General features: G+C 49.5%; 49 protein-coding genes (1 of these 49 running past the window's edge). 29 read left to right on the forward strand and 20 right to left on the reverse strand.

Annotation, left to right across the window (positions count from 1 at the left end):
- Positions 1-1087: 1087 nt before the first annotated feature.
- Positions 1088-2578: a M81 family metallopeptidase gene (locus QWY30_RS12920; RefSeq protein WP_290241815.1), complete on the reverse strand. Its 1491-nt coding sequence runs from the start codon at positions 2576-2578 to the stop codon at positions 1088-1090.
- Between the two features lie 129 nt (positions 2579-2707).
- Here QWY30_RS12920 and QWY30_RS12925 point away from each other — a divergent pair, with 129 nt between their 5' ends.
- A complete protein-coding gene (locus QWY30_RS12925) occupies positions 2708-3226 on the forward strand; it encodes a DUF6790 family protein (RefSeq protein WP_290241652.1) in 519 nt (172 codons plus the stop codon).
- 2 nt (positions 3227-3228) lie between these two features.
- Positions 3229-3939 (forward strand): hypothetical protein, encoded by a 711-nt coding sequence (locus tag QWY30_RS12930; protein WP_290241653.1) that lies wholly within the window; start codon positions 3229-3231, stop codon positions 3937-3939.
- Between the two features lie 6 nt (positions 3940-3945).
- Here the strand turns inward: QWY30_RS12930 and QWY30_RS12935 are convergent, their stop codons facing one another.
- Positions 3946-4791 carry an alpha/beta fold hydrolase gene (locus QWY30_RS12935; RefSeq protein ID WP_290241655.1) on the reverse strand — a complete coding sequence of 282 codons (846 nt, stop codon included), beginning with the start codon at positions 4789-4791 and terminating at the stop codon, positions 3946-3948.
- Positions 4792-4892: 101 nt separating this feature from the next.
- On the opposite strand from QWY30_RS12935, the gene QWY30_RS12940 reads away from it, so the two are divergent.
- From QWY30_RS12940 to QWY30_RS12950, 3 genes are read left to right on the forward strand one after another with little or no spacing between them, the layout of a single operon-like run.
- Positions 4893-5531, forward strand: a complete 639-nt coding sequence (locus QWY30_RS12940; protein ID WP_290241657.1) for a trimeric intracellular cation channel family protein — start codon at positions 4893-4895, stop codon at positions 5529-5531.
- A 23-nt stretch (positions 5532-5554) separates the two neighbouring features.
- A complete protein-coding gene (locus QWY30_RS12945) occupies positions 5555-7399 on the forward strand; it encodes a nitrilase-related carbon-nitrogen hydrolase (protein ID WP_290241659.1) in 1845 nt (614 codons plus the stop codon).
- 12 nt (positions 7400-7411) lie between these two features.
- On the forward strand, positions 7412-7867 hold the full coding sequence (locus QWY30_RS12950) for a hypothetical protein (protein ID WP_290241660.1): 456 nt from the start codon (positions 7412-7414) through the stop codon (positions 7865-7867).
- Here the strand turns inward: QWY30_RS12950 and QWY30_RS12955 are convergent.
- Genes QWY30_RS12955 through QWY30_RS12985 form a run of 7 tightly spaced genes read right to left on the reverse strand, consistent with a single transcriptional unit; the run spans position 7824 to position 18041 of the window.
- Positions 7824-8942: a tryptophan 7-halogenase gene (locus tag QWY30_RS12955; protein WP_290241661.1), complete on the reverse strand. Its 1119-nt coding sequence runs from the start codon at positions 8940-8942 to the stop codon at positions 7824-7826. The genes QWY30_RS12950 and QWY30_RS12955 overlap by 44 nt on opposite strands.
- Positions 8939-10975 carry a CTQ-dependent glycine oxidase GoxA gene (gene goxA, locus QWY30_RS12960; RefSeq protein WP_290241663.1) on the reverse strand — a complete coding sequence of 679 codons (2037 nt, stop codon included), beginning with the start codon at positions 10973-10975 and terminating at the stop codon, positions 8939-8941. Before goxA ends, QWY30_RS12955 begins: the two co-directional genes overlap by 4 nt.
- Positions 10976-11009: 34 nt before the next feature.
- Positions 11010-12257, reverse strand: coding sequence for an acetyl-CoA hydrolase/transferase family protein (locus QWY30_RS12965; RefSeq protein ID WP_290241665.1), 1248 nt, complete (start codon positions 12255-12257; stop codon positions 11010-11012).
- Positions 12258-12259: 2 nt separating this feature from the next.
- Complete coding sequence (locus tag QWY30_RS12970; protein ID WP_290241667.1) at positions 12260-13243, reverse strand: acrylyl-CoA reductase family protein; 984 nt, start codon at positions 13241-13243, stop codon at positions 12260-12262.
- Between the two features lie 32 nt (positions 13244-13275).
- Positions 13276-14502 carry a CaiB/BaiF CoA transferase family protein gene (locus tag QWY30_RS12975; protein ID WP_290241670.1) on the reverse strand — a complete coding sequence of 409 codons (1227 nt, stop codon included), beginning with the start codon at positions 14500-14502 and terminating at the stop codon, positions 13276-13278.
- Between the two features lie 18 nt (positions 14503-14520).
- Positions 14521-15510 carry a Bug family tripartite tricarboxylate transporter substrate binding protein gene (locus tag QWY30_RS12980; RefSeq protein WP_290241673.1) on the reverse strand — a complete coding sequence of 330 codons (990 nt, stop codon included), beginning with the start codon at positions 15508-15510 and terminating at the stop codon, positions 14521-14523.
- A 53-nt stretch (positions 15511-15563) separates the two neighbouring features.
- Positions 15564-18041, reverse strand: a complete 2478-nt coding sequence (locus tag QWY30_RS12985) for a diguanylate cyclase domain-containing protein (RefSeq protein WP_290241682.1) — start codon at positions 18039-18041, stop codon at positions 15564-15566.
- A gap of 212 nt (positions 18042-18253) precedes the next feature.
- On the opposite strand from QWY30_RS12985, the gene QWY30_RS12990 reads away from it, so the two are divergent.
- Positions 18254-19360, forward strand: coding sequence for an ABC transporter substrate-binding protein (locus QWY30_RS12990; protein ID WP_290241683.1), 1107 nt, complete (start codon positions 18254-18256; stop codon positions 19358-19360).
- 7 nt (positions 19361-19367) lie between these two features.
- On the opposite strand, the gene QWY30_RS12995 is transcribed toward QWY30_RS12990, so the two are convergent.
- Positions 19368-19985 carry an alpha-ketoglutarate-dependent dioxygenase AlkB family protein gene (locus QWY30_RS12995; protein ID WP_290241685.1) on the reverse strand — a complete coding sequence of 206 codons (618 nt, stop codon included), beginning with the start codon at positions 19983-19985 and terminating at the stop codon, positions 19368-19370.
- Positions 19986-20109: 124 nt separating this feature from the next.
- Here QWY30_RS12995 and QWY30_RS13000 point away from each other — a divergent pair, with 124 nt between their 5' ends.
- The 8 genes from QWY30_RS13000 to QWY30_RS13035 all read left to right on the forward strand — a co-directional run bounded on the left by QWY30_RS13000 (position 20110) and on the right by QWY30_RS13035 (position 30111).
- Positions 20110-21096 (forward strand): isoaspartyl peptidase/L-asparaginase family protein, encoded by a 987-nt coding sequence (locus tag QWY30_RS13000; protein WP_290241686.1) that lies wholly within the window; start codon positions 20110-20112, stop codon positions 21094-21096.
- Positions 21093-22976: a dipeptide ABC transporter ATP-binding protein gene (locus QWY30_RS13005; protein WP_290241687.1), complete on the forward strand. Its 1884-nt coding sequence runs from the start codon at positions 21093-21095 to the stop codon at positions 22974-22976. The genes QWY30_RS13000 and QWY30_RS13005 overlap by 4 nt, the downstream gene beginning before the upstream one ends.
- A gap of 75 nt (positions 22977-23051) precedes the next feature.
- Entirely contained in the window at positions 23052-24602 is a 1551-nt protein-coding gene (gene gsiB, locus QWY30_RS13010) for a glutathione ABC transporter substrate-binding protein GsiB (protein ID WP_435433411.1), read from the forward strand.
- Positions 24603-24615: 13 nt separating this feature from the next.
- On the forward strand, positions 24616-25536 hold the full coding sequence (gene gsiC, locus QWY30_RS13015) for a glutathione ABC transporter permease GsiC (RefSeq protein WP_290241688.1): 921 nt from the start codon (positions 24616-24618) through the stop codon (positions 25534-25536).
- A gap of 7 nt (positions 25537-25543) precedes the next feature.
- Complete coding sequence (gsiD, locus tag QWY30_RS13020; RefSeq protein ID WP_290241689.1) at positions 25544-26419, forward strand: glutathione ABC transporter permease GsiD; 876 nt, start codon at positions 25544-25546, stop codon at positions 26417-26419.
- Complete coding sequence (locus QWY30_RS13025; RefSeq protein WP_290241690.1) at positions 26416-27456, forward strand: DmpA family aminopeptidase; 1041 nt, start codon at positions 26416-26418, stop codon at positions 27454-27456. Before gsiD ends, QWY30_RS13025 begins: the two co-directional genes overlap by 4 nt.
- Positions 27457-27487: 31 nt before the next feature.
- Complete coding sequence (locus QWY30_RS13030) at positions 27488-28303, forward strand: M55 family metallopeptidase (protein ID WP_290241691.1); 816 nt, start codon at positions 27488-27490, stop codon at positions 28301-28303.
- Positions 28304-28365: 62 nt separating this feature from the next.
- Positions 28366-30111 (forward strand): ABC transporter substrate-binding protein, encoded by a 1746-nt coding sequence (locus QWY30_RS13035; RefSeq protein ID WP_290241692.1) that lies wholly within the window; start codon positions 28366-28368, stop codon positions 30109-30111.
- 1 nt (position 30112) lies between these two features.
- On the opposite strand, the gene QWY30_RS13040 is transcribed toward QWY30_RS13035, so the two are convergent.
- Positions 30113-30388: a hypothetical protein gene (locus QWY30_RS13040; protein WP_290241693.1), complete on the reverse strand. Its 276-nt coding sequence runs from the start codon at positions 30386-30388 to the stop codon at positions 30113-30115.
- A gap of 354 nt (positions 30389-30742) precedes the next feature.
- On the opposite strand from QWY30_RS13040, the gene QWY30_RS13045 reads away from it, so the two are divergent.
- The 3 genes from QWY30_RS13045 to QWY30_RS13055 all read left to right on the forward strand — a co-directional run bounded on the left by QWY30_RS13045 (position 30743) and on the right by QWY30_RS13055 (position 34973).
- The gene (locus QWY30_RS13045; RefSeq protein WP_290241694.1) at positions 30743-32548 is read left to right on the forward strand and encodes a sensor domain-containing diguanylate cyclase; all 1806 of its coding nucleotides are present in this window, start codon (positions 30743-30745) and stop codon (positions 32546-32548) included.
- A 152-nt stretch (positions 32549-32700) separates the two neighbouring features.
- A complete protein-coding gene (locus tag QWY30_RS13050; protein WP_290241695.1) occupies positions 32701-34167 on the forward strand; it encodes a class II fumarate hydratase in 1467 nt (488 codons plus the stop codon).
- Positions 34168-34169: 2 nt separating this feature from the next.
- The gene (locus QWY30_RS13055) at positions 34170-34973 is read left to right on the forward strand and encodes an MIP/aquaporin family protein (RefSeq protein WP_290241696.1); all 804 of its coding nucleotides are present in this window, start codon (positions 34170-34172) and stop codon (positions 34971-34973) included.
- A gap of 59 nt (positions 34974-35032) precedes the next feature.
- On the opposite strand, the gene QWY30_RS13060 is transcribed toward QWY30_RS13055, so the two are convergent.
- The 7 genes from QWY30_RS13060 to QWY30_RS13090 are packed head-to-tail and all read right to left on the reverse strand — an operon-like array spanning position 35033 to position 43256.
- On the reverse strand, positions 35033-36010 hold the full coding sequence (locus QWY30_RS13060; protein ID WP_290241697.1) for a Bug family tripartite tricarboxylate transporter substrate binding protein: 978 nt from the start codon (positions 36008-36010) through the stop codon (positions 35033-35035).
- Positions 36011-36040: 30 nt separating this feature from the next.
- Positions 36041-38113, reverse strand: a complete 2073-nt coding sequence (locus QWY30_RS13065; RefSeq protein WP_290241698.1) for an acetate--CoA ligase family protein — start codon at positions 38111-38113, stop codon at positions 36041-36043.
- A 4-nt stretch (positions 38114-38117) separates the two neighbouring features.
- Positions 38118-39251, reverse strand: coding sequence for an acyl-CoA dehydrogenase family protein (locus QWY30_RS13070; RefSeq protein ID WP_290241699.1), 1134 nt, complete (start codon positions 39249-39251; stop codon positions 38118-38120).
- Between the two features lie 5 nt (positions 39252-39256).
- Positions 39257-40447 carry an acyl-CoA dehydrogenase family protein gene (locus tag QWY30_RS13075; RefSeq protein WP_290241700.1) on the reverse strand — a complete coding sequence of 397 codons (1191 nt, stop codon included), beginning with the start codon at positions 40445-40447 and terminating at the stop codon, positions 39257-39259.
- A gap of 21 nt (positions 40448-40468) precedes the next feature.
- Positions 40469-41242, reverse strand: a complete 774-nt coding sequence (locus QWY30_RS13080; RefSeq protein WP_290241701.1) for an enoyl-CoA hydratase/isomerase family protein — start codon at positions 41240-41242, stop codon at positions 40469-40471.
- 49 nt (positions 41243-41291) lie between these two features.
- Complete coding sequence (locus QWY30_RS13085; RefSeq protein WP_290241702.1) at positions 41292-42263, reverse strand: Bug family tripartite tricarboxylate transporter substrate binding protein; 972 nt, start codon at positions 42261-42263, stop codon at positions 41292-41294.
- An 18-nt stretch (positions 42264-42281) separates the two neighbouring features.
- A complete protein-coding gene (locus QWY30_RS13090) occupies positions 42282-43256 on the reverse strand; it encodes a Bug family tripartite tricarboxylate transporter substrate binding protein (RefSeq protein WP_290241703.1) in 975 nt (324 codons plus the stop codon).
- 159 nt (positions 43257-43415) lie between these two features.
- On the opposite strand from QWY30_RS13090, the gene QWY30_RS13095 reads away from it, so the two are divergent.
- From QWY30_RS13095 to QWY30_RS13140, 10 genes are all read left to right on the forward strand, one after another.
- Positions 43416-44381, forward strand: a complete 966-nt coding sequence (locus QWY30_RS13095; protein WP_290241704.1) for a LysR substrate-binding domain-containing protein — start codon at positions 43416-43418, stop codon at positions 44379-44381.
- Positions 44382-44432: 51 nt separating this feature from the next.
- Positions 44433-44696 carry a hypothetical protein gene (locus QWY30_RS13100; RefSeq protein WP_290241705.1) on the forward strand — a complete coding sequence of 88 codons (264 nt, stop codon included), beginning with the start codon at positions 44433-44435 and terminating at the stop codon, positions 44694-44696.
- Positions 44697-44898: 202 nt separating this feature from the next.
- On the forward strand, positions 44899-46110 hold the full coding sequence (locus QWY30_RS13105; RefSeq protein ID WP_290241706.1) for an acyl-CoA dehydrogenase family protein: 1212 nt from the start codon (positions 44899-44901) through the stop codon (positions 46108-46110).
- Between the two features lie 22 nt (positions 46111-46132).
- On the forward strand, positions 46133-47290 hold the full coding sequence (locus tag QWY30_RS13110; RefSeq protein WP_290241707.1) for an acyl-CoA dehydrogenase family protein: 1158 nt from the start codon (positions 46133-46135) through the stop codon (positions 47288-47290).
- Positions 47291-47300: 10 nt separating this feature from the next.
- Complete coding sequence (locus QWY30_RS13115; RefSeq protein ID WP_290241708.1) at positions 47301-48188, forward strand: LysR family transcriptional regulator; 888 nt, start codon at positions 47301-47303, stop codon at positions 48186-48188.
- A gap of 127 nt (positions 48189-48315) precedes the next feature.
- Positions 48316-49092, forward strand: coding sequence for a putative hydro-lyase (locus QWY30_RS13120; protein ID WP_290241709.1), 777 nt, complete (start codon positions 48316-48318; stop codon positions 49090-49092).
- An 83-nt stretch (positions 49093-49175) separates the two neighbouring features.
- Positions 49176-50222: a TRAP transporter substrate-binding protein gene (locus QWY30_RS13125; protein ID WP_290241710.1), complete on the forward strand. Its 1047-nt coding sequence runs from the start codon at positions 49176-49178 to the stop codon at positions 50220-50222.
- Between the two features lie 10 nt (positions 50223-50232).
- Entirely contained in the window at positions 50233-50841 is a 609-nt protein-coding gene (locus tag QWY30_RS13130; RefSeq protein ID WP_290241711.1) for a TRAP transporter small permease subunit, read from the forward strand.
- The gene (locus QWY30_RS13135; protein ID WP_290241712.1) at positions 50838-52124 is read left to right on the forward strand and encodes a TRAP transporter large permease; all 1287 of its coding nucleotides are present in this window, start codon (positions 50838-50840) and stop codon (positions 52122-52124) included. The genes QWY30_RS13130 and QWY30_RS13135 overlap by 4 nt, the downstream gene beginning before the upstream one ends.
- Before the next feature lie 47 nt (positions 52125-52171).
- Entirely contained in the window at positions 52172-52858 is a 687-nt protein-coding gene (locus QWY30_RS13140; RefSeq protein WP_290241713.1) for a DUF2848 domain-containing protein, read from the forward strand.
- A gap of 218 nt (positions 52859-53076) precedes the next feature.
- On the opposite strand, the gene QWY30_RS13145 is transcribed toward QWY30_RS13140, so the two are convergent.
- Positions 53077-54216, reverse strand: a complete 1140-nt coding sequence (locus tag QWY30_RS13145) for a GGDEF domain-containing protein (protein ID WP_290241714.1) — start codon at positions 54214-54216, stop codon at positions 53077-53079.
- Positions 54217-54451: 235 nt separating this feature from the next.
- Complete coding sequence (locus tag QWY30_RS13150; RefSeq protein WP_290241715.1) at positions 54452-55447, reverse strand: Bug family tripartite tricarboxylate transporter substrate binding protein; 996 nt, start codon at positions 55445-55447, stop codon at positions 54452-54454.
- Between the two features lie 169 nt (positions 55448-55616).
- Between QWY30_RS13150 and QWY30_RS13155 the strand changes: the two genes are divergently transcribed.
- Positions 55617-56579 carry an MBL fold metallo-hydrolase gene (locus tag QWY30_RS13155; RefSeq protein ID WP_290241716.1) on the forward strand — a complete coding sequence of 321 codons (963 nt, stop codon included), beginning with the start codon at positions 55617-55619 and terminating at the stop codon, positions 56577-56579.
- A 137-nt stretch (positions 56580-56716) separates the two neighbouring features.
- A protein-coding gene (locus QWY30_RS13160; protein WP_290241717.1) for a lytic murein transglycosylase crosses the window boundary here: on the forward strand, positions 56717-57671 show its 5' portion. Its footprint extends 236 nt past the window's final position; 955 of the gene's 1191 nt are visible here — the first part of the coding sequence; its start codon is at positions 56717-56719; the stop codon falls past the right edge of the window.

Consider the following 57671-nt stretch of genomic DNA (forward strand, 5'->3'; position numbering starts at 1 on the left):
CAATGGCTAATCCAGGCAGTCCTAGGATAGAATCGACGTGGGACATCGGTATGATCTCCATTAAAAATGTTTCTTCGCAAAAACAAGTTTAATGAATACCGTTGTCCCCCGTTAATGATGTAGAGCCTACTCATCGAACACGGCTAATTAGCCAGAGTTTTTTCTATGAAATTTTTTATTAAGCCCGCTGTCTCAGCAGTCGCCTCGTTGTACATGTGACGGCCAGTATGGATTGGATCGCCGTTGGGAATATCTCGCCCACCCTCTACCCAGCTTTGCTCTGTAGACGAAGAATTGCTCTGTTTTAAAGATTTAAATAGACGCTCGGCTGATGAGGGTGTGGTCCAGCGATTTGAATCTGATTTGTGATGCAGAACCAATACGGGAACAGATATTTTCTGCTTCACCTCTGTCTCGTTTCGGCTCCCGCTGAAGATCAGTCCGCTGATAAGTTTCTGGTTTTCAGGGGATTGATTTAGGAGCTCTGCAAGGCTTAGAGTGCCATTGCTATGTCCGATCAAAAAAACAGGTTTTCCAAATTTTTTTCGATAGTATTCGACGGTGTGCTTGATGCTCTCTATGTGACGACTCTCACGCCTGGCTGACCATCTTGAGTATGGATCTCCGAAATCCGCCTGGAGGGAGTGGTGACTATCCATAAATACAAGGTTGATAGATGCATCAGATGACTGATAAAGATCTTTAAATATTCATGTGGGTGAAGGGTTAGGTTCTTTGGTGAGACCAAAGCTTCCATTGCCACTGGGCAGAGTATCCGATAACAATTACTAAAAATATATTCATTCTCCACGTATTGTTTCGATACCTAAGCCCTAGGTAAAATTTGAACTATGCAAACACGAATCGCCCGCATTGAAGCAATCATTCCCACCCTTGCTACGCGCGAGGATCTTGCTCGCTTAGAAGGGCGTATGAGTCGCGCAATTCAACACGTTGAAAGCACCCTTCATCAGGAGCTCACCAGTCAAACGTGGCTAATCGTAAAGTGGGTTTCGGGTTTGTTAGTCACTCTTTTGCCAAGTTGATCTTTGAACAAAGAATTAAACGTTTTGAGATCCTGAATTAATCAGGGCCTCGTTCGGGTCGTTTTTGCGAGTTTCGTCCAAGGTAAATCTGCCGGGTCTGCGGCCATCGGACCGGCAGCCTTTGCCACCAAAATATGCGAGGCAATCGGTGTGAAATCCGCCCGAAAATGGTTGGAGCTTTTGACGACCAACACTTTCATGGTTTCGGGGTGAACGCCCAGCATTCTGAATAATTCGCGATCCAACAGTTGCTTTTTCCCGCTTGCGACCGCCACCAGAACACCTTCGATTTCAAGCAAGGCGCACGGACCAAGCGCAATCGTCGAGCCGGTCATCATGGGTCCCTTGAGCGTGACTTTGCCATCCGACAGAGCCTTGACTTTAAAAGTGCCCTGAATCGGTGGGTCGCTGAGTTGACCTGTAAAGGTTGGCACAGCGGTACCGATCGAGGTTGTGATCGAGGCGCCTAAGCCTGCCTCATGGGCCATGCTTGCTGTTGCAGGATCAAAAAGCAGGCCGAGGGCGACTTTACCTGGTAGTCGTTTGCCGGCGCCTTTTTCAAGCAAGGCCCGCAACAGCCCTGTCGTATTGCTGTCTCCACCAGCGCCTGGGTTGTCTTGTGTGTCTGCAATCACCACAGGTTTTTCATTCGTCTCGCCCAGTATGCAAGCGCGCTCGACTGCATCGCGTGCCGAATACATTTCCAGTTTCCACTGGGTAGGCTCACTGACCTGTTCATACAGTCGCTTGACTGCAGCCTCGGCACGCTCACCGTAGCCCCATACCATGGGAGCACACTCCGCAATGTCGGATGCTGGAAATGCCATGCAAAAGCTCAGAACAGTATCAAACTCTCGGTCCATTGCGGTAAGCTCTTCGTAGCGCGACTTTGCAGGTTCGAGCCAAGTGCTTTGAGCATTGAGTGGAATCAGATAGGGTAGGCGATGATAAGCCAACTGCTCTTTCGAGCCGCGCTTGAGGCGGCGTTTTAATAGCTTTGCGGCGAGTTCGCCTGTTTTGGCCATATCCACATGTGGGTAGGTGCGATACGAAACTAGGGCGTCCGCCTCAATCAACATGCGGTGCGTCACGTTCGCGTGCAAATCCAAACTCGCGATAATCGGCATTTTAGGACCGACGACTGACCGGATGCGCGAAATGAGTTCGCCCTCTGTATCATCAATGTGCTCAGCCACTGCCGCCCCATGTAAGTCGAGATAAACGGCATCAAAGCCGCCTTGACGGATGTCGGTCAATATCGAATCACTGATGCGCTCGAAGGCATCGCGCGTCACGTGTGCAGACGGAATCGCGCCGCACCAGGAGCCTGGCACGAGCTGCCATCCTTCGAGACGCGCAGCTTCCATGAATCCGGCAATGGGAATATTGACGTCTCTCAAACTGTCCAGCATCGGCTGGCCTTTGATAAAGGCAGGAAAGGATTCTCCACGGTTAAACGCGGCCCAGTCTGCTTTGGTGGGTGCAAACGTATTCGTTTCGTGTTGATAGCCAGCCACATAGATTTTCAAAATATCACTCCCCGGGAATCGCGTGATTTGATCGATGAATTATAGGTGCTATATGTAAATGTGATTGACTCGCTATCTGTGGGCATGTTATCAGTGACGTAGACAAGTATTTATAAATTTTTGGAGTTGTATATGGCTGCCATCATTAAATTCGCGATGTTCAACTTCACGCTCACATTTTTTGTCATGGCGATGTTATTTGCGGCAGTCCAAATAATGAAGGCACATCCAGCCCAACGAAACTCCTCTTATGTTTACGAATCAGTTTTCAGGTGGTTTTTATTCTTCTGTGTTGGCGTGAGTTACTTCTATAACTTTGTTGTCCACACTTTTTTTGGCGAAGTGTCCGCGCAGTATATTGGCTGGGCGAATAGTCCATTTCAACTCGAAGTTGGTTTTGCGAGTCTAGGCTATGCAGTGGTTGGTTTTATTGCATTTAGAAAAAATTGGTGGCTCAGAGTGGCAGCGGTTGTGGGTCCCGGATTGTTCATGCTGGGGGCTGCGGGAGGGCATGTGTATCAAATGATCGTTGCCCATAATTTTGCGCCAGGCAACGCGGGGATCATGTTTTATTCCGATCTCTTTCTGCCGGCTTTCGGAGTGATGATGTTGTTTCTGACCAAGCCCAACAACCTGTCGAGCGAAGATTAATCATGAAACGATTTCTCATTGCATTATTCCTTTTATCAGTCGCGCACTCAGCTATCGGAGCGCCTTCGCGCATTGTTGTTCTCAGACATGGTGAAAAGGAAAATGCCTACGCACTCTGTGATGTGGGTCAGCAGCGTTCTCTTGCTTTGAAAGCTCAGTATCTTGGCAAAGGTGCCGAGAAATCTCTTTTCCCTCACGCTGCACCTACCGCTTTTTTTGCGATCACGTTGCATACTTTGGAGTTAGTCGCACCCTCAGCGGACTCTTGGGGCTTGCCAGTTATGACATATTCAGTCGTACCACTGCCGGGAATGAGCGATGCGGCCTCGACAGACTGGCTCAATCGTCAAACACAACGTGCGGCTACAGAGGTCATGAACGATTCACGCTGGCGCGGTCAGACGGTGGTGATGGCGTGGGAGCACAAACATATCGCCAACCAAAAGCTAGAAAAAAATAATCCGGATGCGCTGGTTGAATTACGAGAGTTACTCAAGCTGGATCAATTGCCAGAAGCTGACAAAAAGCGTGTGCCTAAGACTTGGAGTGGAAGCAACTACAACTTTTTCTGGATTATTGATTACAACGATTCAGGTCAACCCGTCGCGTTCAAAGAGATTCGGCAGGATTTCACGGGCCAGTTCTCATCTGTACCCAATAATGCCTGGGACGCACCCGAGGGTTTGTCTAAAAACAGTCGTTGTAAACAATAGGTTGAGCTAGGTGTTTAGGCGATCAAGAAATCGCGAGATGATCGCCATATATTCATCTGGTTTTTCAACATTCGGAAGATGTGAACAACCTTGCATCATGATCCAGTCTGAGTTTGAGAGTCCATCTTTTAGTACTTGATTGACTTTGGGTGTCGACTCGTCAAACTCGCCGGAGATAATTTGAATGGGCAGCTTGATCTGGTGCAAATCTTTCATGCGATCCCAGTCTTTCAAATTTCCCGTGACGGTAAATTCATTTTTACCCCACATCACTTCATAGACTTGATTCGTTTCTTCCATCTTTTCCAGGATCTTTTTTGGAAAAGGATCAATTCGAAGGATATGCCTTGAGTAAAACTCCATGACAGTATTTTCGTCAGGGATGGATTTGGCGCCAAGCATCTCGTGCAGCAGTCTCTGGATTTCAGCACTCATCACGGGTGCGCTCGATAGCGAGTTTGACAGAATACCCCCTCGCACACCTTTGGGATTGGTCAGGAAGTACTCAAGAGCGAGCATCCCTCCCCAGGACTGACCCAAAATCACGACTTCTTCAAGATGAAGCGCTTGTCTGACAAAATCGACCTCCGCCACAAAGCGCGGAACTTTCCAGCGTTTTGGGTCGTCTGGGGTGTCGGATCTGCCGCAACCTAACTGGTCATAAAAAACGACTTTTTGTGTATCGGAAGCAAGTGCTTCCAGATTTTCCAGATAGTCATGCGCCATCCCGGGACCGCCATGAAGCACCAGCAGGGGAGCCCGCGCGTGTTTGGACTCTCCGCCTATGGATCGTGTCCAGACTTTGTAACCGTCCTCGACATTGATGAAAGTTTCAGTTGCGGATACCGTCATGATCACTCCTGTTCATTGAATGGCGCGACAATTGAATTTTCATCTGCAATATGATGAATTTGTTAAAATTTAACAGGTGTTAACGTAAACGAGAATTAAAAATGGTAGAGACAATGCCGACATTGCCGTTATGGGTTGATGTCACTGCGATGGCGACCACGGCGATCTACGGTGCCGCGACAGCCCGCAGCAGGAATGTGCCTGTGTCTGGTACTTTATTCGCGGGTATTTTGGGCGGCGCGGCTGGCGGTATCGTTCGCGATCTGTTGCTTGGCCTTGAGCCTGTCGCGATTACCGGACCCTATTACTTTCCCTGGATTTTATTGGCGACTGTTTTCGGCGCATTTTTCTTTTACAAATTTATTTCGCAAAAAGTCCCTTTCCTCGTTCTCAAGGGTGTCGCGATCGGCTTGTTGATTTCCATTGGCTGTCAAAAGGCGCTGATGCACGATGTGCCGTTTGTCTCGATCATTCTGTGTGGCGTTTTGACTGCGACAGTCGGCGGGATGGCGATCGATACCTTGACGCGTCACCGAGCAGCCGTCTTTAGTCAGGCGCATTGGTTTGCGACCGCACTTATCATTGGCAGCCTCGTTTTTTATGGTCTGACGATGACCACTAATTTTTACCTCGCGACTGCGGGTGCGACACTGACCGCTGCCGTACTGTATGTCACCAGCGTTCTTCGCAACTGGCCATCTCCTATGTGGCCAAAAGAAGATACCGATATGTCTGCCTGATATCAATTACAAGGAAAAAAAACATGCCTGTTGTGAAAGAAGCGTTCAAAGTCGCAGCCATTGAGTTCAATCCAGAGTTCATGGAGCTCGATAAAAATATTGTGGCAGCCACTGCGATCGCGGAAGAGGCTGCAAAAAATGGTGCGCGACTGATTGTGATGCCTGAGGCGGCCGTATCGGGTTATATCTATCGGGATCTTGAGCAGTTTTTACCCTATATGGATACGGTTCCTGGCAAGACAACGGATTCGCTTTTAACAGTCACCAAAAAATATAACTGCTACATTGCAATCGGTATCGCGGAAATTGATCGTGACACAGGTTTGACATACAACACGGGTGCCCTGGTTGGTCCAAATGGTCTCGTGGGTAAGTATCGTAAAAATGGTTTAAATCCCTCCGATGTATTGTGGTTCGTGCCTGGAAATACTGGTTATCCTGTGTTTGAGACCGAACTCGGTCGTATCACGATGATCATTTGCTATGACGATACTTACTGGGAGCCCGCGCGCGTAGCTGCCGTCAAAGGGTGTGATGTAATCGCCTACATATGCTCGTCCGATCGTTTGCTCCCCCAGTTGGGCGAGCAAGCGGCAGGTAAACACTCCACGATTGCCGCTGTCCAGCATCAAAGTGCCTGGAACGGTCTGGCGATGGTGGCCGCTGATCGAAATAATGCGGAGAGTAATCCTACGACAGGTGTCACGGTGACCTACGGAGGCTCGGCTTCGATCTGGCAGGCCGATGGTGAGCGTATTGCGCATGCGTCTTCGACAGACTATACAAAGACAATGACCAACAAGCCTTCGATCATCTATGGCATGATCGATCCGACACGTTTTGATAACGAACAAAAGCGCACGCTTGAGCGTCGTCGCCCTGAGCTCTACAAGGAGCTGGCTTTCTATCGCGCGCCGACCGACACGGCAGCGACAAAACATGCTTCCGAGGTGATGGCTGCAGCAGTCCAATATTGCCTGGATGCAAATGATTTCGAAGGGAATTTAAATCGTTGCGATGCATTGATTAAAAAAATGCAGGGTGATACGACGACATTTAATTTAGTGGTGTTGCCTGCATGTTCATTTAGCGGTCCCGCATCAAAGGACAATGTTGAAAGCATTGCAGAAAAAGCGCTTGGGAAATCCACGCAGGCTGCGAGTGATTTCGCAGTCCGTCTCAAAACACATCTTGTCGCAAGTTTTATTGAAAAAGAAGGTGACCGATACTTCCACACGGCGGTCTTGTTAGCTCCTGACGGAAAGGTGCTTGGTCACTACCGCCAAACACACCTTGATCCGGCGGATGCTGCATTTTTAACCCCGGGTGATGACTTACCTGTTTTCGAGACTGCGATCGGTAGGATTGGAATGTTGCTGAACGATGATTTCCGCTTTCCTGAAGCCTCTGGCATGTTAGCCATGCGTCGTGCGGATATCATTGCCGCACCGGTAAGCTGGTCCGGACAATATGGTGGAAGGATGCAAGATGCTGCGGGTCTGTTTGATCATCCCTATGCCGCCAATACGATGGTGTTTTGGTATGCCGCGGCGAAAACTTCTCAAGCCTACACTGTGGTGGCAAACTCCGTCGGTAATGGCTGTTTGGGCTCGAGTGGTGTATTTACGATCAATCCAATTGATTCGCTTGAAATTCCTGTCGTGGGATCAATTGATCACGAAGAGATCGTGTCACTGAAGTTCACCACGCTCGGCAATGCCTACTGGATGAATCAAAGCAAGCTACTCGCCGGCCGTCGCGCTGATCTCGCTTCGCCTTTGGTTTTTCCTGCAGATTCCAAGGCATTGCAGCAATGGAAGAGCGTGTCAGGTTTCGCGATCGATGCCTGGACTGCTTACAAACAATAAAGAGCGGTTTAAATGATGAAAGAGACTGCCGCGAATTACGTTTTCAATTTCGATGCATTGATACTGGGATGTGCCACGATCCTGCTTTGCTTGATTATTCAGGCATTGTTTGTGATGCTCGTCACATCCAAGTTCAAGACTGGTGTACGGAATCTGATCAATGGTGATCGCTGGATGCTTGCGCAGGTTGTATTTTTTGCAGGAATCCTGATGCTGTTGATTTCACATCTGGTGCAAATCTATGTGTGGGGTCTTGCTTTGACGTTGTTTGACATTATTCCCAATCAGCATCAGGCGATGGTGTTTGCCGGTAGTACTTATACAACGGTCGGCTTTGTGACAGATCCGCTACCAGTGCACTGGCAATTGATCGCTGTTATCATGGCAGCCTCAGGATTTTTCTCTTTTGGCTGGAGTACTGCAGTCATGTTCCTGCTTTCCCAGGCGCTTTTTCCATCGGAAAAATGAGAGATCCCCTTCTTTTCCAAAAGGGTTCCTCTGCATAGCGTTGTACTGATCGATATTTTTGCAAAAGTTCAGTTTGATAAGCTTTTATCGCCAAAGACATGGTTTGCCTGAGTTGATCGATCGCTGAATAATCACCGTTGATGCTTTTGATGCAGGCCTCGGCTGCTCTGCATCCAGACCATAATGCTTGGGTCATCCCATGTGATGACAATGGGTCCAGAGAGACAAGAGCATCTCCCGCTGCCACCCAGTGTCGTCCGGATATATCTTCCTGGATGAGCATGCCGGCATCAACCGCTACAGGAGCCTCCTGTACTAGGTAACCTGCAGACTCTACACGTCGAGAGGTGAGAGGCGCTTGGTAAACGACTGACAGCCAAGCCTTGAGATCTCGGTTTAAATGTTGAGGAACTAAATCTGGATAGGTATACAAAGAAATAATCATTCGATTATCAGGTAATACAGCGGAATACCACCATCCATATGCAACTGCTTCAACCATGATCCCGATAGTGGGGTCGATCTCTGTATCACTTTGCTTGATAAAGTTGTAATAGCAGATCATATTGTCGACACGATGACGTTGACTGAAGCGGCGCCCAATGACTGCGGAACGTCCGGAACAGTCGATGACAAATCTGGCTTGTATGACTGTGTGATCGTCAAGTTCGAGCGAGAGACCATCGACATTCTCACTGCAATTTTGAATTTTATTCAATAGTCTTCGTTGATAACTATGATTTGCATGTGACCTTAGGAAGTCCTCGAAGTCTCTTCGATCGATGGACCAGTTCGATCCTTCCCCAGCAGAGAATCTGGACTGTCTAGTCAGCGATGAGTTTTCCCACGCTGAGAAAACAGTGTCGTGGATGAGATATTTTCGGGATAAAAATAACTCCCAAATTCCAAGCTCTTTGATGATTCGATTCGCGGAGCAAGAAAGCGTTTCACCGATTTTTTCTGAAGCTTTTTCTGGCGGTGCGATTTGAATGACAGAGTATCCCGATTGTCTGAGATAGAGCATTGCTGCCGAAGCGGCGATACCAGATCCTGCGACAACGATGTCAGCATTCATATGTCCATGGAGCCGCGTTCAGTTTCGACGTATAGAAAATCCGGCAGCGCACCAGGGCCCGTGGTCAATGATTTCGGGGTGGGTTTTTTAACGACAAAACCCAAGCGTTCCCAGAGATAAATCGCACGATTCAAGCCATCAAAATAGCTGCCGTTGGCGTGATAACCGATACCTGCAGCGCCTCTGGACCACGCTGCCCGAACTGAAGCGAATTTGAGACGTTCCTCTCGTGTCAGATCTTCGCGAATAATCCTTTGGTAGGCGAACTCTGGGAGAACGTCAACGGGTAAATTCGCCGGCCACCACACGACAGTTGGATAATCTTGTGGATAGTTGACGCTTTGACAGCTAAACGCATCGGGCTGCCAGGGTAAGCCCATCCAGCGAGTCAAGTCGCCGGGCATTTGCGGACCTATGGGCGATTGTTGCGGGGTAGAGTCCGCTGACTGGGGTAGCGTATTTTGAGGGGTGATCAAGGGACCAAGATTTTGCACTAAAGAAGTTCTGTTCCCAACCGCGATTCTGAAAGGATGCAGGTCATCAAATAACTCGGGCCTTTCAAGTATCCAGGTGAGTTCAACGCCAGGATGAAAGTTACCACCTGACAACGGTTCGAGAGCTGCGCGAGTCAAGGCTGCAGGTTGATCCTGGAGTGGTAAGTCAGAAATTTTTGGAGACTGATTCTGTCTGACATTATTTTGAGAAAGAAACTGTTGCCAGTCATCGACATAGTTTCCTTCATTCCATTGCGTCAGGATCCAATATTGCAGACTCGTCATCTGAAACCAGTGCGCGTTCACACCTTCGAAATCAACACCTCCACCTAACATAAAGGGTAGTCGATATTTTTCTTCATCTTTTGCGCGCGGGTTTCTGAATGCAGAGAAGACTTTTTGGCGAAGATCCTTTTGATCTTTTTTTGCAAGCTGACCGATGAAAGTCTGGTCTGAAAAGTTAGGGATATCGATCCAGCCAGTCTGTAATTGTGCGGCACTTGAGACCCATTCCATTTGAGCCATTCGGTGAAAGAGTGGATAGATATCTCTGGAAAATGAAAGCGGTAATGCAGGTTTTTTCGGAGGTTGAACAACCTTGCTCAAAGCTGTTTCATCCCAATTTTCATATTTCTTGACCAGATTGTTTTGAATCGAGTCGTACATCGAAGTGAAAGGCGTGATGTCAGGTGCATAGTCAGGACCGCAGCAGACAACCCAGGCAGGGAGCGCTTGTATGCGCTTGCCGTTTCGAAGGGTGATCGAAGCGTTGACCGTGCCATCACACCAGTCGTCATACCAGGCATCATTTTTTGTAAAGTCCACGATGGGATTATTGGGAATCACTGGCGAGGAAATACCATCAGCCGGAAGGACGATGAGTCTTCCTGCCTCGTCCGTTGCCAAGTCTCCCAAACTGACCTTGAGATCTTCGCGCCAAAAATGACCGGAAAGTTTGTATTGCTGTGCTTGCGCGGAGCGATTAATGCTTTTTCCCTCAATGCCGATCACGCCTGAGTCGATAATCAGGCGCTTTTCACGTTCAGTGACTGAGCGGACGCCTTGGTTACGTAACTTGGCTGGTATGCCGGGGACGTCAGGTCCCAGATTGAATGGATTGTTGAAGCCATACCAGGCCGCCTTGGTGTTGGCTACTCTAACCTTCCATTCGATTTGTGCATCATCCGCTGTGATTTCTTTGACGACTTGTCCTGACTGGTTAAAGCCATATAGATAAAAACGCTGAGCCTGTTTTTTGATTTTGGAAGTTCCGTCTTTGAATCCGTCAACGGGTTCAGGCGATATGCCTGGCACCTCCGGGGCGTAAAACGCGTGTTCAACCGAAGCACTGCCAACGCGTGAAATCCCGATGGGTGGATAGATACCGATGTAGCTGATTTCCTGATCCAGAACTTTTTGACCAGCACGTGCAGAGGCGGCCAACACAGGTAAAGGCAATGAACATGACAGTAAGCCTAGGTGTGCGGTCGCGGCAAGAAAGTCTCGCTTGCTGCGATTCAAGGGGATATTTTTGTTCATGACAGCGACCGAAAAATAATTGATTCAAGGGATTTTAATCAATAAGGACGTGACTTTCTCTTTCAAGCCTTTCCCGATGTTCGGGATGTGCAATGGCGATCATGGCTCTGGTTCGTTCAGCGACTGATTTTCCGCGTAGCTCGGCGGCACCCCATTCGGTGACGACAACATCCGCATCGCTGCGCAGGCAGGTAACGGGCCCATGCTGAATCTGACTGACGATACGACTCGTACTGGTGTCTTTCGTCGTGGAGGGGAGCGCGATAATCGAACGTCCGCCGCGCGCTGCGAGTGCACCGCGTACAAAATCTACCAGTCCGCCCGTTGCCCCGACGTAGCGACCATTCGCCCACTCTGCGTTGACTTGGCCTGTCAAATCTACCTCGATAGCCGAATTAATGGCTGTAAAGTCTTGAAGACGGCAAATATTGTGATGCGCATGCGTATATGCATATGGTCTGAGTGCAAGGTCAGCATTTTCACGACCAAACTCATACAGTTTTTGGGAGCCAAGCAGTGATGCCGTTACGATTTTGCCAGTATCGAGTGATTTGAAGGCATTGGTGATGACCCCTTGTTTGACCAGCTCAATGGACGCATCACCGAGCACACCTGTGTGAATCCCCAAGTCGCGTCTGTCCGAGAGCATTCCTAGGATTGCCTCCGGAATCGCACCGAGACCGAGTTCGAGAACCGCACGATCTTCAATATAAGAAGTGGCAATGTGTGCAATCTTCTTTTCTGTATCGCCGATTCGGGCAGCAGGTAATTCCAATAGTGGACGATTGCTGTGGACTTGCGCATGAATGGTGAGGCCTTCCATCATTGAGGAAGTATCCGTCCAAGGCATTTGAGCATTGACTTCCGCGATGACGACGCGTGCCCGTCGTGCAGCTTCGATCATATAGTCCGCAGAAATCCCCAGGCTGTGCTTGCCATCCGGTCCAAGTGGACTGAGTTGCAGCATCGCCACATCACAAGGGATGACACCTTTTGTAATCATGGCGCCGATTTCGGAACAGTGGAGCGGAATTACATCCAGGGCATGGGCATCAATCAGACGACTATTGAATCCAAACCCACCGAAACTTGAGAGATGGAGAAAGTCTTTGTATTCAGGTTGCAATGTATGCGAATACGTTGCACCAATGAACGCTGAGCAATGCCCGATCGTATGGCGTTGAGAAATGAGCGCCTCAGTGAGCGTCAAAGGCTCCGCTGTGGTCTGCGTCCAGACTATCGCATCACCGGACCGAATGTATTGCGAGAGGTCGATCTCCACGTTTAAAACGTCACGACTGCACGTCCGCGAATACCCGCTTGCATCACCTTGGCGCAATGCTCCAGCAAGTTTTCAAACTTGATTGGATAGGCGATTTGATGAAGGTGTTTTGGGTGTAGGTCTCCGCCCTTGGCCATTCTCGCCCATGTCTTCCCCCGTTGTGGAACAGGATGGTTGCCGTTGATTCCAACCAGTGAAACTGATCTGAGAATGAAGGGATAAATTGATGTGGTGAGGGTTTCGCTCGCGGCATTACCAAAGGCGCAAACAACAGCATGTTTTTTGGCGGATCTTAAAACTGCATCCAGAGGCGCACCACCGACAGCATCAATGGCTCCCGCCCAGCGCTGTTCTTCGAGGGGTTTGTCGCCTCCGGCGATTTCATCGCGACCAATCACACGGGTTGCACCGATTGACTTGAGATATTCTTCTTCGGACTTTTTACCTGTGCTGGCCACGACCTCGTAACCCAGACCCGCGAGCATATCAATCGCAAAGGAAGAGCTACCGCCCGTTCCTCCGGTGACGATGATGGGGCCATCGGTCGTTTTGACGCGACGTTCGATCTCGACGACTGCGACAGCAGAGGTGTACGCGGCAAGCCCCATGGCGACGATATCAAAGGGATCTGTGCCCGCCGGAACACGACCGACCCAGGCCGCAGGGACGCGGACGTACTCGCTGTAGGCTCCATCGCGCCGCATACCGAAATCACGGCCACCTTGAACGGTTACCAAGTCCCCGGGCTTAAAGTCTGGATGACTGGACTCGGTCACGGTGCCCGCCATTTCAATGCCAGGTATGCATGGGAAGCGACCAATCACTTTGCCTACACCCATGACTCCTCGGGCGTCTTTGTAGTTCACGGCGGCATATTGGGTTTTGATGACAACTTCACCCGGATCCAGATCCTCGATGTTGAGCTCGACTAAGCGACTGATGCGCTGATCATTTTCAAGAAATTGTTTGATCGCTTTAAATGACATGCTGTCTATCCCCTGAATATTTATTTATATATTTATTTGTCTGTTTTTCTTTGCACAACGATCCCGTCATCCAACAGCGCTTTGATTTGTGCTTCAGTCAAACCATACTCAGTCAGCACCTCACAGCTGTGTTCGCCCAAAGTCGGAGGGCCATAGCGCACGCGTGATTGGGCATTCCGGTCCCCCACTGCGAGACCAGGCATCTTGACAGTCCCCGCGATGGCATTGGGCGTCTCAACGATCAGACCGTTATGTTTGAGTTGTGGCGAATCCATGACCATGTCGTAATCGGCGATTGGGCCACAAATGATGTCTTCCGCTTCCATGAGTGCTTGCCACTCTGCCGACGTCTTGGAGGCAAGCAATACGGTGAGTTCTGTCATCAGCTTTTTACGATTCGCCACTCTGAGCGGAATTGTCGCAAAATCTGGGTGTGTAGCCAGGTCAGGTTTGTTCAAGAGTTTGCACAACGCGGGCCAGCGGTCATCGTGATAGGCCGCAATCATGATCCAGCCATCCTTGGTGGGATAGGCTTCGTTGGGAGCGGAGTAGGGTGCAGCTGTTCCAATTCGAATCGGTTTTTCGCCGCTTGACAGATATGAAGCGATGGCGGATTGCTGAAACATGATCGCACTGTTGTAGAGCGACATATCGAGGTGCTGTCCCAGGCCTGTCGATTCCACGACGCGTAACGCAGCCATGACAGTACTCGTTGTTAAAAATCCTGTCACCATATCCACTGCGGGAACCAGTACTTTCATCGGAGGCGAGTTTTCATCGCCGATGTTGCTCATCAGACCTGAGACTGCTTGGACGATGCCATCCACACCTGGCTTGTCGCGCCATGGTCCCGTTTGGCCGTAGGCGGAAACTGAAGCAAACACGATTTTTGGATTGATTGCGCGAAGCGCCTCGTAGCCGATTCCGAGTCGATCCATGACACCTGGACGAAAACTTTCGAGAACGACATCAGAGGTTTTGGCCAGTTCTTGAATCAGTGCCGCGCCACCAGGTTTCTTCAGATCAACAATCAAGGAGCGTTTGTTTCTGTTAAAACACATCGACACAACGGATTCACCATTTTGCCAAGGCGGACCGAGTTTGCGGCCGATATCTCCGCTTGGGGCTTCAACCTTGATCACTTCGGCCCCCATATCACCCATCTGCATACCCGCTAAGGGACCAGCGCCGATTTGCGTAAAGTCGAGGACGCGCACGCCCTCTAATGCCTTGTTAATCGAGGGCATTGATTCAGACATAGTGCTCTCTATTCAGTTTTAGTCGAGTTTCAGGCCAATGTTTTGAATGGCTTTCTGCCAATACGCGAGATCTTTTGTAATCAGCGCAGACATTTGCTCTGGATCCAGATAGCTCTCGACAAATCCTTGACGCTCCAACTGCGCTTTGGTCTGAGGATCCTTGAGTGCATCGCGAATTGAGGCGGAAATTTTTGCCACGATATCTTTCGGTGTATTAGCGGGTGCCAACACTGAATACCATAGGGGAACGTTATAGCCTTTGAGGCCACCTTCTTCGATTGTGGGGATATCAGGCATCGCGGGGGAGCGCTGAGGCGTGGAGACCGCAATAGGACGGACTTTACCCGATTTCACATGTTGGTCTAATGAAGCCATTGTGCCAAGCGTCGCCTGTACCTGACCACCGATTAAATCCACAATGGAAGGGGACGTACCCTTGTATGGCACGTGCGTTACTTTGACGCCCGCATCGAAATTAAACACTTCAAAAGCGATATGCTGAGGAGTCCCCAGGCCAGGTGTGCTGTAGTTCAACGATCCTGGCTTGGCTTTTGCCAGCGCAATGAATTCCTTCAGGTTTGTGGCGGGCACTTCTGGATGAATGGCCAGGAGCATGGGCACAGAAGCAACCTGCGCGACAGGCGCGAAATCCTTGGCAATATCAAATGGAAGCTTTGAATAGATCCATGGATTCATGGTGACCTGGTTCGAGGCGATCACAATGGTGTATCCGTCCGGAGGGGATTTGGCGACAAAGTCCGCGCCGATATTGCCGCCCGCGCCAGCTCGATTATCGATCACGACTTGCTGACCAAGGATCTCAGACATTTTTGGAGCCAGCGCGCGTGCCAGGATATCGTTACCGCCTCCGGGCGGGAAGGGCACAACAAAGCGAATGGGTTTGTTAGGGAAGGCCTGTGCTGCGGACTGGGCTGTGGTTTGCGCACCGACTAAAGACGAGCTTAATAGCGTCGCGATAGATACCGCACATAACATTATTTTTTTCACGTTTGTCTCCACTCTGATGGTGTTTGAATGTTGGATACATTCAATTTGACATATTAGCGAAAATTTTCCGATGCGCTATAAAAATGAATATAGTTTCTGCCAGTCGCTTTTGATTCATACATCGCGATATCTGCTCTGTTGAGCAGCTGGTTTTGATTCAATTCTTTGCCTAAAAATAATGTAATACCGATGCTGGCGGTACAAGTGTGCCAGGGACTGGCGTTTTCTTCGTGGGCGTTGCCACTCTTGATGAGATAAGGCTCGGAAACTGTTGAACGAATTTTTTCGGCGATATGAAGTGCATGTTGCCGGGCAACGCTCTCGTCGTCCGACAGCGATTCCAATAAGATTACAAACTCATCTCCACCCAGACGCGCGACGGTATCGATTTCTCTTACACAGGACGTCAGTCTGTGTGCAACATCAATCAAGAGCTGATCGCCTGCAGCATGACCGTGCTCATCGTTTAGAGGTTTGAAGTTGTCCAGATCAAGCATCAGCAGCGCGCCATAGAGTCCGCTTCGCTGGCTGGTCGCCATGGCAAGTGTCAAACGTTCGTTGAGTTTCTGGCGGTTGGGAAGCTGGGTCAGCGTATCGTGCAACGCAAGCTGTTCGAGTCGAAGCTGCTGCTGTTTTTGCAGACTGATATCAGAGAACATCGCAACGAAGTGGCGGATTCCGCCATCGTCCGAATGTACAGCGCTGACTTTGAGTTGTACCGGAATCGTATCCCCTTCTTTGCGTTTGAGTTCAATCTCTCCCGCCCAGTGACCGATCACCTGCAGATGCGAAAGGATCTGATCGAATAAATGAACATCATTGTCTGTAAACCCAATGGCTTTTGAGCTTTTGCCAATCACTTCGTGTTTTTCAAAGCCAATGATTTTTGTATAGCTTTCATTGACGTCCGTGATGACGCCTTCGGGATCGGTCAGAACGATGGCTTCGAGTGCCGCGGTAAAAACGCTTGCGGAGATTTTTAATTTTTCTTCTTGCTGTTTGCGTAAACTGATGTCACGGATCAACATCAAGGTAAATGTTTTACCTGCCCATTGAGCATGACTGATGGAGAGCTCAGCAGGATATTGTGAACCATCTTTGCGTCGGTGTACGGTCTCAATGACTGAGCTGTTGAGCGCGAGTTGATTGATTTGCTCCATATACTTGTTCGAGGAGAAATTGCTATCCCAGTCAGATATATTGAGACGCATCAATTCAATCTCACTGTAGCCAAGCATCCTCAGGATTTGTGGGTTTGCTTCCAAAATTTGGCCATCTTCGCTCAAAACCAGCACGCCATCCGTCACGCTGTTGAATATTGCTCGCCGACGCGAGGCTTCGTCACTGATGACTTGCTGAGCTGAGATTTGGTCTTTTTCCTGTCTGGTAATGATGTCGAGCAACTCGTTGACGTTGATTGCCAAGGCACCAAGTTCATCGCGTCTTTGGATATGATCGATGCGCGCGAGTCGGTTGCCTTGTCCAAACTCACTCATGACTTCGATGATGTCTTTAATTTTTCTAACGATTGCACGCCCAGCATTCAGGTAGGTAATCGAGATGATCAGCATGATCAGACCGAGCATGGTACTGACGATCGCTAAAAGCAACCACGCAGTGTCTGTGTAGGGCGCCAGAGGAAATCCCACCGCGAGAGCGGCGATCATTTTCTCGTCTCCGTTTGTGATGGGAGAGACCGCAAGTCCAAAATTGATCCCGCCAATTTTTTGTGTGCCATACCTGTTAGGATTGGTCACTGAATAGTCATTGGGGCTTAAATCTGGCTCGAGTATTGCAGCGTCCGAGGCCAATGTTTTCAGTCGGCTATTCACGATGCTTTGATCGTCGACAAATATCCCGACAAATCCCTCTGCTTGGTCAGGTAGTTTGCCGGCAGGGTAGATGATTTCTCGCATGTGCTCGATCAGCACAGTATTTTGATTAATGAACAGGCCACCCATTAATACTGCGTCTTGTTCTGTCACCGACAATGGGAAATGCGCGGCAGCGTTCAATAGAGTGATTTTGACTGTCGAGTCTTTATTGATCGCGATCAGTTGTTTGGCGCGAGCTGGCGATAACGCGAAAAGTTGTCCAAGCGTGAATTGTTCGAAACCGGAACTTGCAACACCGATTTGTGCTTGTTTGATGACATAAGAATCAGGTACGCGTTCGTGGTCAGACACGGCGCTACTGGAGCCCAGGACAGTTCCATTCCGATCAACAATGAGTAAAAAGTCGAATCCACTGCCTCTTAGCGTCGCGGAGAGTGCCTGATCGATTTCATGTCGCGCGGTTTTTTCCTGAACGAGTTTGGTCACGCGTTCAGACTGAACCAGGTCTGTGATCCGGGATTGAAGTTCTTTTTGTACGACACGCAAATAGTTTTGCGCGCCTGACAAGTTGCTGTTGAGTTGCCCCTGAACGAGTTCGCTGAGCTGCGCACTACCGGAAATGCCGAGAGACAGTAAAACGATTGGAAACGCGAGCAGCAAAGGCATCAGTCCGAGCCACAACAGCCTGAAGCGCAAGGAGTGGCTCCAGGAGTGAGACAGGCGACGAAAGAGGGATTCGTGACCTTGTGAGCCTTTGCGCCCTGTTTTATGGATGATGAATCGCACGGAATTGATAATTCATTGACGCGTTCAGAATGCCTTGCATTTTGGTATTTATTATCACAGGGCTTATTATCCTACAATAATCTTAATATTGCCTTGTTGGCTTCTAAAAGTGAATGATGGAAATGAACCCGATTGCTCGCAGACTGTTCGCCCTGATTTTGGTTTTATTTCTTGCTGGTTGTGGCAAACAGGAGCCGATATTGGTTGGTTTTATCGGAGGATTGACTGGACCCAATTCTGATAACGGGCAGGCAGGCCTCAATGGCGTGACTTTAGCAGTCGAGGAATTCAACCGCGAGGGGGGTGTGAAAGGTCGCTTGGTCGAGCTAATCGCCAAAGATGACGGCCAGAGCAAGTCTAAAGCTGAGGCCTCCACCCAAGAACTCGTCGATGCGAAGGTTCAGGCGATTATTGGACCCTTTACGAGTGGAATGGCGGAAGTTATCGTTCCGATCGCAGGAAAAGCCGGCGTGTTCGAGGTCAGTCCGACGATTACCTCGATGGATTTTTATGGAAAGGATGACAATCTTTTCCGGATTAATCGCACAACCAGAGATAACGCGATTGATTATGCGAAGTTTCTGGCAGGGCAAGGAATCAAGCAAATTTCGGTCGCATATGACCTGAGAAACAAAAATTTCACAGAATCCTGGCTGGCAGAATTTAAAAACGCAATGATCGCCCAAGGCGGGCAAGTTGTCGCCGAGGTTTCATATGAGTCAGGTAGCAATACGCCATTTGATAATGTGATGGAAAAGATGCTGATCGCCAAGCCACAGGGATTATTGTTCATCTCTGGCGCGCTGGATGTGGCGCGTCTGGCCCAGCAGGCGCGTCGTCAAGCTCCCGAGTTACCCATCATCGCATCTGAATGGGCCGCGACAGAACAATTGATCGATCTGGGTGGCAAGGTCGTCGAGGGATTGATCATCGTACAAAACTACGATCGTGATGACACATCCAACCGCTTTAAACAGTTCAGCGAGGCATATTTCAAACGCTTCCAGCGCTATCCCGGCTACAGCTCGGTATCCGCTTACGATGCGGCAACGGTTGTCTTGCAGGCGCTGAAAAACCAAAAGAAAGGCGAAACTGTGAAAGAGGCTGCTTTGCGTAGCGGACCGTATCCAGGTTTACAGCAAACGATTGTGTTTGATAAGAACGGCGATACACCAAGAAAAATATTTTTTACGAAAATCACTGACGGTCAGTATAAAAAAATTGAGTGATTTCGGTTCATAGCGATATCGCCCTAAACGTCAAGTTCATCCTGGGCGCAACGGGACGTTTTGTTTTCACCAGGCTATGCTGCCAAAACTGTTGAGTGGGTGCGTGCATCAGCAGCACACTGCCGTTTTCCAATATCAACGAGACATTTGTTTTGTCTGTTTTGTGTTTGAAAGAGAACTTCCGTTCTCCGCCCAGGCTCAAGGAAGCGATGGGGGCCGACTGATCGAGTTCGGGCTCATCATCACTATGCCAGCCCATCCCTTCGTCGCCATCGTGATACAGATTCAGCAAACAGGAATTGAATTTCCATTGCGAGATTTTTTCGAGCTGATTTTTGATGTGTAACAGTTCAGGGGTCCAGGGTTGTGGTTCTTTTTTCACACCTGAATATTTGTAGGAGCAGCCTGCGTCCCCGACCCACGCAACTTTTCTTTTAGTGGTGACAAGTTTTCCAAACATATAGATTTGATCGACGCGCCAATCCAGGGAGTCAATCAATGCGGAAAACAGCTCAGCGCAGCGGTCAGATTCAAAAATCGAGGGAAAGTAATCTGCGCGTCCATCTTTTGATAGCACGGTCAGAGCATTGCTTGAGTCAGTCGTTTCAAACAGTTGAGTTTGCATACTGGCATTTTAAGCCTATAGTGTTGTTGAATAGACAGTCATGACCAAAAGTTGTAGGATCGAAAAAAAACTGAGTCAATGCTTTAAATTTTTTGTAAAGCCGCATGATCAACGAGGTCGACGCATGAGCGCAGTATTGGTAATTCATGGTGGCGCAGGAGCGATCAGTCGCGCCGCCATGACGACGGATAAAGAGCGTGAATATCATGCCGCCCTGAAAGAGATTTTGTTGACGGGTCAGGCTGTGTTAGCGCAGGGTGGTTCGGCACTTGACGCGGTGACCGCCGCGGTCGTTGGCTTGGAGGATTGTCCCCTGTTCAACGCCGGACGCGGGGCGGTCTTTACGAGCGAAGGCACGCACGAACTAGATGCGTCGATCATGGATGGTGCGACCCTCAAGACTGGTGCCATCGCCAATGTCCATCACGTCCGTAATCCTGTTCGCGCCGCACGCAAAGTCATGGAAGTGAGCAAACATGTATTTTTTGTGGGTGAAGGCGCAGAGCGATTCGCCCGCGAGCATGGTCTCGAGATGGTTGAGCGCTCTTATTTTTCAACGCCTGAGCGCTACGAACAGTTGTTACGTGTTCAGCGCGAAAATCCTGAAGCCGCCGTGCTTGATCATGATGGCCAGACAATGGTCGCGCGGCAAATTGCTGCGCCTGCACATCCACTGGACATGGACAAAAAGTTTGGTACGGTCGGAGCGGTCGCGCTTGATCTGCACGGTAATCTTGCGGCGGCGACATCGACCGGAGGCATTACCAATAAACAAGTTGGAAGAGTTGGCGATGCACCCATCATCGGGGCAGGATGCTATGCGAGTAATCAAACATGCGCGGTTTCCACCACCGGTACGGGTGAAATGTACATACGCAAGGTAGCAGCTTACGATATCGCAGCCAGGATGCGATATGCGGGCTCTTCTTTGGAGCAAGCGGCCCATGCTGTGATGTTCGAGGAGCTGCCATCGATCGGCGGGAAAGGCGGCTTGATCGCGGTCGATTCTCAGGGAAATATTGTCTTGCCTTTCAATACGGGCGGGATGTATCGCGGTTTTGCGCGGGTCGCGCAAACGCCTGTCACCGCCATTTATCCTGATAGCCAGTGACCCTGCACAATCAACCCGAAAAAAGTGTTCTTGAGGTCAATGATCTCAGCGTGCGCTTCTCGACCTCCGAACGTGTGGTGGATGCTGTCCGGCATCTCTCATTTCATGTGGATCGAGGTGAAACTTTAGCGATTGTGGGCGAGTCAGGTTCTGGAAAGTCCGTGACTTCCCTGGCGCTTATGCGCCTGGTCGAGCACGGCGGTGGAAAAATCATCGATGGAGAAATGCGTTTACGCAAACGCAATGGAGAGGTGATTGATCTTAGGAGAGCTGATGCATCCATGATGCGCTCTGTTCGCGGTGCTGACATGGCGATGATTTTTCAGGAGCCCATGACATCGCTCAATCCAGTCTTTACGGCCGGAGAACAAATCGCCGAGTCCATTCGCGTCCATCAGGGTAGTTCAGCTGCAGCGGCTCGTGCGGAAACGCTTCGTTTGCTCGAACAAGTTCGTATCCCTGAAGCCCGCGCAGTCATGGGCCGTTACCCGCATCAGCTTTCAGGGGGCATGCGTCAGCGCGTGATGATCGCGATGGCGCTGGCGTGTAAGCCAGCACTTCTGATCGCCGATGAGCCCACGACAGCTTTGGACGTGACGATTCAGGCGCAGATCCTTCAGCTGATTCGTGAGCTACAACACGAAATGCACATGGGGGTGATCTTTATCACCCACGATATGGGTGTCGTGGCCGAAGTCGCCGATCGTGTGTTGGTCATGTATCGTGGAGAAAAAGTAGAAGAAGGTGCGGCAGTGCAGGTGTTTGGTGCCCCCAGGCATCGCTACACGCAAGCACTTCTCTCCGCGGTTCCACAACTGGGATCCATGCATGATACCGACGTTCCGGCTCATTTTGCATTGACCCTGATGGAAGATGCGCCGAAAGCAGAGCCAAGGGTCAACGCGTCATCGTGCAAGTCGATCAACGCTTTGCCCTATCGTACTCAATCCCCGATCTTGAAAGTCCAGAATCTTGTGACGCGATTCGATGTGCGTTCAGGAATCCTCAATCGTGTTCGTCGTAAAGTACACGCCGTCGAGCAGGTTAGTTTCGATCTGTATCCGGGTGAAACGCTCGCGCTCGTTGGCGAATCAGGTTGTGGAAAATCTACGCTCGGTCGATCACTCCTTCGTCTTGTGGACGCTCAGTCCGGAACGATAGAGTTCGATGGTTCGGATGTAGTCTCTCTTAAACATTCTGCTCTTCAAGCATTAAGACGAAATATTCAATTTGTTTTTCAGGATCCTTTCGCTTCGCTCGATCCCAGGCTGACGGTTGGATTTTCGATCATGGAACCGTTATTGGTCCATGGCATCGCGACGCATGAACAAGCCCGTCAGCGAGTTTCCGATCTTTTGCAGCGTGTAGGGCTCGCACCTGAAATGGCCGAGCGATATCCTCACGAGTTTTCCGGCGGTCAGCGCCAGAGAATTTGCATCGCGCGCGCGTTGGCGCTTAATCCCAAAGTCGTGATTTCCGACGAGTCTGTTTCAGCGCTGGATGTTTCAATTCAAGCGCAGATCATTAATCTTTTGATCGATTTACAACAAGAGCTCGGCGTTGCATTTTTATTTATTTCGCACGATATGGCTGTGGTCGAGCGTATCAGTCACCGCGTTGCAGTCATGTACCTAGGACAGATCGTTGAGATCGGTCCGCGCCGCGCGATTTTCCAAAATCCTCAGCATCCCTACACCCGCAAACTGATGGCTGCCGTCCCGATCGCTGATCCGACACGTAGACATTTGTCCCGCGAGTTGCTGTCAGACGAAGTGCCCAGTCCGATCAGACTGTTGCACGATGAGCCAGTCGTTGAACCTCTGGTGTGTGTGGGACCGGATCATTACGTTGCCCGACATAAAGTTGGCGGTCTCTACTAAAGGGTTGCCAGGCTTTATTTAAATGTTTGCAGTAAATGGTTGCAGTTAATTTATGTGGTCTATCAGGAGATTGTGATGGCGTTTAAAAAATTTGCGGTGCGCTCACTGATTGGTGCGACGATGACTGTGGGTGCGCTGTTCGTATCGCCCACCTTTGCTGCCAAGGATGTGACGTTTGCGGTGTCTCTCGCACTAGAAACCCTGGATCCTTACAATACAAACAGCACGTTGAACCAGGCTGCCGGAAAGGCTTATTACGAAGGTCTTTACGAGTTTGATAAAGATCTGAAAATGCAACCTAAGCTCGCAACGGAATACAGCGTGAGCCCGGATGGTCTGCAATACACGTTCAAACTGCGTCCCGGTGTGAAATTTCACGACGGCACAGACTTCAATGCCGACGCTGTAAAAGCTACGATCGATCGCGTTTCGAATCCTGAAAATAAACTCGCTCGTTACACGCAATTCAATCGCGTGGCTAAAACGGAAGTCGTTGATCCACTGACAGTACGCATTACGCTTAAAGAGCCATTTTCAGCTTTTATCAATGCGATGGCTCATCCTTCGGCCATGATGATTTCACCGACTGCTTTGGCGAAATATGGCAAGGACATCGGAATGAATCCTGTGGGTACAGGTCCTTTCAAGTTGCTTGAGTGGAAACCTGCCGAGTATCTGCGCGTCACAAAATTTGATGGATACTGGCAGAAGGGTTTGCCAAAAATTGACACGCTGACGTTTAGATTTGTCACCGATAACAATACACGTGCCGCGGTGATGCAAACTGGAGAGGCACAATTTGCTTACCCGATTCCATACGAGCAAATCGGCGTGCTGGGAAAAAACGATAAATTGACCGTGGTTGATGACAAAACATCCATCATGGCGCGTTATGTCTCAATGAATACGCGCGTCAAGCCGTTCGATGACCCGCGTGTCAGGCAGGCAATCAATTACGCGATCAACAAGCAAGCGCTGGCGAAGGTTGCTTACGCGGGCTTTGCGACTCCGATCGATGGCGTGGTGCCGCAAGGTGTCGATTTCGCGCACAAGATTGGCGCCTGGCCGTACGATCCTAAAAAAGCAAAAGAGCTGTTGGCGCAAGCTGGATATCCCAATGGTTTCGAGACAACGTTATGGTCTGCTTATAACGACGGGACATCTGTTAAAGCGGTCCAGTTTCTGCAGCAACAACTCAATCAAGTCGGCATCAAGGCAAGCATTGAAGTGCTCGAGCCCGGTCAACGTGTTCAACGCGTGAATCAGGTCAAATCTCCCGATGATGCGAAGGTTCGACTTTATTATGCGGGTTGGTCTTCATCGACAGGCGAAGCCGATTGGGCGCTGCGTCCATTACTGACAACTCCAGCGCAGCCGCCCGTGATGAACAATACGGCTTATTACTCGAATCCTAAGGTTGATGCAGCAGTCATGAAGGCATTGACAACTAGCAATCGTGACGAAAAAGCCGGGTTGTACAAGGAAGCACAGGAAGTCATCTGGAAGGATGCACCCTGGGCCTTTTTGATCACCGCCAATAACGTTTCTGTTCGTTCCAAGAATCTCTCAGGTGTCTATGTTCAACCGGATACTTCGTTCTGGTACGGTGATATTGATTTGAAATAGGTATTTAAGTCCGATGCTTTCGTATATTGCTCGTCGTTTGCTTGGCATGATCCCCACCTTGTTGATCGTGGTGGTGATCGTGTTCTTGTTCGTGCATATTCTCCCGGGAGATCCGGCCCGGCTTGTGGCCGGATCTGACGCAGACGAGGCGACGATCAATTTAATCCGCAAGGACTTGGGTCTCGATTTGCCTTTACCTCAGCAGTTTTTGCGTTATGTCGAGGATCTGTCACAAGGCAATTTGGGTCATTCTTTACGGACCAAGCGACCTGTTACCCAGGAAATATCCGAACGTTTCATGCCGACATTATGGCTCACTGTCACAAGCATGGCCTGGTCGGTATTGTTTGGGATGGGGATTGGTATCTGTTCAGCTGTCTGGCGCAATCGTTGGCCCGACCGCTTGGGAATGACGCTCGCGGTTTCAGGAATTTCTTTTCCCGCGTTTGCACTGGGAATGATCCTGATGCAGATTTTCTCGGTCCAGTTTGGTTGGTTACCCACTGTGGGCGCGGATTCCTGGAAGCACTACATTTTGCCATCGATTACGCTGGGCGCAGCTGTCGCAGCGGTGATGGCGCGCTTTACCCGTGCATCATTTGTCGAAGTCATTCAAGAAGATTTTGTCCGCACTGCGCGCGCGAAGGGGTTGACTGAAACCAGTGTGGTCTTTAAGCACACGCTGCGCAATGCACTCATACCAGTTGTGACCATGATGGGTTTGCAGTTTGGGTTTTTGCTGGGCGGGTCGATCGTGGTGGAAACAGTCTTTAACTGGCCTGGTTTAGGACGATTACTGGTGGACTCTGTCAATCAGCGTGATTATCCTGTGATTCAGGGTCTGGTCTTGATGTTTTCGATGGAGTTCATCTTGATCAATCTGCTGGTTGACGTGCTGTATGGCGCGATCAATCCCAGCATTCGGTATAAATAGGCTACGTATGCAATCACAATCGTCGCCCTTGAAAGTGCGTACGCCAGTCTCGGAATTCTTACGCAAGTTCATCAAACAACGCCTGGCTGTATATGCGGGTGTTTTCGTCATCTTTTTGATTGTTGCTGCGATCGCGGCGCCTTGGCTTGTCCCCTTTGATCCCGAGAACTATTTTGATTACGAGGCGCTCAATGATGGCCCCTCGATGAAGCACTGGTTTGGTGTAGATTCCTTGGGGCGGGATATTTTCAGTCGCGTATTGATGGGGGCTCGCATCTCACTTGCGGCCGGTTTGATATCAGTCGCAATCGGCGCGGTCGTGGGGACTTTCATGGGATTGATGGCTGGCTATTACCAGGGTTGGTGGGAACGCTTCACCATGCGTATTTCGGATGTGTTATTGGCATTTCCCGGAATGTTGCTTGCGATCGGAGTGGTGGCCGTTCTGGGTTCAAGTATGGTCAATGTGGTTGTCGCGGTTGCCGTCTTTAGTGTCCCGGCATTTGCGCGTTTGGTGCGCGGCAATACGCTTGCCATCAAGCAGATGACATATATTGAGGCGGTACGAAGTATCGGGGCGTCTAATTCCACGATTATTTTCCGTCATATTCTGCCGGGAACGATTTCACCCATCATGGTGTATGGCACCATGAGAATCGGGACTTCCATCATTACAGCAGCCAGCTTATCTTTCCTTGGAATGGGCGCGCGTCCTCCAACGCCGGAATGGGGAGCGATGCTCAACGAGGCGCGCTCGGATATGGTGATCGCGCCACATGTCGCGATTTTCCCGGCCCTCGCAATTTTTCTGACAGTACTTGCTTTTAATTTGTTAGGTGACGGTTTGCGCGATGCGCTAGATCCAAAGATTGATCAAAAATGACAGTATCAACTCCTTGTCCCTGGCGTGCAGGTCGACTTCCATCTGGCGCGTTGGATACGATATGTGATGTGCCTGGCGTCACGGTGGGGCACGCGACACTTGATGACCTTGCCATACAAACAGGTGTCACTGTGCTGCGAGCACACTCCGGCTCTCACTATGTGCATAAAGTACCTGCCGCAGCCACTGTCATTAATGGTTTTGGTAAATCAGTGGGATTGATGCAGCTTGACGAGCTCGGTGTGCTTGAAACTCCGATCGCTTTGACAAATACATTTAGCGTGCCAGCAGTCGCACAGGCGCAAATCGCTCAGGCTATTCAATTGCACTCAGAAATTGGACGCGCCTGGCCAACGGTCAATCCTCTTGTCTTTGAATGCAATGATGGATATTTAAACGATATTCAAGCCATGCGCGTGTCTGCCAATGATTATCAACGTGCGTATACCGCGACGGATCAGATTTTTGAACAAGGTGCGGTCGGCGCAGGTCGGGGAATGTCTTGCTTTGGCTTTAAAGGCGGTATTGGCTCGGCATCGCGTTTAGCGACAATTGATTCGGTTACCTACACTGTGGGCGCATTGGTTTTATCCAATTTTGGTAAACGGGAAAATTTAAGAGTGCTGGGTCAGTCCGTGGGACTGCAACTGTCAGGTTCGGGATCATCGATCATGCAGCCACAGTCTGAAAAAGGGTCGATTATCATGCTACTGGCCACGGATGCGCCAGTCGATGCCAGACAGTTGCGACGATTGTCTGCCAGGGCCGCAGTCGGTTTGGCGCGCACGGGCTCTTATTTTGGTCACGGTAGTGGCGATATTGCCCTGGCATTTTCGACCGCTTACACGATTCCCGCGTTATCCGTTGAACCAATGCCCTCTGTTGCATTTCTTCATGAAACGCGATTAGAGTCTTTATTTGAGGCCGTTGCCGACGCAACCGAGCAGGCAATTCTTTCTTCGCTTTGGTATGCTGAGTCTGTGACGGGTCGATCGGATCATCGCCGCGAATCTCTTCGTACTGTTTTGCCGGGTTGATCTGGGACCCCCTTAACTGCTGGATGCAATCATGAAAATTCTGATCTCCGTTGATATTGAGGGTGTAGCGGGTGTTTTCAGTCTTGAACAAACCCGCGCCGGCAACCCCGAGTATGAACGGGCTCGCAGACTGATGACTGAAGAGGCCAACGCGGCGATTCGAGGTGCTTTCGCTGGTGGTGCGTCAGAAGTCCTTGTGAATGATTCGCATGGCCATTTCCGTAATTTGTTACCTGATTTGCTCGACAAACGTGCCAAAGCCGTTCAGGGTAAACCTCGCTATCTTGGCATGATGTCGGGGCTCGAACAAGGATGTCAGGCTGTTTTGATGATTGGGTATCATTCGCGGGCACAAGGCCGGGGCATACTGGCGCATACGATCAATAGCTTTGCGTTTGCCAAGGTTCAAGTTAACGGAAAAGAGTTAGGGGAGGCGGGATTGTATGGCGCGCTCGCGGGCGAGTTGGGCGTTCCTGTCCTGATGGGATCAGGGGATCAAATTTTTATTGAGGAAAATCTGCCTAATTTTCCTGATGCTGTGTGGGCTCAGACAAAAATAGCCTACGGTCACTCAAGTGGCGTCTCCATGTCACCTGAGGAATCGCGCGCCCTGATTGAAGATTGCGCAAAACGCGCAGTTCAAAGGACAGCGCCTCGGCCTTTTGTCATGACTGCGCCAATTGCTTGTCAGCTCACGACTCAAAGTCCGGCCATTGCGGATTTATTTTGCACCTTACCCATCGTTCGGCGCGTAGATGGCGTCAATCTTGAATTTTCCAGTTCTACTGTTCAAGACCTGATTCGAATTTTGAATAGTTTGGCTGCTATGTCATTTATGTTGCGTTGATTTTCGGCTTGCCAGGGTCAGTCGAGTCGCTGTTCACATCTAAGCAAAGGATTTGAATGTTGATGCGTCCATCATCGAACAGTTGGCTAAGCGCCTTGATCAGTATGTTGATAGCCTTGTTTTTTTCGGCGGGTGCCATTGCGAATGCGTCCGAAAATCCATCGGTGAGCCCAAAAGAAAACGGCAAAAAAATCACCAAATTAAGGCTTCAACTCCACAGAGATCATCAGGCGCAGTTTGCCGGATTTTACGTGGCACAGTCCAGAAATTACTTTTCGGAAGACGGTCTCGAAGTTGAAATCATTCCGGGAGGCCCCGGCATCAACCCTATTACAGAGATTCAAGAGGGCAGGGCCGATATCGCAGTGACTTGGTTGAGCAATGCATGGCGACATTCCAAGCCAGCACAGTCCGTGACGAATATTGCCCAAATCTTTATCAATAGCTCCTTATTGATTATCTGCCGCTCGAGTGCGGGGATTTATGCGCCGAGGGATGTGATCGGCAAGAAAGTCGGTGTTTGGAATCTGGGCGATGAGTTGGTGGTCGAAGAGTGGATGCGCCGCATTAAGGTGCCAAAAGATCAAGTGGAATTTATCGAGCAACGCCCCGGAGGAATGGATCTGATCGAGGGCAAGGTGGCCTGCTCGACCGCGATGGACTACAACGAATATTGGCAAATCATTAATGCAGGAATTGATCCTTCGGATCTTATCGTCATCGCGGATAAAACGACTGTCCCGCATGTTGAAGATGGGTTGTACGTTTTGACAGACCGCCTGGGATCAGAACCATTTCGCGATGCCCTGGTCCGTTTCCTGCATGCGACGCGGAAAGGTTGGGATCAGGCGAACTTTTCTCCCACGTTGGCGATCGAAACCGTCACCAGAATCAAACCCGGGCTTAATCGTGAGCATCAGCGACACATGCTGGAAAATGTGTTGAATGATATTCACTTCAATAAGGAGCTGTTCGGGTTTTTCAATCTGAGCGATTACAACGATGCGGTGACAAAAACTCTTAAAAATGGTCAGACAAGCCTCGAGTCTTCAACTCTATGGACGCACAAAATATGGAATAGTTTGCGGGAGTTGGATGGAGTCATGCCTCCAATCACTGCAGCTACAAAACATTATGTTTCCACCGTTTTCCATTCCAGATATTTTGGGCTGTTCTTCATGATTGGCATATTGACTTTCGCATTGTCAGGCGTACTCGAGGCCATCAATCGAGGATATGACCTGTGGGGCAGACTGGTGCTAGCCTTTATTTCGGGTCTGGGAGGTGGAGTGATGCGAGATATCTTAATCGGCGGGGATCGCTATCCGTTGGCCTTTACAAAGAACATCACGCTACTAAGTGGCATTCTGCTGATTGTTTTGATTTCAGTCATTGTGACAATATTCAAGCGCGATTTGCACCATAGCAAGACCTTCAAGAAGGTCAAACTATTCGCTGATATTGTCGGTTTTGCGGTGCTGGCTACTGCTGGCGCCATGATTGCGATCATATCGAATCTTCATTGGCTCTGGGCACCGATTTGTGCTGCGCTGTCTTGTGCGGGAGGGGGGATGTTGCGAGATATTGTGCTCAACAACGAACCAGCGACATTCAAAGGCGTGATTTATGAGGAAATCGCGGTGATTGGTGCAGTTATTTTTGTATTTGGATTAATGATTTTTGCTAATCCTCTGGAGCATAGCGCCGTCCCTGTTTATTGGAGCATTGCCGCGTCACTTGGCCTCATCATAGTATTGCGCATACTCATCGCTCGCTACAACATCAAATATCCCAAAATATTGATGTGATTTAGCGCGAGATCGACTCGTCATCAAATCGGAGTGCTCGTTCTTTTAAAGAGCTGCAGATGAAAAGATAAGCCGTCATTGAAATCAGCAGCTGAAAGGGGAGCAATGCAACAAGCATGATGAATCCCGTGGCCATGAAACTGCCGTAGGACTCATCCGTGGGCGCCGATAAAAGAAAGCCAATCATCGTCAGTGCGGATAGCAGCGGTCCACTCGAAGTCAGCAAAATCGTCCAGCGCCAAAAATAGGGTGGTGAATAAGGGCGCGTAGTAGTCACTGGAAGCCAGCTGAACCATGCGACAAAGCCCAAGTAGGCAACGATATAAAAGGCGCTATCCAAAATGTTGGAAATTCTTAGTAAATGGAGGGATTAATCGGCTTTGAAACATGTCATAAATACAGGATGAGTGTAGCTGAGGCGATGTCAGGAATGAGAAGACCCCCTATGAGTTATGGGCACTCCAGCCTATCTGTTCTGGTAGGTTTAGACAGCCCCTTTTAGTTAGTGGGAGTCATTGTCCGGCGTGAAGTGGCGCGGGTAGACTCGACGATAGCTAACTGTCGGCTAGTCGGCGGATCATGTGGGGCTGAATTGAGTGCAAATCAAAGTATTAAAAAAAGATCAATTGGTATGCCCTACTACGTTGGCGCAACATTTATTGTTGTGCTGATTACCTTGTTTGCGGGTTTGATCCTCTGGCAAGAAGCCAAACAGAGGCAACAGCAATCACAGATGATGATGCAAAACGCGACGACTCTGTTGTCACATCACATCGAAGGTATTTTTAATGAAGCCGACACGCTTCTTCAGGCTGTCTCATTTCACTACCGAGATCAGCTTTTAATGGAAAAATTTAATCCCAAACGGTTTAATGATTATTTACAGCTGGCTTTATCTTGGGCCCCTGAGTTCAGCAACCTCGGTTTTCTTGATGCCAAAGGGATTTATCGTTTCGGGATTGATCAGGCGCAACCGATTGATTTGTCTGAGCGCGAATATTTCACTCTTCTACGAGACAAGCCGTCTGGATCCGCTGCGAATGGAATGATTTTTTCAGGACCAATTTTTACGAAATTGAGCCAAAGATGGGCGCTGGTATTGGCGCGAAGAGTAGATCATCCTGATGGCAGTTTTGCCGGTGTGCTGTTTGTCCGCTGGGATATCGATCGCTTAACTACCCTGTTGGAGTCCATCCATATCGGGCAGAAGGGAACGATTGAGTTGCGAACGAGCGATATGGTTCAGGTAAGTCGTTACCCTTCCATCGATCCTCCTGAGCTAGGACCCGGTAACAAAAGAGTCCCGGCGCATCTGAGTCGCATGCTGCAGATATCCCCCGAGGGTGGCTCTTATCGGGCAATCTCTGCCCTGGATCAAATTGAAAGGCACTACACCTACCTTAAGGTTGGCGAATATCCTTTTTTGATTTCTGCAGGCTTACAAGCTGGGTATAGCTTTGAAAACTGGAGTGTCAATACAAAACTCGTATTACTTTTGAGCGCATTGATGATATTGCTGACGGTGGCTGGAGCCAGACGCATGTACCGGCAGTCGCTGAGGCGGATTCAACAACAGCTTAATAGCTATGCCGTGCGCATTTTGACGGCTTCGCCGGTTGCGATGATGATGCTGGATTCAAATGGTCAGATTACCCATGCCAATCCCGCGGCAAAAAGATTGTTTGGCTACCCCGGCGACTTGCTGATAGGTACTGCTGTGGTTGCGCTTCATCCTGCGAGCAGTCAACTGAGTCAGGCCCAGAGACTCAAGCAGATCGATCAAGCTAGCGAGTTGATTACCGAGGCTGAATATGTCAGGCTCGACGGCTCCCCGTTTAGTGCTTTGCAGTCACTGGCGGCACTACCTGATATGGATGGAAACGTTAATCATTACATTGAAACAGTCGTTGATATTACCGATCTCAAGCTGGCGCAGGAACGTTTGAAAAAACAGGCTGAAACAGACAAGTTAACCGGGTTGCTGAACCGGCACTCTGGTGATCATGTCCTCACAGAGGCTGCCAGAATTGCTGAAAACACCGGCACGGCATTTTCGGTCATTATGTGTGACATTGATCACTTCAAGCGGGTGAACGACGTTTACGGTCATCCCGAAGGTGACCGAGTTTTGGTTAACGTGGCAAACATACTCAGGGATGCGGTGCGCGCCGGCGATCGCTGTATTCGCTGGGGAGGGGAGGAATTTCTGATTGTGTTGCCAGGATGTCCCTTGCCTGTCGCAACCAGTTTGGCGAAAGGGTTGTGCCTGCTGATTGCAGAATCAGACAATGAAAAAGTCGGTCCGGTCACGATGTCCTTTGGTGTAGCCCAATGGGTTCAACATGAATCCGTCAACGAACTCATCGAGCGCGTTGATCGCGCTTTGTATGAAGCCAAAAACTCAGGTCGTAATCGAGTCGTCATATCCGCATGTTGAGATATGTTGGCACCGCCCAGAATGGGAAAGCCATGCATTGACAAGAGTAGGTGATTCTGTTGTCATGCAGCAAATTATTTAAAAGTACATCGTTTGTAGTACCTAAATACCACTATTAACGATGTGGGTACTTATCTTCTAAGGATGTCCGAATGACCACCGAATCCGCGCCAAAAATCCTCGATTTACCAATTGGAATTTCCGCAACAGGCTTGCGTCAGGAATTCGACAGTATCGGTCAGGTTCAAGTGCCTGCCGATCATTATTGGGGCGCACAAACGCAACGTAGCTTGATCCACTTCAACATTGGCCATGACAAAATGCCCAAGGAGGTTTATCACGCTTATGGTTACGTCAAGAAAGCTGCGGCGATCGTGAATACCCAAGCTGGCCGCTTACCTGCTTGGAAGGGTCAGTTGATCCAAAAGGTCGCTGACGAGGTCATTACAGGCAAGCTTGATGCAGAGTTTCCGTTGTATGTCTGGCAAACCGGATCGGGTACGCAGTCCAACATGAACGTCAATGAGGTGATCTCCAACCGTTGTATTCAGCTGGTTGGCGGTACTCTGGGGTCTCAGGAGCCCGTGCACCCGAATGATCACGTGAATATGGGCCAGTCGAGTAACGATACATTTCCGACCGCGATGCATATCGCCGCCTACAAAATGGCGACGGAAAAAACCATTCCCGCGCTGAAGCGTTTGCGTGATGCGCTGGATGCGAAATCAAAGCAGTGGGCCAATATCGTCAAGATCGGACGTACGCACCTTGAAGATGCGACTCCTTTGACGGTCGGTCAAGAGTGGTCTGGTTATGTCGGTGCCTTGAACGATGCGATCGCGGACGTCGAGTATGCGACACAGGGATTGTTACAAGTCGCGATGGGTGGCACAGCAGTCGGAACTGGTTTGAATTCGCCCGTTGGCTTCGGTGATGCCGTCGCCGCAGAGTTGTCCAAGCTGACAGGTTTTGCCATTAAAACCGCTGACAACAAGTTCACTGCTCAGGGAACCTTGGATCGCATGGTGCGGGCGCACGCCGCTCTCAAGGCTGCCGCTGTGTCCTTATTTAAGATCGCCAACGATATGCGTTGGCTCGGCTCAGGCCCACGCACCGGTCTGATGGAAATGACTTTCCCATCCAACGAGCCTGGTTCTTCTATCATGCCCGGCAAGGTGAATCCTACGCAAGCTGAAGCTATGCTCATGGTCTGTATTCAGATCATGGGTTCGGACGTTGCTGTGCAGATGGGCGGTGCCGAGGGCAATTTTGAGCTCAATGCTTTCCGTCCGATCATTATCAGCAACTACTTGCACTCAGCTTTGATCATGGCCGATATGTCGGATCATTTCCGTGAGTACATGATTGAGGGCGCGGTGGTCAACGAGGCGCAGCTCAAAAATAACATCGACAACTCAGTCATGATGGTGACAGCGTTGTCGCCTGTGATTGGATACGATAAGGCCTCGTCGGTTGCGCACTACGCGATTGATCACAACACTACACTCAAGGCTGCGGCACTTGCCTGCGGTGTTGACGAGGCGTTGTACGACCGCGTTGTCGTGCCGATCAATATGACAAAACCTGGTTCTGCTGACATTCCCGCTAAGAAGGCCTGATCTTGGACTCGAATACTCAGACTAACCTCACAGGACGCCAAGCACTGCAACAACAAGTCGGCAGTCGTTTTTATGCTGATTGGAAAAGCAATGATCATCGTGCCAGGAGACTGGTGTCCGAGTTTATCGGAACATCCGGCCTGACCTTTGTTTTATCAGGTGGTGCGGCGATTCTCGCAGGATATGGGGGGGGTGATTTAGCCCCTTACCAGTATGCATTTATCTTGTCTGCGATCGCCGCCCTTTGGTTGACTGCTGCTGTGTATTTTCTGGGTGATATCTCTTCGCATTTCAATCCTGCGATGACGCTTGGTTTTGCGTTGCGAGGCGACATGGGTTTCCCCATGGCGCTTTGCTACATGGTGGTGCAGTTCATCGCTGCGGCAGCGGGCTCTGTGACTGCCGCAGCGCTCTTTGGCACGGGGGGTAATCTCGCTGCGACTGTTCCACAGCCGGATATGCATTACCAGGCGGTGATCCTCGAGGCGATTTTGACCTTTGGTATGGTTTTGTTAATTCTCGGGATGACAGATGGCCCCAAGCTTCTCGGTGGTTCAGTGCCACTGGCCGTTGGTGCATACGTGATGGCAATGGGGACGATGGGTGGCCCATTTGATGGTGCTGCGTTCAATCCGGCAAGAGCGTTTGGTCCTGATTTCGCAAGGGGAGATTTTTCAACATACTGGATCTATCCCTGCGGGTCACTGATTGGAGTGATCGTAGCGGTTGGTATCGCCAGATTTCTGCGCGGTCCTGCTAAAGCGCAGGAGGCGAATGCCGCGATGGGAAATCCGCTTGATCGTTGAAATAAAAATTAAATTGTTTTGTATGTTTAAAAATGTCTCGATTAAAAGTCGGGACATTTTTATTTGGGTGCCAAATCACTCTCGGCAATGATCCGCGCCCAGTTTTTTGAATAAGTCCTTTCGCGTTCAGAGAGAGTTTGACTGGGCATATAGTCAACGGTCAGCCCCAATCCGACGAGCCGTTGCTGCACATCGGGTATTTCCAAGACTTTTTTCAACGCATCGCTGTAGCGTTCCAGGGTCGCTTTCGGTGTGCCTTTGGGCGCGAAAATCCCGTAAAAGGGCAGATCCTCAAAGCCTTTGATGCCGAGCTCAGCGAAGGTGGGGGTATCAGGGAGTGCGGCTTGCCGCTGAGTTCCCATGACGGCGACCATGCGAAGTTTTCCTGCTTTTTGAAACTCAATGAAGTCTGGCACCGATGCTACGCCTGCGGGTATTTGCTTGCCCAACATGTCGGCGATCATGGGGGCGCTTCCCTTGTAGGGGACAGCGATCAGGTCGAGTTTGTATCGCGCAGCGAGAACTTTCACAAGAAACTCGGGTACTGATTGTGGCGCGGGCACGCCGATCGCGGCTTTGCCTTGCTGCGCTGAACGAACGGACTGAATGAATTGGTCAAGAGTCGTTTCTTTTAAATCACCAGACAAAGCGATTCCGTTGGCAAAGCTGGCAAAACCTGCGACGGGGACAAAATCCGTTTGAGGGTCGTAACCAGCTTTTTTGTTAATCAGCGGCAGGATTGAAATCGTATGGTCGTGTGAAAGAAAGAGGACTGAACCATCGGCTGGTGCTGTTTTCAGCGCCTGTGCCGCAATCTGTCCACCTGCGCCAGCGCGGTTTTCGATAATGACTGGGTTGCCAAGATTTTTGCTCAGCTGCTCGCCAATCACCCGCGCGATAGCGTCTGTGCCGCCACCGGCGGGGAAGCCCACCATCAGTTTGATGGGGGCATTCTGCGCAAAACTCGAGGCGCTGATTAGTGCGGATGCCAAAAATAAAGAAGCCTTCCGTACTTTATACCCTTTGATTTTGAACATGACACACTCACTTAGACCGAGACGACGGTGTTAAACCGAGATGACGGCGTCCAGTGCAACGACCCCCGATTTTTGAACCAGAAGCGGATTGATATCGATGCTTTGTATCTCTGGATATTTGCATGCCGTTTCACTGATTTTACAGAGAACATCGACTAATGCATCGCAATCAAGAGGTTCGCTACCCCGCCATCCCTTCAGTAAAGCCGCACCTTTAACTGAATCAATCAGTTGGTGGGCAGATGCTTTGTCAAGCGGCGCGCTTGCCATGGCAACGTCTTTAAAGAGCTCCACCATGATTCCGCCAAGTCCGAACATGATCATTGGTCCGAAGACAGGATCGCGATGCATGCCAACGAGTGTTTCGACACCCTTGTTGACCATCCTGGAAATCAGCACACCCTCGAGTCGAGCGTCTGGTTTTGCCGTTTTTGCACGCTGTATAAGGGTTTCGAAGCCTTTCTCAACCTCTGTGCTGTTGGAAAGTCCAAGTAACACGCCACCAATCTCTGTTTTATGCTGAATATCCGGAGAGAGAATTTTCGCGACGATCGGGTAACCAAATTCGTTGGCAGCCTGGACGGCTTCTTTTGCCGTGAGACAGACACGCTCTTCAATGACAGGAATCCCTTCTTGTCGAAGCAATTGTTTGGCTTTTGACTCGTCACTTGGATGAATAGCCAACTTAGACTTTTGGTTTGAGATGCTGAATGTTGGCATGCGTTCACGACGCTGGCGAATTTGACATGCGGCACTAATCGCGGCGATGGCTCTCGTCGGATCCTCGTAAACGGGGATGCCTGCTCCCTCAAGCTCCGCTCTGACTCCGGCTTCGCTAGGCATGATGACGACGACTAATCGGTCCTTGTATGCAGCCTTGAGCTTGAGCAATGCGTCGAGAGTATCCCGGAAAACAAGTGGCGCCAGTCCGTTGTTTGCGAGATAGAAAACTAAAGCATCGTCAGTCGTATGTTGCAAAATACACTGTCCGACATCGACAACGAGTTGTGGATTTGTGGCGACTTGAGCCGTTGTATCGTAGGGATTTCGACCTGCGCCGTACGGAAGCACCACAGCAAGTTGATCGATGAGCGCTTGTGAGAATGGTTTAATTTCCAATCCCATTCTTGCGCCATCATCCGCCATCAGAATGCCGATCCCGCCAGATACAGTGACAAGCGATAGCTTGTTATTGGCTGGCATGCGGCCATTGACCAGTAAATAAGCAATGTCGACCATTTCCTCGATGGAGCGGGCACGCCAAGCCCCTGTTTCACGCAAAATGGTGTCGTATACACGATCATCTCCAGCAAGTGAGCCAGTGTGGGTGGCGGCTGCCGCGGCACCCGCTTCCGAAGTGCCCACTTTCATCATGATGACCGCTTTGCCCGCAGAGGATGCTTTGTTAATAGCAGCGCGTAATTGGTCTCCGTTACGGCAGCTTTCCATCGAAGCGCAAATCACCTCTGTTTCGGGATCCTGAGCCAGGAAATCGATGCAATGGGCGACATCCACATCGGCTTCGTTGCCGGTCGCGAGCGTACGGCTCATACCGACTCCTCTCAGATCGGCCATGACATACGTACACGATCCAAAAGCGCCACTCTGCGTGATAAATGCGACTTTACCGGGCTTAGGCGCTGCACCTCTTGCAAAGGAGGTTGAAAACGTCGCGAATAATCCGTTCGATGGACTGAGCGCTCCGAGCGAGTTTGGACCCACCATCCGCATGCCAGCCTGTCGTGCGATTTCGACCAGATGATCCTGGGCGGCTTTGCCCTCAGGACCCATCTCACCAAAACCCGAGCTCAGTACTTGGACAACTTTGACGCCCTTTTTGGCGCAGTCGCGAAGAGATTCCTCGACCCGCGTGGAGGGAACAATAATGACAGCTTGATCGACGGGTCCGGGAATCGCTGATACCGAGGGGTAGGCGGTGAGTCCCTGAATTTCGGGTGAAGATGGATTGACAGGGTAGAGCTTTCCCTTGAAACCATAAGTTTTCATGTAATGAATGGCGCGACCACTTAATTTTTTGGGATCGCTTGAAGCTCCGACAATCGCGAGAGACTGAGGATTAAAAAGTGCGTCTAAATCGTGCATGCTGTTAGTCTGCCTTTGCTATTTCTTGATGTGCGCGCTCTGCGTGAAACTGACCATCACCGAATTCAAGGTTAGTCATCAAAATCCGTTTATTGAGTCGAGTCGCCCAGAGCTCTTCAGTCATTCCCATCCCGCCATGAACTTGAATGACAGTATGGGCGAGTTTGGGGCCCACTTGGGAAAGATAGAGTTTGAGAAGAGAGAGATCGCGGTTTGGAGCCTCCCCTGTATCATTGACTTTACGAGTGAATGCGCTGACAAACGCACGAATACTTTCGTATTTAGCGTAAACATCCGCAATGTAATGACGCAGTACTTGGAAGGTTGAAAGTGTGACACCAAATTGCTGTCGTTCACTTAAGTAACGAATGGTTTGCTCTAACGCGCAAGCCATGCTTGAGACGGCCTCAACACAGGCAAAGAGCGCACCATAATTGAACATGCGGTCATAGGCTTTTGAAAAATCAGGACCAGCTGCGATGCACCACTGATTTTTAAGCGGTTGAGCATCAAATGAGAGTGAAATACTATCGCGCGAATCAATGCGAATTTCATGACTGACTGTCAGATTGATGTCGTCTCGAGGGATGAGCCAAAGCGAGGGCGTACCCTCATGATTTGGACAGCACAGCAGAAAATGAGAGGCATCTGGAATGCACTCAACCCCAGCCACTTTTCCACTCAGTATTTGTAAATTTCCCTGTTGAGTGATGTTCAATGTCATTTCATGTGACATTTGTTTTAAAAATGGATCGAGCGGCTGATAAATCAGCTGAATATGAATCGATCCATCTGCCATTGAAGATAAAAGCGATGATTTGTCTTTTATATTGAGTGGCTCCAGCAAAATGGCGGGTAGACCCATGCCGGTGCCCAAAGGCAAGGGTAGTGCGTGTGTCGCAGTGCCTTCAAGTAAGGCACAGAAATCAAGCAAAGTACCACCAAGTCCTCCAGCGTTTTCGGGAATGAGGCACGCTGCCCAACCCAACTCAATGCATTCTTTCCATTTTTTTTCACGAAATTGTCTTTTTTGGTCGCTGGTGTGAAGACTACTGATTTCGTGTTCGGCATCTTTCGCAAAGCGAGACGCGGATTCCTGAAACTCGGAACCGAATATGGGTGTCGCAGTAAACGTCATAAGAGTCAGTGTCCAAAAATTTCACGGGCAATCATATTTTTCTGAACTTCGTTGCTGCCACCATAGATCGTGCGCACTCTTGAATAAAAATAATTCTGTAGCCAGAGTGCGGCTTGCGCGTTCCCGTCGAATTGTGTGTGCTCATCTATAGGCATGCTGGTTGCATACTCAGGTCCCATAACTTCCATTCCGATTTCGGTGATGGTTTGAAACAAGCCAGAGCTATTGATTTTGAGCACCGAGGGTTGAAGTCGGATCGGTTGTTTATTCATGACGGCATCGATCGCTTCAAGTCCGAGCTCCTGGATAGCCCTGAGTTCGGCTTCAACCGCAAGAAGACGGTATTCGATATTTTGTCTGCGATGCTGATGCACTGGGGTAGATAAGCGATCTTTGATGAGTGTGCGAGTCCTTTTGAGGTATTGAAAGAGCGGCGCAGTATTGGCAGAGTTCAGTCGCTCGCGTGCCAGTAGGAATTTCCCATATTTCCAACCATCACCGATTTCGCCAATACAGTCGGCAAGTGGCACCTCAACATTATCCAGAAACACTTCATTCACATGGTGCCAGCCATCAATCGTTCGGATGGGTCTGACAGTAATGCCTTTGGTGCGAACGGGAATAATGAGCAGACTAATACCTTCTTGTTTTCTGGACTCAACCGATGTTCGTACAAGCGTATACATCAGGTCGGACTCTTGTGCATGCGAGGTCCATGTTTTTTGTCCATTTACGATAAACACATCACCTTCGATGCGCGCATGAGTTTTAAGAGAGGCAAGATCGGAGCCGGAATTAGGCTCTGAGTAGCCTTGACACCACCACTCCGACCCATCCAGAATGCGGGGTAAATAGCGCGCCTTTTGACTCTCGGAGCCAAATTCGATGAGTACGGGTCCTATGTGGCGCAGACCATGATGGTACTGGGGAGGGCAGTCATTTTCGGCGAGAACTTCCCCGAAGATTGCCTGTTGCCTTGGGTTCCAACCTGTTCCACCATATTCGACAGGCCAATTAGGCGCTCCCCATCCGCGTGCAAATAGAATTTTTTGCCAGCGACTCCATGGCTCTCGCGACAGCTTGCGATTGAGCGCCATGATTTCTTTGATATCTGCCGGACAGTTTTTGCTGACGAACTCTTCTATTTCCGACCTGAATGCATCGTAATCAATGTCGTCTTTCAAATCATTGCTCATTATTCTTATTTCCAGATAGGACTAACGACCCTTGTAGACAGGTTTACGTTTTTCTTTAAAAGCAAGCAACGCTTCTTTGGTATCTTCTGTTTTACCAAGCGCCACGGTCATATTTTGTTCAAAGCGGTAGCCCTCTCGGCGGGGCATCACAGCAGTCACCTGAGCAGCTTGTTTTGCATAACTCAACGCAATAGGCGCTTTGCTTGCGATATCGTTGGCGATCTCCATGACATAAGGCATGAGTTCTTCAGGTGGAAGGCTCGCCTCGATCAGACCCAGACGATACATTTCATCTGCGTCTATTTTCATACCTGTAAAGAACATTCGGCGAGCGCGTGATTTTCCAAAAATACTTTGCAGCATCGCTGTGCCGCCGGCTAGACCTACATTGATTTCTGGCATCGAGAAGATCGCCGTATTGGATGCGACCCAAATATCGCATTGGGTCATGAGACCAAAACCAGCGCCCATCGCTGGACCATTGACTGCGGCGATCACCGGTTTACTGCATTCAATGATCGAGTTGCCGGCTTCACGTACCAGGCGATTGTGGTGCCAGTAGGCTCCAGGCTTGTCATTGAGTCCTGGACGTTCGCTCAGATCGGCGCCTGCGCAAAATATTTTTCCTTTCCCGGTAATGACAGCGACTTTTACGTCAGGTGCATCAGTAAAGTAGTCAAAGACCTGAATAATTTCACTCCGCATTTGCGCATTTTGTGCGTTATGAGGAGGACGATTCAAGGTGACCGTGGCAACTCCATTTGAAATGTCCAGTTCGAGTGTTTGCAGATCCATTTTTAACCTTAATCAGTAGGTGTTACGTAGCTTGAATTTTTATCTAGAGTTATTCGACCGTGATGCTGACGCCTTCGACTTTCATCAAATTTCTGAGTCTCTTTTCCTCATCCTGCAGGAACTTGCCAAATTCAGCAGTTTTCAGACCTTGAATAAAAAGTCCTGTTTGATTGATCGCATTTTGTACATTGCTGGTTTTCATTGCAGTGTCAATTCCTTTAAGCAATTCATTCTGAATGTCTTCAGGCGTACCGGTTGGTATTAAAAATCCAAACCAGCTGCCAAAAACAAGATCAATTCCTAGCTCTTTGAATGTTGGAACATTGGGCGCCGCTGGATGTCTTTTTTCAGATGAAATTGCGATCGCGTTGAGCGTGCCGGAGTTGACGCGCGGCATAGCCGATGGGCCGTCAAAAATCCCCATGATTTGTCCCCCAAGCAGATCGTTCATCGCGGGACCTGTGCCTTTGTATGGTACGTGTGTAATTCGCACACCTGCTTCAGCGGCAAAGAGTTCGGCTGCGATGTGAGGGCTTGAAGCATTGCCGGAAGATCCAAAAATCAAACCACCTGGATTTTTCTTACCAAAAGCGATCATCTCCTTGACGTTCTTGAATGGAACGTTCGGATTCACGACCAGCAGGCTTGTGGAGCGGCCGAGCAGATACAAGGGGCTGAGGCTTTTAGGGTCGTATGGCAAGCTCTTTTTGAGTACAGGGTTTGAGGTAAATCCGTAGCTTGTCAGCAAAAGGGTATAGCCATTTGCAGGCGATCGGGCAACGAGTTGAGTGCCAATGACTGTTCCACCACCAGGCTTATTATCGACAACGACTGGTTGTCCCCATTGTTTTGAGAGCTCTGCGGCAATGGCTCGACCATAGATGTCAGTGACTCCGCCAGGTGGGTAGGGAATGACGATGGTGACTTGCTTATCCGGGAATTTTGCGTGCGCGAACGAGGCACAGATTGTCATCAGACAGCTGAGTAATATTTTTTTGAGTGAGGATTTAATGACTTGCATTTGTCGATCTCCTTTTATTTATTTTTTCTCTGATGCTTTGGACTGCTCGATCACTTTTTTCCACTTGGCTGACTCGGAGCGAACGATTGCATCCATTTCTTCTGGTGTGCCGCCTTTGACATCCAGACCTGTTGCGATCAGGCGTTGACGAACGTCAGGCATGTTCAAGACTTCATTGAGTTCTTTATTTAGTTTCGCAATGATGGCGGGTGGTGTGCCTGCGGGTGCAGTGATGTAGTTGATAGGAGAGGCGGAGTAGCCTTTCAGCGTGTCAGCGATCGGGGGAAGTTCAGGTGTCGCTGGATTTCTAGAGAGCGTCGATACGCCTAAGGCTTTGACGGCGCCTGCCTTGATGTGTGCTTGGTATACAGACAGAGAGTCGATCGACATTTGTACTGAGCCACCAACAACTTCAGTGACCGCTGCGCCAGAGCCTTTGTATGGCACATGTTCGATATTGATTCCCGCCATGCTTTTGAAAAGCTCTCCGGCAAGGTGACTCGAGGAGCCCATGCCCGAGCTTGCGAAGTTGACTTTGTTGGGATTGGCCTTCGCATAATCGATCAACTCTTTGACCGAATTTACTGGTAAGTCCTTATTCACGACTAAAACGTTACTGCCTTCGATCAGCTGAATGACAGGTGAAAAAGCAGTCGCCGCATCGTATGGCATTTTGTCCATGAGATACGGTGCCGTCATTTGTTGACCGGGCGTAGCGTAAAGAAGTGTGTATCCGTCTTTGGGCGATGATGCGACAAAAGCGGCACCGATCACGCCGCCAGCACCAGGCTTGTATTCGATGACCACGGGCTGCCCAAGTCGTTTGGATAAAGGCTCACTGATGATGCGCGCCGTATTGTCGGCACCGCCCCCTGGAGCGAAGGGCACGACAAGCCGAATGGGTTTGTTTGGATAGTCCTGCGCGATCGCTGCAGTATTGCCAAGTGCAGAGAAAACTGCGAAAGCACTGATCAAAAGCTTTTGAAGCTTCATGGTTTGTCTCCTGGGGAAGGGATATTTAAATTTTTATTGATCTTTTTTTTCATCCTAAGGTACAAATCGCTATAGCAACTAATACTTGTTTGACATACCGCTATGCGATTTACGCATGGCAGTTTCGACTTATTGATTAATTATCACGGAGCCTGTGCCTTGAAGCTTCAACAATTGAAGTACTTGGTAACCGTTGTGAAGACGGGTTTCAATATTTCCGAGGCCGCTCGCTTGTTGCATACTTCACAACCAGGCGTCAGTAGACAATTGATGCAACTCGAGCAGGAGTTAGGTGTTTCTTTGTTGCGGCGCACCAAGAACAGCATCATCGGTTTAACTGAGGACGCCCAACCTATTCTGGAGCTTTCGGTTAGAGTCTTGGCGGATGTTGAGGGAATCAAGCAGATTGCTCAAAGTATGCAGGCCGGAGAGCCTAAGTCTGTCACAGTGGTCACCACGCATAGTTTTGCCCGCCACATGATTGCTGAACCACTTTCCAGACTCAGCGGTAGAGAGCCTTTGGTTAGGGTGACGATTAATCAAAGTTCCTCTGAGGGTGCGCTGCAACAAGTCCTTTCTGGCGAGGCTGATATCGCTCTGAATAGTAAGCGTGCCGACAATCTGGAACTGGTCTCGTTGCCGGTATTCAAGCTGCCGAGAGTACTCGCAGCGCCTAAGGGACATCCGATTCTGGCGTGTTCAAACATTTCTTTCGAGGAAATCACCCGTCATCCTCATATCGCCTACCCCCAAGCTTTCGCAGCCCGCAGATCGCTTGACGAAGCTTTTGCAACACACCACCTTAAATGTAATGTTGTCATTACCGCTACTGATGCAGATATGGTGATGGCGTGTGTTGTCAAAGGATTGGGCATTGCCATTTTGACTACACTCAGCACGCAGGATATTGATACACGTCGAGTGAGTTTGCTGCCGCTCGATCATTTGTTTGATCCGGTGATTGCTTACATCACAATTAGAAGAGAAAGCGTCCATAACCGCGCAGTCATGGAATTTTTACAATCTCTGATTCCTTGGTTCCGGCAAGTAGATCCGCGATTATTTTTTTTACAAGGGGCGGCAGTTCAGGAACCAAAAGTATGGCCGGACTGTCTGAATACGTAATACTGTTTAGGTCAATCCAAATCTTGAATAAGAGGGGTCGAGATGCTCAGGATGATCACAATGCCTGCCTTGGCGGTCACTCTGCTAGTAAGCGGATGTGTCGTAGTAGACCCCGGCCAGCCTAGGTATGCCTATGGTGGTGGAGGTTATTACAGCGCATATGGTGGCGGAGCCTACTACGCTGCACCGCCCGTACGTTTCTTCGGCCCGACGTATTACGCACCTCCTCCACCTCGTGTGATTGTGGTGCGGGAGCGACCATATCGGTCCAAGTCATATCGTCGATCTCACGGTCAAGGCGCTGATGGTCACTGAAGCAAGGCATGAGCAGACTTGTTTATTTAGATTTTTAATCAAGACTTTCACAATCCGGACATAACAATCAGCTTTCTCTCGTAAATTCCATTTCACAAGAGGTATTCTTTAGGAAAGGGAAGAGTGCGGCGGCTTCAGTTCTCAGATTGAGGCGTGCGCATCCCAATCTGCCTGAAGATGACGATATTGGAGATGGTATTCGATGAACTTCACATTTACGCCAGAAGAGGAACGTTTACGCACTGAGGTGCGCGCCTTTCTTGTTGAGCATTTCACGGATGAAGTGCGCGCGGAAAATGCCGCGGGCAAGCGGGGAGAAGGCTGGGGAGAGGCCATCCGCGACTTTTTTGAAAAAGTGAATCAAAAACGCTGGTTCGCCTGGAGCTGGCCCACGGAGTTCGGTGGTGGCGGAGGTGACAGGACGGCTCAGTTTGTCATCGAAGAGGAGTTTTACCGCTATACCGGTATCACCCTGGGGGGCGGCACAGGTGCACCATCAATTTTGATGTTCGGTACAGCCGCGCAAAAAGAAGAATTTGTGCCGCGTTCGATCAAGCGCGAAATTATTTTCTGCCAGGGCTATAGCGAACCCGGTTGCGGTACTGATTTGGCGGGTATCCGTTGCCGCGCCAAGCGCGTGGGTGACAAGTACATCATCACTGGCCAAAAGATCTACACCACTAACGCGCAAAACGCGACGCATATCTATTTGATGGTGCGTACGGATCCAGATTCTGTTCGCCATCGTGGTTTGTCGATTCTGCTGGTTCCAATGGGCATGCCTGGCATGACAGTACGCCCGCTCTGGACGGTTCAAAACGATCCTCCAGCGCCATTTGGAACAACTTACGGCGAAGAGCGCACCAATGAGGTGTTCTTTGATGACGTCGAAGTGCCAGTCTCTTGTCTGCTCGGTGAAGAAGGGGGCGGCTGGGAGGTGGCCAGACGCGGCCTGAATCTCGATCGCGTGGGCGCTTGGCGTTATCTGATTTCTGTCATGCGTGACGAAGATATCGTCAATTGGCTCCACACCGATGGTGAGTTGCAAAACGAACTTCGCAATGATCCACAGGTTCGAGACAAGATTGCTGAAATGTGGACTGAGGCGGAAGTTTGCCGTTTGATGACGATGCGCAGTATTAGCATCGAACAGCGTGGTGGCAAATTCACCTACGAAGGGTCCGCTGAAAAGGTGTTTGCGCCAGAGCATAGTGTGCGCGCAACAGAAGCCTACAGCCAGATTCTGGGACCTTTTGCCCAACTGATGCAAGGTTCACCCGAGGCGATTGAAAAAGGAATCTTTGCGCACAATATTCTTGGCGCTTATCAGTCGACGATCAATCACGGTAGCGTTCAGGTGATGCGCGATCAGGTCGCGCGTATCGGACTTGGTTTGCCACGCGCCGCAAAATAATAAAGAGACAGGTGACTAGAAAATGGATATTTTGCTTGATGATCAGGAAGTACAGATCCGCGAAGCGGCAGCTGAGTTTCTAGAGGGTGAGTGTACGCCTGCGCTGGTGCGCAAGGTCGAGACGGATGCTCTGCAGTATTCACCGGAGTTGTGGTCCAAGTTTGCGGAAAATGGCTGGTTGCAACTGTGCTTGTCGAATAAAGCGGGCGGGGAAGCGTTGCCTTTGCCATATCTTGGTTTGCTGTTCGAGGTGGCTGGTTACCACATTGCTCCTATCCCGCTTCATGCGACGATGGTGCCTGCGATGATCATCGATCGTTATGGAAGTCCTGAGCAAATCAGTATGTTGCAGGCGGTGATTGCGGGTGACTTGATCATGAGCCATGCTGTGGTCGACCAGACAGGTCGCTGGTCAACCGACGCGATCGCACTGCAGGGCCGCATTGAAGGCAATGAGCTTGTTTTGAATGGCGTGAAAACATTTGTCGGTAGTTATCGCGCATCTCAGCAATGCATGGTGATTTACCGCGATGCAAGTGCGCCTGATCAGCTCGGTGTGGTGCTGGTGCCTACGGATACCAAGGGTTTGAGTAGCGAAGCGTTGATCTCCATGGCCAAGGATGGTGAATCCAATGTGCGGTTTAAAGACGTGCGTGTTCCACTGAGTGCTCGCATTGGGCATGTCCAGTCTGGCAATCTGATCGCTAGAGAATTAATGGATCTTTCTTCGGTGTTGTATGCATCGATGATTGCAGGCGCTGCACGCCGGACGTTGGATATGGCAGTCGCCCACGCAAAACAGCGGGAGGCTTTTGGTCAGCCTATTGGTGCGTTTCAGGCGATCCAGCATATGTGTGCCAACATGATGAACGCCACAGACGGCACGATGATGCTTTCTCGCGAAGCCTTGTGGCGCATGCAAGAGAATCTGCCCTATCAGGTCAATGTCGCTCAGGCTAAATCCTTTGGCAACGAGCAGTGCATGATGGTGGTGCGCTCCGCTCAGCAGATCCATGGCGGTATGGGCTTTATCCGGGATTTTGATTTGAATCTCTGGTATCGTCGTGTCAGTTCCTGGAGCTTGAGAGGAGGCACGGCTGCTGAGCATCGCAAAACGATTGCGGCAGCTTTGATTGATCAGCCTCAAAAAGTCCGGATCGGCGTTATCCCTACAACCTGAGAGCCTCCATGTGATTGAAATCCGCAATCTTGAAACCTTTGTTTGGGTAGCAACACTGCGGAGTTTTCGTGCGGCGGCGCAAAAACTCAATACGACGCAACCCGCTATTTCACAAAGGATTGCGTCGCTAGAGTCTACCCTCGGTGTGAAATTATTGGAGCGCAATACTCGGGGCGTTACATTGACTGCCAAGGGCGGTGAGCTGCTTGCCCATGCTCAGGGGATGCTGGATCTTAAACAGGAAATGATGGATGCGGCACGCAGCAGCAAGACTATTGAAGGTCAGGTCAGGCTGGGGGTCTCGGAGACTATTGTTCAAACTTGGTTACCTCGCTACTTGGAGGAAATTCATGCGCGTTATCCCGAACTAAGTGTTGAGCTTGAAGTTGATACCTCACCAGTTTTGCGTGAGCAGGTTAGATCCCATCATTTAAATTTAGCGTTTTTGATGGGGCCAGTTTTGGCTCCAAACGTTGAAAATATTCCTCTATGTCAATATCCAGTGGCTTGGCTTGCCAGTCCAATGCTTGGTTTACATCATGAGAAAGCTACGCTTGCTCAGATCGGCGAACGTCCAGTCATCACTTATCCCGCCACGAGTCAGCCGCATCAGTTTGTTAGAGACCTATTGACTGACGCAGGTATTCATTCACCTCGTATGTACGGAAGTGCTTCACTTTCAGTCGTCGTGAGAATGACTTTGGACGCGATCGGTGTTGCAGTCATCACGCCAGTATTTCTGCAGGATGAAATTCGAGCGGGTAGCCTGTGTGTGTTGGATGTTGCTGATTATGTGTTGCCTGACTTGGCATTCACTGCTTCATGGTCACGCGGCCCTGATGAGCACATTGCATCTACCCTTGCAAAGCTGGCTCAACAGATTGCCCAAGATGATTAATGAGACTCATTATCTTGAGCTTTCGATGATAAATTTTTCTTATCAGACCTGATTGTAAAGCACGATTGGACAGTTGTTGATGCCTGACGTCGAATGAGGGCTCAGAATTCTGCTTCTAGAGGATCGTATGCTTGCATCGCAACAGGTTCGTCAAAACATTCGTCAAGGAATATTTACACAGCCGACTGCAGGTGCAGCACCAGGCTTTGTTCAGGCCAATTTGGTGGTGCTGCCTAAGTCTTTGGCTGCTGATTTCATGTTGTTTTGTCAACGCAACCCCAAGCCTTGCCCACTTCTATCAATATCTGATCCGGGCAGTACTTTTTTCCCGGGTTATGGAGATGACCTAGATATCCGCACTGATATCCCACGTTACAGAGTTTGGCGCAATGGAGAGTTGATTGACGAAGTCTCGAACGTTACTACCTACTGGCGAGACGATTTAATAAGTTTCGCGATTGGCTGCTCTTTTTCGTTTGAGGAAGCGCTCGTGGCTGAAGGTTTGGATGTGCGTCACATTTCATGTGCTTCAAATGTCCCGATGTATCGAAGTAATATATCTACACAGTCTGCCGGCCCATTCCACGGTCCTTTAGTGGTTTCAATGAGGCCTTTCAAACCTGCTGACGCTATTCGCGCGATTCAGCTGACCTCAAAGTTTCCTTCTGTTCATGGAGCGCCTGTACACATCGGTGACGCATCACAAATTGGCATTAGTGATTTAAGCAAACCCGATTTTGGTGAACCAGTCGAGGTGCGTGCTGGTGAATTGCCGGTATTTTGGGCTTGTGGGGTCACACCGCAGGCGGTATTGATGGCATCAAAACCTGAATTCTGTATCACGCATGCACCTGGTTATATGTTGGTAACAGACAAATTAAACGCTCATCTCGCAATTATTTAAAAGTCAAAGCTGTTGAAAACTGTATCGATTGCATGCGGGAGATCGATCCAGGCTTTAAACCCCGTCATCTAGGAGACTCTCGAATGAAAACGCTAATGATGGCAGCCTTGAGTGCTGCTGCAATAATGAACACTAATGTAGTGGCACAAGAATTACCGCGCACACAGTTAAAAGTCGTTGGTGGCTTGAGTAATTTGACTGCGTATAAGGATTTTGAACAGCCATTTTGGACTAAGACTATTCCAGAGTTGTCCAAGGGTCGCGTCACCGCTGAAATTCAGGGTTTCAATCAGATGGGATTGAAAGGGCCTGAGTTGATGCGTCTGATTGGACAAGGCGTTATTGAATTTGGTACGGCAACCTTATCGTATTTTGCTAGCGATAATCCAATTAACGAAGCGATCGATTTGCCTGGCTTGGCACCAGATGTCAAGACTGCCCGCGAAGTTACAAACTTGTTCGAACCAGTTTATGCCAAGCTTTATGGTGGCAACAACAACGTTAAGATTCTCGGTTTGTCGCCTTATCCTGCACAGGTCATTTTTTGTAATGCGCCAATTAAAGACCTAAGCGATTTAAAAGGGTTGAAAGTCCGAACAAGCAGCCGGACCCAAGCTGAGTTTGTTCAAGCCCTTGGTGGTACGAGCGTGACGATTGCTTTTGGTGAAGTTGTGCCTGCTCTGCAAAATAAAGTTGTGAATTGTGCCATTACAGGTTCTCTCTCGGGTTACTCAGCCAAATGGTACGAAGTTTCTACACATTTGCTTGCGCTGCCAATCAATTGGAACCAGCAAATTCACGCTGTCAATCAAAAGGCCTGGGACAAAATTGATCCAAAGGTTCAGGCGTTTTTGCAATCGAACATCAATAATTTGATGAATACGATGTGGAATGCCGCCAATGAGCAAACAGAGCAGGGCTATGCCTGCAATACTGGCAAGGCAGGTTGCCCCTTTGAGGTCAAAGGAAAAATGACTCTTGTGACTCCTTCGCCAGCTGATAAGGCAATGCTCGATAAATTGCTTGTAGATGTGATTTTGCCAAAATGGGCTGCACGTTGCTCAGCACAGTGTGTGGCTGATTTCAATGCCACGATTGGCAAAAAGTTAAACGTAGTCGCAAAGAAATAAGAGGACGGATATGCAAACTCACCAATCGTCAGGACTCTTTTACGCTCATCGTATTTCAAGATGGGGTGTATGGGGTGGAGGAATCTTGACACTGTTGAGTGCAGGCTTAGTGTGCTTTGATGTCATTGTCAGAAAGCTTTTCTCTATCTCTATCGGAGGGGCTGACGAGCTTTCTGGCTATGCCTTTGCAATCAGCACTACATGGTCATTCGCGTTAGTGGTTCTGGAGCGTGCAAATGTCCGTGTGGATGTTTTTTATCAGCATTTTCCTGTTCGACTTGCCGCGATTCTCGACTGGTTATCGCTTGTCGCGCTTGGCGTTTTTTTAACCTTGCTGACACGTTATGCGTACGAAGTAGTTGCCACTTCGTGGTTCCAGAGTTCGACTGCTAACACGCCTCTGGCGACACCACTCTGGTTACCCCAGGGTTTGTGGTTTATTGGTTTGGCATGGATGGTTGTTGTGCTTGCACTGATGCTTGAGCGTGCCAGCCGTGCGCTCGTCACAGGTAATTATGCTTTAGTCAATCAAATTGCAGGCGCCCGATTGTCGCAAGATGAGGCCCAAGAAGAAGCAAGTGCTGGAAAACGTCGCGTGATGGAGGATCGCCAATCATGATCACGACCGCCTTGACGCTGTTGTTAGTTTTAATTGGTCTGAGTATCCCTGTTGGAGCAGCTCTTGGTGTGCTTGGGGTCGTGTTGGATCATATGTATTCAATGTTACCGTTGTCACGAGCGATGGGCGAGTTAGCATGGACGACGAATACAGAATTTTTGCTAGTGGCGATCCCTCTATTCATTCTTCTAGGTGAGTTGCTATTACGTGCAGGATTTGCAGAGCGCATGTATTCAGCATTGAGTTTGTGGCTTTCTTGGCTACCCGGTGGATTAATGCATGCCAATATTGGAGCCTCTGCACTGTTTGCAGCGACCTCTGGTTCTAGTGTTGCTACAGCGGCTACCGTGGGAACGGTAGCGCTTCCTCAAATTGCAAAGCGCGGATACAACGAATCCCTATTTCTAGGAAGTATCGCCGCAGGAGGAACCTTAGGGATACTGATCCCTCCATCTATAAATTTAGTGATCTATGGTGTATTGACGAACTCGTCTGTCCCAAAGCTTTATCTCGCAGGAATTTTGCCTGGACTATTGCTTGCCGCCTTATTCATGTTGACGATATTGCTAGCATGTGTCTACAAGCCTGCTTGGGGTGGTGAACGTATACAAGCAAGTTGGTCCGAGCGGATGAAATCGCTGGTCCATCTTGTGCCGCCGATGGGAATCTTCTTGTTAGTCGTTGGTTCAATTTATGCAGGCGTTGCGACGCCTACCGAGGCAGCAGCTCTTGGTGTATTGGGTGCGATGATTTTAGCTGCGACGTATCGTCGTCTGACTTTGGCAATGGTTCGTGAATCGCTAGAAAATACGATGCGTTCATCAGCAATGATTATGCTGATCGTAGTCGGAGCGAGTTTTTTGAATTTTGTGATGTCAGCGACTGGTTTGACATCAGCTTTAACGAATGCCATTACAGGGCTGGGTTTTTCCCCTTATGTGATGCTTTTATTATTGATCGTTTTTTATCTGGTACTAGGTTGTTTCATGGAAACCTTGTCAATGATGATTACAACGATACCCATTGTCGCACCTGTGATGATGGCTCTTGGTTTTGATCCTGTATGGTTAGGGATCATCATCATTGTTTTGGTCGAAGCTGCCTTGATTACACCGCCTGTTGGCCTAAACCTATTCGTTGTTCAAAGTCTGCGGACGAGTGGATCGATGACCCCTGTCATCATAGGTTCAATTCCGTTTGTACTGGCAATGATGCTCTTGCTTTTATTGCTTGCGATATTTCCCTCGCTTGCATTATGGCTACCTAATTTATTTGCGATTTGACATTCTTGACTCTCAGGCTGTCTCAAGAGGATTTTTATGGAAACATCATGCATTTGAAATTCAACCTAATAGCGGTAGATGGATCCAAGCAGGTGATTACAACCGATATCAATCAAATGGTAATCGCTGGTTGGGCCGGTCGTGATCAGGCTGCGATTGAGCATCATATCGAAGAGCTGTCTGCCATTGGCGTGCCAAGGCCAAGTTCAGTTCCACTTTTTTATCGCGTCGCGAGCCAGACTCTTACGCAGCGCTCTTCGATAGAAGTTGTTGGCAATGAGAGCTCAGGCGAGGTTGAAGTCTTTGTTTTTATGCATCAAGGTGAGTTGCTTGTTTCTTTGACATCTGACCATACGGATCGTGGCTTGGAGACGGTCAGTGTGGCACTTTCAAAACAAGTGTGCTCCAAGCCAGTAGGATCTGATGCATGGCGTTTTCAGGATATTGCTCCGCATTGGGATCAGTTGCGTATTGAGTCATACATTAAAGAAAACAGTCAACGCGTTCAGTATCAATCGGGTCCGCTATCCGCATTACTGCATCCCTTGGATCTTATCGCTCGTTATACAAATAGTGGGCAATTGCCCGAGGGAACTGCAATGAGTTGCGGTACAGTCGGGACTCAAGGTGCGATCAGGCCAGCTGCCCATTTTGAAATGAGCTTAAATGATTCAGTGCTGAATCGATCGCTTTTCCATTCATATGGGATTGAAGTGTTGCCCAAAGTGAGCTGAGAAGTCTCTTAAGCTCACGTTGGGTATCCAGAGAATATTCGTGCGCTCCGCTCAGCAGATCCATGGCGGTATGGGCTTTATCCGGGATTTTGATTTGAATCTTTGGTATCGTCTTGTCAGGATCGGCTCGATTCCTCAGTAATTCAGTCTCGTTTTTGCACCAAAACAATGGGCTCACTGATGATAATCAACGAGCCCATTGTTTTAAATGGATATTTCTAAGATAGCGCGAATTGATTTCTGCCATCCTTTTTCGCTTGATATAAAGCGATATCTGCGCGGTTCAAAATTAACTCCAGTTTGTCTGCTTCCGCTGTGAGGGCAGCGATGCCTATGCTCACCGTGCATCCATTGATCGGGTCTTTTTCGATCGTTGTCATGATTCTTCTTGCGACATCTTGCGCAGTCTCGATATCTGTTTCTGGCAAGGCCACCATGAACTCGTCACCTCCGAAGCGCGAGACTAAATCCGTCGCTCTTAAAACAGATCTAATATTTTGACCGATTTCCTTCAGTACTTTGTCTCCATAGATATGACCGCGAGTATCGTTGATCTCTTTGAAGTGATCGATGTCAATCATCAGAAATGTTGTTGGATGTTGATAGCGAAGCGCGCGAGCGATTTCTTTTTGTGCTTCATTAAAAAAAGTTTTTTTGTTGAGTGTCTTGGTGAGTTCATCTTCTCTGAGTAATTGGTTGAGTCGTTGAGTCAATCGCTCGTATGCCAATACAACAAATGCGACGGTGGCAATGGGTATCGCGAAATAGGGTGAGGCGATAATCAAGAGTTGAGAAAAACTGTTTTCAAACAAAGTCGCCGGAATTTCTTTTTCGAGAACAATGACGATAAGCCTCATCAGTCTTGCGAGGATGAGCAAAATGACCGCAGAGGTCAAGATCATGACACCCAGACCTTTCAGGAAATTTCTGAGCAAAATTAAAAGTCCGTCGACTAGAACGATTAGGCCTGACGTTGTAAATAAAATGACTCTGACAAATAAGTTATTGTCGACATACGTAAACCATACAAAATTGATAGCGTAAAAAGTCAAGAAAACGACGAGGACAGTTTTTGAGTAAAAGATAGGGATTTGAAAGAATTTTCTGAGCCCTTGGTTCATCAGCATGAACCCTGCGATGACCAGCATGTTTGCCATCACGATACTGAGCAGATCAGGGATGTAGTTTCTGCCCAGGAAGAGGAAGGTGGACAGGGAGAGAATCAGTAAGCCATGGGCCCATTCAATGAGGCCATCGGCGAGATTGTTACCCTTTTTGGCGATGACGAGTAACAAGACTCCCATGATCGTGCCGGTCAGACCTGACATGACAAGTATTATTTGAAGCATCGTTGTCATTAAGGTAGCCTTTGCAATCATTAGCGATTTGATGACAAAGTATCACGAAAATCGATTGCAAAATAAGGAATTTCTTTATTTTTTTAAGTTTTTTTTGCCTCATTTTTGGCGACACACGATCAGAGCTTTGCAAAAAATTGTTTAAAAAAAAGCTCACTCATAACAAGTATGAGTGAGCTCTTAAGTGTAGTGGTGAGTGAGACGAATAATTTTTGCTGATGCGCTGACTATTAAGCTATTCAGGTTTGATGCCGGCAGACTGAATGGTCTTGCTCCACTTCTTGATTTCATTGTCCAGGAAAGCAGCGAACTCCTCAGGGGACATCGCGACAGGTTCCTGACCGGCTTTATTCATGGTCTCGATGACCTGGGGGTCTTTTAGGACCTTATTGAGTTGTGCGTTAGCCTGCTTGACTGCTTCGGGTGGCGTCCCTTTCGGTGCGACAACGCCTGACCATGAATAGGCTTCATAGCCTTTGACGCCTGCGGAGGCAATGGTTGGCAGATCAGGGAAAAATACTGAAGGCTCAGGGTTGCCGACTGCAAGTGCGCGTACACGACCGGACTTGATGAAAGGAATCGCCGAAGTTGCGTCTGCAAACATCAACTGCACCTGACCCCCAACGAGATCTTGCATGGCGGGAGAGCTACCTTTGTAGGGGATATGCTGCATCTTGACACCTGCCAGGCTCGTGAAGAGCTCGCCAGCCAGGTGCGTGCCGCCGCCAGTGCCAGCCGAACTGTAGGACAGTTTGTTTGGATTGGCTTTTGCGTAGTCAATCAACTCTTGTACGTTCTTAACGGGCAAGGAAGGATGGACCACGAGTACGATCGGATAGCGTGCGCCCATGCCGACAGGTACAAAGTCCTTTTGAATGTCATAGGGCAGCTTGCTGTTCAAGCTAGGCAGAACAGCGTGATGAATGGCTGCAAAAAAGAAATGATTGCCATCGGGAGCGGATTTGGCAGCTGCTTGTGCGCCCACAATGCCACCTGCCCCAGCTTTGTTGTCAATCACCGCAGGTGAGGACCAGTTTTTGGCCATCGCCTGTGTTGTCAGTCTGGCTGTGGTGTCGACAGGTCCGCCAGGCGGGAAGGGCACGATGAATGTGACTGCCTTGTCTGGCCAGGTTGCCTGGGCCTGAGCTTGAACTGTTGCGGCGGCGGTGATGGCTGCAATCGCCAGAACGCATATATTGAGAAATCGGCCGAAATGGCGTGATGAGGGCATAAGGGTCCTTTTAAACATAAGTGAACTGATTGCCTGTCAGGCGGATAAATTGTTATCTACGACAATATAACTTAGGTCATAAGTCGTGTTGGGGCCATATATCCTTTGGTATACAAAGCTGCTAAATTAAGCCCGCTATTCTGCTCATCTCCCCTTTCAGGAATACAACATGATTACTAGGCTTAAATTTCTTGGTGTTGGCATCGCTGCTGCCGCCTCATTCATGTTTTTACCCGCTTGGGCGCAATCGGCGCCAGACTTGGGCGTTCCGACTTTACCCGCCCCTGGGTTTAAAAAATTAAAAGTCGGTGAGATGGAAGTGATTTCTCTCAATGACGGTGTGAGTCGTCGTCCTTTAGTGGCTGAGTTTGTTAAAAATGCTCCCCTAGATGAAGTCAAAGCACTCCTGACTTCACAAAATCTTCCAACAGAGTACATCGATATTCCATTCAATACCTTCTTGGTTGTCAATGGGAATCAGCGTTATTTGATGGATACAGGTTTCGCAAATAACGGTGGTCCAACAACGGGCAAGACGATTGAAAATATGGCTGCGGCTGGCTATAAGCCAGAGGACATCAACAATGTCATCATCAGCCACTTTCATGGTGACCACATTAACGGCCTGCTTTATAAAGACGGAAGCTTGGTTTATCCCAATGCCAAAGTTCACGTCCCTGCGGGTGAGTATGCATTTTGGATGGACAAAGACCGCTTGGAAAAGGCTCCTGCCGGTTTAAAGGCTGCGATGACAAACGCTCAGCGTGTCTTTAGCAAGATTCCGGCTGATCGTTTGGTGAAGTTTGAGTCAGGTTCTGAAGTCGCCCCAGGCATTACGTCTGTCGCAGCGTTTGGTCATACGCCTGGACATTCGCTTTTTACAGTGAAGTCAGGTGGTCAAACATTCATTTATGTGGCCGATATCACCAACGTCCCAGCATTGTTCGCGCGCAACCCTGACTGGGCAGTGTCCTTTGACATGGATCCAGAGATGGCGCGTCAATCACGTCGCAAGATCTTTGACATGATCGTCAAGGAAAAAATGATGGCGGGCGGTTTCCATTTTCCATTTCCATCAATGGGTACCATCACACCTTCTGGTAATGGTTATCAGTTCAATCCGGTCAAGTAGGTCTGCGTAGCCCCTTCAAATCCCGTAGCACCATTACCGCAAAGCCCCCTTGAGTTGGAAAAACCAAACTAAAGGGGGCTTTGCCCGTTCAAGGGTCTTACAATTATCAAATAAGAGACTACGGGCGGGCATCAAGTATGAAAACTCTAAACAATCGATTAGCCATTTTTTTCGTTCTTGGTTTGCTATTGACCGGATCTGTAGCGTCCGCCCAAACCGCCAATTTTGATTCCTGTGTCAAGGGTTTGCGCCAGTCAGTGGTTTCCCAAGGGGTCAATGGCGCAGTCTTCGATCGCGCAATGGCAGGCGTCGAGCCAGATCCTGACGTGATAAAAGCTTTTTCTTTCCAGCCGGAATTCAGAACGGCGATTTGGGACTACCTCGCGGGGTTGGTGGACCAGGAGCGTGTCGATGATGGCCGTGCCAAGCTCAAAGAGTGGTCCAAGGTTTTGGCCGAAGCAGAGCAAAAATTCGGTGTCGATCGAAATGTCATCGTCGCGGTGTGGGGTGTGGAGTCCAACTACGGACGCATTCAAGGCAAGCGCGAATTGGTGCGTTCATTGACAACATTGATTTGTGCGGACAAGCGACAGGCATTTTTCAAAGGGGAGTTGCTTGCCACGCTCAAGATTTTGCAAAGTGGCGACATCCCCGCTGAAGCCCTGGTGGGCTCGTGGGCCGGAGCCTTTGGTCAAACGCAATTCATGCCCACGACCTACCAGCGCCTGGCAGTAGATTTCGACGGCGATGGACGCAGGGATATCGTTGGGTCAGTCCCGGATGCTTTGGGTTCTACAGCCAATTTTTTGAAAAAAGCTGGCTGGGTCACAGGGCAGCCTTGGGGTGTCGAGGTGAAATTGCCGGCAAACTATTCTGGTCCCTCGGGTCGACGCAACAAACAGACGTTGGCACAGTGGAAGAGCTTGGGAATCCAGCCTTATGGTGCGCTCAATCTACCCGAGACAACTCAAGCTGGGCTTTTACTGCCCGCTGGACCGCAGGGACCTGCGTTTCTGGTTTTTCGTAATTTCGATGCGATCTACAGCTACAACGCTGCAGAGTCTTATGCCTTGGCGATTGCGCACTTGAGCG

This window comes from Zwartia panacis (genome assembly GCF_030410395.1).
Taxonomy (GTDB): Bacteria; Pseudomonadota; Gammaproteobacteria; order Burkholderiales; family Burkholderiaceae_B; genus Zwartia; species Zwartia panacis.

Coding starts and splice junctions, on each gene's coding strand:
- QWY30_RS12975 (WP_290241670.1), bottom strand. CDS start 14,502: ATGTCTGAATCAATGCCCTCGATTAACAAGGCATTAGAGGGCGTGCGC.
- QWY30_RS13065 (WP_290241698.1), bottom strand. CDS start 38,113: ATGCACGATTTAGACGCACTTTTTAATCCTCAGTCTCTCGCGATTGTC.
- gsiB (WP_435433411.1), top strand. CDS start 23,052: ATGGCGTTTAAAAAATTTGCGGTGCGCTCACTGATTGGTGCGACGATG.
- QWY30_RS13110 (WP_290241707.1), top strand. CDS start 46,133: ATGGATATTTTGCTTGATGATCAGGAAGTACAGATCCGCGAAGCGGCA.
- QWY30_RS13080 (WP_290241701.1), bottom strand. CDS start 41,242: ATGGATCTGCAAACACTCGAACTGGACATTTCAAATGGAGTTGCCACG.
- gsiC (WP_290241688.1), top strand. CDS start 24,616: ATGCTTTCGTATATTGCTCGTCGTTTGCTTGGCATGATCCCCACCTTG.
- QWY30_RS13140 (WP_290241713.1), top strand. CDS start 52,172: ATGCATTTGAAATTCAACCTAATAGCGGTAGATGGATCCAAGCAGGTG.
- QWY30_RS13130 (WP_290241711.1), top strand. CDS start 50,233: ATGCAAACTCACCAATCGTCAGGACTCTTTTACGCTCATCGTATTTCA.
- QWY30_RS13025 (WP_290241690.1), top strand. CDS start 26,416: ATGACAGTATCAACTCCTTGTCCCTGGCGTGCAGGTCGACTTCCATCT.
- QWY30_RS13155 (WP_290241716.1), top strand. CDS start 55,617: ATGATTACTAGGCTTAAATTTCTTGGTGTTGGCATCGCTGCTGCCGCC.
- QWY30_RS13105 (WP_290241706.1), top strand. CDS start 44,899: ATGAACTTCACATTTACGCCAGAAGAGGAACGTTTACGCACTGAGGTG.
- QWY30_RS13050 (WP_290241695.1), top strand. CDS start 32,701: ATGACCACCGAATCCGCGCCAAAAATCCTCGATTTACCAATTGGAATT.
- QWY30_RS13075 (WP_290241700.1), bottom strand. CDS start 40,447: ATGAGCAATGATTTGAAAGACGACATTGATTACGATGCATTCAGGTCG.
- QWY30_RS13150 (WP_290241715.1), bottom strand. CDS start 55,447: ATGCCCTCATCACGCCATTTCGGCCGATTTCTCAATATATGCGTTCTG.
- QWY30_RS13135 (WP_290241712.1), top strand. CDS start 50,838: ATGATCACGACCGCCTTGACGCTGTTGTTAGTTTTAATTGGTCTGAGT.
- goxA (WP_290241663.1), bottom strand. CDS start 10,975: ATGAACAAAAATATCCCCTTGAATCGCAGCAAGCGAGACTTTCTTGCC.
- QWY30_RS13085 (WP_290241702.1), bottom strand. CDS start 42,263: ATGCAAGTCATTAAATCCTCACTCAAAAAAATATTACTCAGCTGTCTG.
- QWY30_RS12925 (WP_290241652.1), top strand. CDS start 2,708: ATGGCTGCCATCATTAAATTCGCGATGTTCAACTTCACGCTCACATTT.
- QWY30_RS12950 (WP_290241660.1), top strand. CDS start 7,412: ATGATGAAAGAGACTGCCGCGAATTACGTTTTCAATTTCGATGCATTG.
- QWY30_RS13000 (WP_290241686.1), top strand. CDS start 20,110: ATGAGCGCAGTATTGGTAATTCATGGTGGCGCAGGAGCGATCAGTCGC.
- QWY30_RS12990 (WP_290241683.1), top strand. CDS start 18,254: ATGAACCCGATTGCTCGCAGACTGTTCGCCCTGATTTTGGTTTTATTT.
- QWY30_RS12945 (WP_290241659.1), top strand. CDS start 5,555: ATGCCTGTTGTGAAAGAAGCGTTCAAAGTCGCAGCCATTGAGTTCAAT.
- QWY30_RS12940 (WP_290241657.1), top strand. CDS start 4,893: ATGGTAGAGACAATGCCGACATTGCCGTTATGGGTTGATGTCACTGCG.
- QWY30_RS13125 (WP_290241710.1), top strand. CDS start 49,176: ATGAAAACGCTAATGATGGCAGCCTTGAGTGCTGCTGCAATAATGAAC.
- QWY30_RS13120 (WP_290241709.1), top strand. CDS start 48,316: ATGCTTGCATCGCAACAGGTTCGTCAAAACATTCGTCAAGGAATATTT.
- QWY30_RS13070 (WP_290241699.1), bottom strand. CDS start 39,251: ATGACGTTTACTGCGACACCCATATTCGGTTCCGAGTTTCAGGAATCC.
- QWY30_RS12970 (WP_290241667.1), bottom strand. CDS start 13,243: ATGTCATTTAAAGCGATCAAACAATTTCTTGAAAATGATCAGCGCATC.
- QWY30_RS12955 (WP_290241661.1), bottom strand. CDS start 8,942: ATGAATGCTGACATCGTTGTCGCAGGATCTGGTATCGCCGCTTCGGCA.
- QWY30_RS13100 (WP_290241705.1), top strand. CDS start 44,433: ATGATCACAATGCCTGCCTTGGCGGTCACTCTGCTAGTAAGCGGATGT.
- QWY30_RS13145 (WP_290241714.1), bottom strand. CDS start 54,216: ATGACAACGATGCTTCAAATAATACTTGTCATGTCAGGTCTGACCGGC.
- QWY30_RS13045 (WP_290241694.1), top strand. CDS start 30,743: ATGCCCTACTACGTTGGCGCAACATTTATTGTTGTGCTGATTACCTTG.
- QWY30_RS12935 (WP_290241655.1), bottom strand. CDS start 4,791: ATGACGGTATCCGCAACTGAAACTTTCATCAATGTCGAGGACGGTTAC.
- QWY30_RS13035 (WP_290241692.1), top strand. CDS start 28,366: ATGCGTCCATCATCGAACAGTTGGCTAAGCGCCTTGATCAGTATGTTG.
- QWY30_RS13030 (WP_290241691.1), top strand. CDS start 27,488: ATGAAAATTCTGATCTCCGTTGATATTGAGGGTGTAGCGGGTGTTTTC.
- gsiD (WP_290241689.1), top strand. CDS start 25,544: ATGCAATCACAATCGTCGCCCTTGAAAGTGCGTACGCCAGTCTCGGAA.
- QWY30_RS12930 (WP_290241653.1), top strand. CDS start 3,229: ATGAAACGATTTCTCATTGCATTATTCCTTTTATCAGTCGCGCACTCA.
- QWY30_RS12995 (WP_290241685.1), bottom strand. CDS start 19,985: ATGCAAACTCAACTGTTTGAAACGACTGACTCAAGCAATGCTCTGACC.
- QWY30_RS13090 (WP_290241703.1), bottom strand. CDS start 43,256: ATGAAGCTTCAAAAGCTTTTGATCAGTGCTTTCGCAGTTTTCTCTGCA.
- QWY30_RS13060 (WP_290241697.1), bottom strand. CDS start 36,010: ATGTTCAAAATCAAAGGGTATAAAGTACGGAAGGCTTCTTTATTTTTG.